The organism is Halostagnicola sp. A-GB9-2, assembly GCF_030068615.1.
In the GTDB taxonomy this organism is placed as follows: domain Archaea; phylum Halobacteriota; class Halobacteria; order Halobacteriales; family Natrialbaceae; genus Halostagnicola.
In genome coordinates this window covers 1-57,671 of the sequence record NZ_JASJOC010000011.1, presented here as the reverse complement: position 1 = coordinate 57,671, position 57,671 = coordinate 1, and the positions used below count along the sequence as shown (strand labels likewise).

Annotated in this window: 50 protein-coding genes; 27 read left to right on the top strand and 23 right to left on the bottom strand. The window is 57.4% G+C overall.

Annotation, left to right across the window (positions count from 1 at the left end):
* Positions 1 to 48 precede the first annotated feature (48 nt).
* Genes QNM96_RS19020 through QNM96_RS19010 form a run of 3 tightly spaced genes read left to right on the top strand, consistent with a single transcriptional unit; the run spans position 49 to position 3,809 of the window.
* On the top strand, positions 49 to 960 hold the full coding sequence (locus tag QNM96_RS19020) for a hypothetical protein (RefSeq protein WP_283838336.1): 912 nt from the start codon (positions 49 to 51) through the stop codon (positions 958 to 960).
* Positions 961 to 965: 5 nt separating this feature from the next.
* Entirely contained in the window at positions 966 to 2,669 is a 1,704-nt protein-coding gene (locus QNM96_RS19015) for a PQQ-binding-like beta-propeller repeat protein (RefSeq protein ID WP_283838335.1), read from the top strand.
* 33 nt (positions 2,670 to 2,702) lie between these two features.
* Entirely contained in the window at positions 2,703 to 3,809 is a 1,107-nt protein-coding gene (locus tag QNM96_RS19010) for a plastocyanin/azurin family copper-binding protein (RefSeq protein ID WP_283838334.1), read from the top strand.
* Positions 3,810 to 3,980: 171 nt separating this feature from the next.
* Here the strand turns inward: QNM96_RS19010 and QNM96_RS19005 are convergent, their stop codons facing one another.
* Positions 3,981 to 4,319 (bottom strand): cupin domain-containing protein, encoded by a 339-nt coding sequence (locus tag QNM96_RS19005; RefSeq protein ID WP_283838402.1) that lies wholly within the window; start codon positions 4,317 to 4,319, stop codon positions 3,981 to 3,983.
* An 85-nt stretch (positions 4,320 to 4,404) separates the two neighbouring features.
* Between QNM96_RS19005 and QNM96_RS19000 the strand changes: the two genes are divergently transcribed.
* The 5 genes from QNM96_RS19000 to QNM96_RS18980 all read left to right on the top strand — a co-directional run bounded on the left by QNM96_RS19000 (position 4,405) and on the right by QNM96_RS18980 (position 9,122).
* Positions 4,405 to 5,313, top strand: a complete 909-nt coding sequence (locus QNM96_RS19000) for an ABC transporter substrate-binding protein (RefSeq protein ID WP_283838333.1) — start codon at positions 4,405 to 4,407, stop codon at positions 5,311 to 5,313.
* A complete protein-coding gene (locus QNM96_RS18995; RefSeq protein WP_283838332.1) occupies positions 5,306 to 6,319 on the top strand; it encodes an ABC transporter substrate-binding protein in 1,014 nt (337 codons plus the stop codon). Before QNM96_RS19000 ends, QNM96_RS18995 begins: the two co-directional genes overlap by 8 nt.
* On the top strand, positions 6,316 to 7,287 hold the full coding sequence (locus tag QNM96_RS18990; protein ID WP_283838330.1) for an ABC transporter substrate-binding protein: 972 nt from the start codon (positions 6,316 to 6,318) through the stop codon (positions 7,285 to 7,287). The genes QNM96_RS18995 and QNM96_RS18990 overlap by 4 nt, the downstream gene beginning before the upstream one ends.
* 2 nt (positions 7,288 to 7,289) lie before the next feature.
* Positions 7,290 to 7,718 (top strand): VOC family protein, encoded by a 429-nt coding sequence (locus QNM96_RS18985; protein WP_283838328.1) that lies wholly within the window; start codon positions 7,290 to 7,292, stop codon positions 7,716 to 7,718.
* Between the two features lie 144 nt (positions 7,719 to 7,862).
* Entirely contained in the window at positions 7,863 to 9,122 is a 1,260-nt protein-coding gene (locus QNM96_RS18980; protein ID WP_283838327.1) for a GTP-binding protein, read from the top strand.
* Positions 9,123 to 9,140: 18 nt separating this feature from the next.
* Here QNM96_RS18980 and QNM96_RS18975 read toward each other — a convergent pair whose 3' ends face one another.
* Entirely contained in the window at positions 9,141 to 9,323 is a 183-nt protein-coding gene (locus QNM96_RS18975; RefSeq protein ID WP_283838409.1) for a hypothetical protein, read from the bottom strand.
* A gap of 108 nt (positions 9,324 to 9,431) precedes the next feature.
* Between QNM96_RS18975 and QNM96_RS18970 the strand changes: the two genes are divergently transcribed.
* Positions 9,432 to 9,635 (top strand): hypothetical protein, encoded by a 204-nt coding sequence (locus QNM96_RS18970; protein ID WP_283838408.1) that lies wholly within the window; start codon positions 9,432 to 9,434, stop codon positions 9,633 to 9,635.
* Positions 9,636 to 9,715: 80 nt separating this feature from the next.
* On the opposite strand, the gene QNM96_RS18965 is transcribed toward QNM96_RS18970, so the two are convergent.
* Entirely contained in the window at positions 9,716 to 10,876 is a 1,161-nt protein-coding gene (locus QNM96_RS18965; protein WP_283838400.1) for a glutathione-independent formaldehyde dehydrogenase, read from the bottom strand.
* A 529-nt stretch (positions 10,877 to 11,405) separates the two neighbouring features.
* Here QNM96_RS18965 and QNM96_RS18960 point away from each other — a divergent pair.
* Positions 11,406 to 12,215, top strand: coding sequence for a hypothetical protein (locus QNM96_RS18960; protein WP_283838326.1), 810 nt, complete (start codon positions 11,406 to 11,408; stop codon positions 12,213 to 12,215).
* A gap of 77 nt (positions 12,216 to 12,292) precedes the next feature.
* Here QNM96_RS18960 and QNM96_RS18955 read toward each other — a convergent pair whose 3' ends face one another.
* Positions 12,293 to 12,685 (bottom strand): hypothetical protein, encoded by a 393-nt coding sequence (locus QNM96_RS18955; protein ID WP_283838325.1) that lies wholly within the window; start codon positions 12,683 to 12,685, stop codon positions 12,293 to 12,295.
* Positions 12,678 to 13,505, bottom strand: coding sequence for a ParA family protein (locus tag QNM96_RS18950; protein ID WP_283838324.1), 828 nt, complete (start codon positions 13,503 to 13,505; stop codon positions 12,678 to 12,680). Before QNM96_RS18950 ends, QNM96_RS18955 begins: the two co-directional genes overlap by 8 nt.
* Positions 13,506 to 15,238: 1,733 nt before the next feature.
* Between QNM96_RS18950 and QNM96_RS18945 the strand changes: the two genes are divergently transcribed.
* Entirely contained in the window at positions 15,239 to 16,912 is a 1,674-nt protein-coding gene (locus QNM96_RS18945) for a DUF87 domain-containing protein (RefSeq protein ID WP_283838323.1), read from the top strand.
* Between the two features lie 75 nt (positions 16,913 to 16,987).
* On the opposite strand, the gene QNM96_RS18940 is transcribed toward QNM96_RS18945, so the two are convergent.
* A complete protein-coding gene (locus QNM96_RS18940; protein WP_283838322.1) occupies positions 16,988 to 18,103 on the bottom strand; it encodes a DegT/DnrJ/EryC1/StrS family aminotransferase in 1,116 nt (371 codons plus the stop codon).
* A gap of 222 nt (positions 18,104 to 18,325) precedes the next feature.
* Here QNM96_RS18940 and QNM96_RS18935 point away from each other — a divergent pair, with 222 nt between their 5' ends.
* Both QNM96_RS18935 and QNM96_RS18930 read left to right on the top strand, forming a co-directional pair.
* A complete protein-coding gene (locus QNM96_RS18935; RefSeq protein WP_283838321.1) occupies positions 18,326 to 19,945 on the top strand; it encodes an alkaline phosphatase family protein in 1,620 nt (539 codons plus the stop codon).
* A 1-nt stretch (position 19,946) separates the two neighbouring features.
* Entirely contained in the window at positions 19,947 to 20,957 is a 1,011-nt protein-coding gene (locus QNM96_RS18930; protein WP_283838320.1) for a GNAT family N-acetyltransferase, read from the top strand.
* An 80-nt stretch (positions 20,958 to 21,037) separates the two neighbouring features.
* Here QNM96_RS18930 and QNM96_RS18925 read toward each other — a convergent pair whose 3' ends face one another.
* Positions 21,038 to 21,319, bottom strand: coding sequence for a MarR family transcriptional regulator (locus tag QNM96_RS18925; protein ID WP_283838319.1), 282 nt, complete (start codon positions 21,317 to 21,319; stop codon positions 21,038 to 21,040).
* Positions 21,320 to 21,762: 443 nt separating this feature from the next.
* On the opposite strand from QNM96_RS18925, the gene glmM reads away from it, so the two are divergent.
* Entirely contained in the window at positions 21,763 to 23,079 is a 1,317-nt protein-coding gene (gene glmM / locus QNM96_RS18920) for a phosphoglucosamine mutase (RefSeq protein ID WP_283838318.1), read from the top strand.
* 115 nt (positions 23,080 to 23,194) lie between these two features.
* Here glmM and QNM96_RS18915 read toward each other — a convergent pair whose 3' ends face one another.
* The 3 genes from QNM96_RS18915 to QNM96_RS18905 form a co-directional block, all read right to left on the bottom strand.
* Positions 23,195 to 23,404 (bottom strand): hypothetical protein, encoded by a 210-nt coding sequence (locus tag QNM96_RS18915; RefSeq protein WP_283838317.1) that lies wholly within the window; start codon positions 23,402 to 23,404, stop codon positions 23,195 to 23,197.
* Between the two features lie 690 nt (positions 23,405 to 24,094).
* Positions 24,095 to 25,909, bottom strand: a complete 1,815-nt coding sequence (glmS, locus tag QNM96_RS18910) for a glutamine--fructose-6-phosphate transaminase (isomerizing) (protein WP_283838316.1) — start codon at positions 25,907 to 25,909, stop codon at positions 24,095 to 24,097.
* Positions 25,909 to 26,100 carry a hypothetical protein gene (locus tag QNM96_RS18905; RefSeq protein ID WP_283838315.1) on the bottom strand — a complete coding sequence of 64 codons (192 nt, stop codon included), beginning with the start codon at positions 26,098 to 26,100 and terminating at the stop codon, positions 25,909 to 25,911. Before QNM96_RS18905 ends, glmS begins: the two co-directional genes overlap by 1 nt.
* A 786-nt stretch (positions 26,101 to 26,886) precedes the next feature.
* Between QNM96_RS18905 and QNM96_RS18900 the strand changes: the two genes are divergently transcribed.
* Both QNM96_RS18900 and QNM96_RS18895 read left to right on the top strand, forming a co-directional pair.
* Positions 26,887 to 28,950 carry a cation:proton antiporter gene (locus QNM96_RS18900; RefSeq protein ID WP_283838314.1) on the top strand — a complete coding sequence of 688 codons (2,064 nt, stop codon included), beginning with the start codon at positions 26,887 to 26,889 and terminating at the stop codon, positions 28,948 to 28,950.
* A 343-nt stretch (positions 28,951 to 29,293) separates the two neighbouring features.
* On the top strand, positions 29,294 to 29,467 hold the full coding sequence (locus QNM96_RS18895) for a DUF5786 family protein (protein ID WP_283838313.1): 174 nt from the start codon (positions 29,294 to 29,296) through the stop codon (positions 29,465 to 29,467).
* A gap of 3 nt (positions 29,468 to 29,470) precedes the next feature.
* Here QNM96_RS18895 and QNM96_RS18890 read toward each other — a convergent pair whose 3' ends face one another.
* The 5 genes from QNM96_RS18890 to QNM96_RS18870 form a co-directional block, all read right to left on the bottom strand.
* Positions 29,471 to 30,172, bottom strand: a complete 702-nt coding sequence (locus QNM96_RS18890; RefSeq protein WP_283838311.1) for a helix-turn-helix domain-containing protein — start codon at positions 30,170 to 30,172, stop codon at positions 29,471 to 29,473.
* 283 nt (positions 30,173 to 30,455) lie between these two features.
* Positions 30,456 to 32,309, bottom strand: coding sequence for a bacterio-opsin activator domain-containing protein (locus QNM96_RS18885; RefSeq protein WP_283838310.1), 1,854 nt, complete (start codon positions 32,307 to 32,309; stop codon positions 30,456 to 30,458).
* A 380-nt stretch (positions 32,310 to 32,689) separates the two neighbouring features.
* The gene (locus QNM96_RS18880) at positions 32,690 to 33,361 is read right to left on the bottom strand and encodes a cytochrome c biogenesis protein CcdA (protein WP_283838309.1); all 672 of its coding nucleotides are present in this window, start codon (positions 33,359 to 33,361) and stop codon (positions 32,690 to 32,692) included.
* Positions 33,362 to 33,432: 71 nt separating this feature from the next.
* Complete coding sequence (locus QNM96_RS18875; RefSeq protein WP_283838308.1) at positions 33,433 to 33,987, bottom strand: TlpA disulfide reductase family protein; 555 nt, start codon at positions 33,985 to 33,987, stop codon at positions 33,433 to 33,435.
* 2 nt (positions 33,988 to 33,989) lie between these two features.
* A complete protein-coding gene (locus QNM96_RS18870; protein WP_283838306.1) occupies positions 33,990 to 34,820 on the bottom strand; it encodes an SCO family protein in 831 nt (276 codons plus the stop codon).
* 397 nt (positions 34,821 to 35,217) lie between these two features.
* On the opposite strand from QNM96_RS18870, the gene QNM96_RS18865 reads away from it, so the two are divergent.
* From QNM96_RS18865 to QNM96_RS18845, 5 genes are all read left to right on the top strand, one after another.
* On the top strand, positions 35,218 to 35,346 hold the full coding sequence (locus QNM96_RS18865; protein ID WP_283838406.1) for a hypothetical protein: 129 nt from the start codon (positions 35,218 to 35,220) through the stop codon (positions 35,344 to 35,346).
* Positions 35,347 to 36,632: 1,286 nt separating this feature from the next.
* The gene (locus QNM96_RS18860; protein ID WP_283838305.1) at positions 36,633 to 37,841 is read left to right on the top strand and encodes an orc1/cdc6 family replication initiation protein; all 1,209 of its coding nucleotides are present in this window, start codon (positions 36,633 to 36,635) and stop codon (positions 37,839 to 37,841) included.
* 358 nt (positions 37,842 to 38,199) lie between these two features.
* Positions 38,200 to 39,903 carry a trehalose-6-phosphate synthase gene (locus tag QNM96_RS18855; protein ID WP_283838304.1) on the top strand — a complete coding sequence of 568 codons (1,704 nt, stop codon included), beginning with the start codon at positions 38,200 to 38,202 and terminating at the stop codon, positions 39,901 to 39,903.
* 3 nt (positions 39,904 to 39,906) lie between these two features.
* Entirely contained in the window at positions 39,907 to 40,755 is an 849-nt protein-coding gene (gene otsB / locus QNM96_RS18850; protein WP_283838303.1) for a trehalose-phosphatase, read from the top strand.
* 244 nt (positions 40,756 to 40,999) lie between these two features.
* Positions 41,000 to 41,350 (top strand): winged helix-turn-helix domain-containing protein, encoded by a 351-nt coding sequence (locus QNM96_RS18845; protein ID WP_283838302.1) that lies wholly within the window; start codon positions 41,000 to 41,002, stop codon positions 41,348 to 41,350.
* A 111-nt stretch (positions 41,351 to 41,461) separates the two neighbouring features.
* Here QNM96_RS18845 and QNM96_RS18840 read toward each other — a convergent pair whose 3' ends face one another.
* Both QNM96_RS18840 and QNM96_RS18835 read right to left on the bottom strand, forming a co-directional pair.
* Complete coding sequence (locus QNM96_RS18840; RefSeq protein ID WP_283838301.1) at positions 41,462 to 43,492, bottom strand: bacterio-opsin activator domain-containing protein; 2,031 nt, start codon at positions 43,490 to 43,492, stop codon at positions 41,462 to 41,464.
* A 292-nt stretch (positions 43,493 to 43,784) separates the two neighbouring features.
* Positions 43,785 to 44,036 (bottom strand): MTH865 family protein, encoded by a 252-nt coding sequence (locus QNM96_RS18835; RefSeq protein ID WP_283838300.1) that lies wholly within the window; start codon positions 44,034 to 44,036, stop codon positions 43,785 to 43,787.
* A 234-nt stretch (positions 44,037 to 44,270) separates the two neighbouring features.
* On the opposite strand from QNM96_RS18835, the gene QNM96_RS18830 reads away from it, so the two are divergent.
* Positions 44,271 to 44,666 (top strand): CopG family transcriptional regulator, encoded by a 396-nt coding sequence (locus tag QNM96_RS18830; protein ID WP_283838299.1) that lies wholly within the window; start codon positions 44,271 to 44,273, stop codon positions 44,664 to 44,666.
* 82 nt (positions 44,667 to 44,748) lie between these two features.
* Here the strand turns inward: QNM96_RS18830 and QNM96_RS18825 are convergent, their stop codons facing one another.
* The 3 genes from QNM96_RS18825 to QNM96_RS18815 form a co-directional block, all read right to left on the bottom strand.
* On the bottom strand, positions 44,749 to 46,350 hold the full coding sequence (locus tag QNM96_RS18825; RefSeq protein WP_283838298.1) for a cobyric acid synthase: 1,602 nt from the start codon (positions 46,348 to 46,350) through the stop codon (positions 44,749 to 44,751).
* Between the two features lie 233 nt (positions 46,351 to 46,583).
* Positions 46,584 to 46,802, bottom strand: coding sequence for a hypothetical protein (locus QNM96_RS18820; protein WP_283838297.1), 219 nt, complete (start codon positions 46,800 to 46,802; stop codon positions 46,584 to 46,586).
* 79 nt (positions 46,803 to 46,881) lie between these two features.
* Entirely contained in the window at positions 46,882 to 47,571 is a 690-nt protein-coding gene (locus QNM96_RS18815; protein ID WP_283838296.1) for a cob(I)yrinic acid a,c-diamide adenosyltransferase, read from the bottom strand.
* 148 nt (positions 47,572 to 47,719) lie between these two features.
* On the opposite strand from QNM96_RS18815, the gene QNM96_RS18810 reads away from it, so the two are divergent.
* Positions 47,720 to 48,100, top strand: a complete 381-nt coding sequence (locus QNM96_RS18810; protein ID WP_283838295.1) for a helix-turn-helix domain-containing protein — start codon at positions 47,720 to 47,722, stop codon at positions 48,098 to 48,100.
* Positions 48,101 to 48,838: 738 nt separating this feature from the next.
* Here QNM96_RS18810 and QNM96_RS18805 read toward each other — a convergent pair.
* Positions 48,839 to 49,117, bottom strand: coding sequence for an MTH865 family protein (locus QNM96_RS18805; RefSeq protein ID WP_283838294.1), 279 nt, complete (start codon positions 49,115 to 49,117; stop codon positions 48,839 to 48,841).
* Positions 49,118 to 49,265: 148 nt separating this feature from the next.
* Entirely contained in the window at positions 49,266 to 50,327 is a 1,062-nt protein-coding gene (locus QNM96_RS18800) for a MaoC family dehydratase N-terminal domain-containing protein (RefSeq protein ID WP_283838293.1), read from the bottom strand.
* A 283-nt stretch (positions 50,328 to 50,610) separates the two neighbouring features.
* On the opposite strand from QNM96_RS18800, the gene QNM96_RS18795 reads away from it, so the two are divergent.
* Positions 50,611 to 51,804, top strand: coding sequence for a thiolase family protein (locus QNM96_RS18795; RefSeq protein WP_283838291.1), 1,194 nt, complete (start codon positions 50,611 to 50,613; stop codon positions 51,802 to 51,804).
* 63 nt (positions 51,805 to 51,867) lie between these two features.
* On the opposite strand, the gene QNM96_RS18790 is transcribed toward QNM96_RS18795, so the two are convergent.
* Positions 51,868 to 53,118 (bottom strand): acyl-CoA dehydrogenase family protein, encoded by a 1,251-nt coding sequence (locus tag QNM96_RS18790; protein WP_283838289.1) that lies wholly within the window; start codon positions 53,116 to 53,118, stop codon positions 51,868 to 51,870.
* Between the two features lie 812 nt (positions 53,119 to 53,930).
* On the opposite strand from QNM96_RS18790, the gene QNM96_RS18785 reads away from it, so the two are divergent.
* From QNM96_RS18785 to QNM96_RS18775, 3 genes are all read left to right on the top strand, one after another.
* Positions 53,931 to 55,391: a nucleoside recognition domain-containing protein gene (locus QNM96_RS18785; protein ID WP_283838288.1), complete on the top strand. Its 1,461-nt coding sequence runs from the start codon at positions 53,931 to 53,933 to the stop codon at positions 55,389 to 55,391.
* Between the two features lie 118 nt (positions 55,392 to 55,509).
* Positions 55,510 to 56,268 carry an IclR family transcriptional regulator gene (locus tag QNM96_RS18780; RefSeq protein ID WP_283838286.1) on the top strand — a complete coding sequence of 253 codons (759 nt, stop codon included), beginning with the start codon at positions 55,510 to 55,512 and terminating at the stop codon, positions 56,266 to 56,268.
* Positions 56,269 to 56,684: 416 nt separating this feature from the next.
* On the top strand, positions 56,685 to 57,671 hold a 987-nt coding region (locus QNM96_RS18775; protein WP_283838284.1), incomplete at its 3' end, for a biotin/lipoyl-containing protein.

Sequence of the window (57,671 nt, the reverse complement as noted above, 5' to 3'; positions counted from 1 at the left end):
AAAATGTTTATCGGTTGATTGCTGGAAGGCTGACCTTGGAGTGATAACATGTCACAGACAAGCATGAGACCGGAAATGTCGACAGCGGACCGACGTGATCTGGCGCGCAACCTTGGCGTCGAAGAGACGGCCGAGACGCCGGTGACGTGGGACGGTCTCGCGACGACACTCGACGCAAAGACCGATCCGGAGTTCGTCTCGAGAGGTCGGGAAATCAGAGACACGTTTTCGGACAGCCTCGACGGCGAGTTGCTCCGGCGGGAGCGAAACGCCCTCGATGACGAAATCGCTCGTCTCCCCGAAGTGCGTGCGGCGGGCATTCCAGACGAACCCGAGGGCCTGTACGAGGCGGTCGCACAACCCGGGTGGCGACTCTACGATCACCTCGTCGAAACCGGGTTTTTCGAGGGCATCGAAGAATTCCTGCCGAAGTTCACGCCCGAGCACGTGGAGTATACGGCTCGAGAGTTACTCCTCTCGACGTCGCTTTCGACGGGGCTCGACGAACTCGGGTTCGACGAAGAGGAAAAAACCGTTCTCCTTGCTTCGATCGTGAACACCAACGAGCGACTCGCTCGATGGGTGCCGTCGAACCAGATCCCGAAGGACGTCGAGTTCGACACGGAGAACGTCCCGCCGTTGCACCAACGGGCTTCGGGCGGAGCGCTCCTGTGGATCCGCGGATTGGATCGTCACCTGTGGCAGAACAGGGTGATAGTCACCGACAGCATCCTCGACGACGCAAACTGGCATACTGCTGCGATGCTCGGCGGACTGTACGTCACGGCGACCGCCGCGTGTGACATCGCCGCGCCCGACGACGAGAGGGAACTTTCCGACGGACAGTTACCCGCGGCACTCACTGCGGGAGCCGCGATCCAAATCGTCAGCCAGGAAGAGCTGATGAGAGACGTCTTCTACATCACGGACGACGTCCGCGCCGCAAGCAAACTTCGGTGATACCAATGGCACTACGCAACGACAGGGCCGTTCAGGCCGCACGAGATATCGAATTGAAAGAGATCGACGACGGGTATACACTGGTCGGCGGACCGGACGAATCGGTCACCGAGGACCACGACGCCGACCGCATCCCCGAGGAGGACATAACCCAGGAAATGCTCAGCGAGTCCGCTGAGAACCCCGAAGCGTGGTTGATGTACGGCGGCGGGTACAAACAACAGCGAAACACGACCGCCGACGTCATCACGCCGGACAACGTCGACGACCTCGAGCTCGAGTACGAGATGCAGGTCGGGACGGGCTCGAGCATGGAGGGAACGCCGATCGTGATTCCCGGCGATCCGCCGGTGATGTACCAGACGAACGGGCCGAACCACATCAAGGCAATCGACGCCAGGGAGGGCGAGGTCCTCTGGAGTTACACCTACGCGCCGCCGATCGACGTCCTGCTGTGTTGTGACGACAACAATCGAGGAGCCGCGGTTTACGGCGACAAGGTGTACATGACGACGCTCGACTCGGGCGTCGTCGCGCTGGACCGGTACACCGGCGAGGAGGAGTGGTACACCCAGACGGCCGATCACGAAGTCGGCTACTCCGCGACGTGGGCACCGGTCGTATACGACGAGACGGTCTATACCGGCAGCGCCGGCGGCGAATACGGCGTTCTCGGCTTCCTCGCCGCACTGGATACCGAGAACGGAGACTCCGTCTGGCAGGCAGATACGCTTCCCGACGACGAGTGGATCGGAGCCAGTCGAGACCACGGCTGTGGAACGAGTTGGATGACACCGACGATCGACGAGGAGCGAGGCATGTTGTACTCGCCGATCGGTAACCCCGGACCCGACTTCGATGGAACGGTCCGACCGGGCCCGAACTTCCCCACCTGCGGAACGCTGTCGATGGACCTCGAGTCCGGCGAAATACAGTGGGGGTACCAAGAGAGTCCACACGACGTCTGGGACTATGACTCGGCGGCCCCCCGCGTGCTGGTAAACGATCTCGAAGTCGACGGAGAGGAAACGGACGTCGTGCTCGGCTCCGGAAAGACCGGCTGGGTCTACATCTTAGACGCCGACGACGGACATCTCTACGAACGCAGCGAGGAGTGTAGCCAACACATCAATATGTGGGAGATGATCCCACACATCAGCGAAGACGAGCGGGTTCCGTTCGTTCCGGGGGCACCCGGCGGGAACGACTGGCAGCCGCCGTCCTACAGCCCGGAGACCGAACTCGCGTACTTCGTCCACCAGAACTTCCCGCAGGATCTGTACTGGCGGTTCGAGGAGTACACGGAGGGCGACCCCTACTGGGGCGGCGGCCTCGACGATCCGGCCGATGAGAACCCCGACGAGTGGAACGGATCTATCACCGCCTTCGTCGCGATCGACCCGACGACCGGAGAAGTCGTCTGGCGCGATTGGATCGAGAGCGAACAGTACATGTGGGGCGGTTCGATGGCGACATCGACCGGACTCGTCTTCAACGGCACCCAGAACGGAACGTTCGTCGCCTACGACGGCGAATCTGGCGACCGGCTCTGGGAGTACGAGTTCGACGTTCCGATCAGCGCCTCGCCGATGAGCTGGTACGATCCCGACGAGGGGGCACAGTACGTCGCCGTTCAGGTCGGGGGTAGCGGCTGGCTCCGTCAGGGAGAACGCGGCGATACGCTCGCCGTGTTCTCGATGGATGAGTGAGAACAACCGAATTGACGAGAAATTACACAACCAATGACGAACGATAACTCACACGACCAACTGACGCGGCGAGGAGTACTGAAAGGAACGGCAGCGGCCGCAGGAACGGCGGCAATCACGGGAACCGCCGGGGCGTATCGAGAGCATCTAAACGAGCCACTCCCGGCCGTACAAAACGATGTCGACGGGAGAACGTTCACGTTACTCGGAATTGTCAGCGGCTGGATCGGCGTCGCTCCCGCGGAGATCGACGGCCAGTCGGGCCCGACGCTCCGGTTACTGGAGGGCGAAGAACACGAAGTCATCTGGGTAAACGGCGACGGCTCCCACCACAACTTCGTCCTCGCCGACGACGAGGGCGACGCACTGGAAGCGACGCCGATGCTCGATGAACAGGGCGAATTCGAGGAACTCACGTTCACCGCAGAATCGGAGATGGCGGAATACTACTGCGAACCACACCCCGTCCAGATGCGCGGCCCGATCGAAGTGGTCGATCCCGACGAGGTCCACGAACTGCACGTCCACGTCGAAGACAGCGACGGCGACCCGATCGAGGCAGAGGTCTTCCTCGAGGACATGCACTCGTTCTCCGACATCGCGGCGCGGCCGGATCCGGACGAGGACTTCGAGCCGGCCAGAGCCCGCTTCGACATGCTCGAGGACGGCGACTACGAACTCGAGGTGTGGACGTACGGTCACGAACGGGTCACAGAGGAGGTGACGATCGACGGCGGTGACGAGGACGTTTCGATCGAATTGCCCGCGATCGAGACCGGCGACCCGGTCGAAACCTACTCGCTCACGCTTCAGGAAGGCGAATGGGTCGGCGAGGCACCCGACGAAATCGCAGACGAAGCTAATCCCACGCTCGAGTTCGAGGCGGGCGAAACGTACGCCGTCGAGTGGGAGAACGGAATCGGTCAGCTCGAGGACGAAGAGTGGGGAGAACCCCTTCCCGGCCACAACTTCGTCGTCGCCTCCGGCGGAGACACGAACGAATGGAACACCTACGTTCGCTCGGAATTTATCGACGAAGCGGGAGAAAATCAGACCGTCGAGTTCGTCGCCGAAGAGGAGATGGAGGTCTACCTCGACCAGTCACAACACGACGCGGTCGGCGACGTCGTCGTCGAGTAGTCGACAACTACAGACATCTCAGATTTTTCGTAGCTGGCGGCGAACGCGCACCGTGTCCGGCAGTAGACCGACGAATTCGACCCACCTCGAGCGCCGTGAGCGATCGCGGGTCCCTCGCGGAGTGACTCGACAGGTTGCCGTTCGAGCGTGGAAAGCCGTCGATCGTCCGCATCAACGCCTCCAATCAGGACGCTCTCGAGGCGGTGCGAGGACGCCGATACCGACGGCCGGCTCCTCCTCCCTGTTCTCGGTACCGTGGGGTTCCCCGCTTCGGAATCGATAACAATCACCTGTCGAGAGCGGAACCTCCTCCCCGTCGATCAGAGCGATCAGCGAGCCGCTGAGGACGTACCCGATCTGCTCGTTGTCGTGACGGTGGACCGGCAGCGTCGCCCCGGGCTCGATCCGCCAGTATTTCATGCACGCCCGTTTGCCGGTGGCGAGGTCGGCGAGGTAGACTCCGTCGGCATGCTCCTCGAACTCGACCTGCGCACTGTTGACGTTCTCCATAGTCACTCGCGATACACTGCCCACGAAGCCACGCATAAACATTCCGGTGATACGTTTATACCATGCTTCGTGGAAGGCAGTTCCCATGGCTCGTGGTGACACACTACGACTGTTCCACCTCCCGTTCTCGTTCGCGTTGCCACAGAAGGTGGCGAGCGAGCGGGGGTACTACGAAGCGGAAGGGCTGACAGTCGAGCTAGTCGAACGCGATCGGCGCACCGTCGACGTCAAGTACATCCCCGCGGACGAAACGCTGACCGGCGACCACGATGTCGACATCTATCCGGTGTGCAAGTGGGAGAGCCTCCGACGGACGTGGCGCATGGACGACGGCCGCGTCGTTGCGAAGGGGACGTTCGCCGACCAGCCGTACACGGTGTTCGTGCGACCGGACGCGGGAATCGAGTCGCCCGCGGATCTCGCGAACGCCGAGGTGGCCGTCAACCGCCGGACCGGCCAGGAGTACACTGCGATGAGGGCGCTCGAGGAGCACGTCGATCCCGACGAAATTACGCTCGTCCACCGCGGAATGCCCACCGATCGACTCCGCGCACTGCGCGAGGGAGACGTCGACGCCGTGACGCTCATCGAACCCCAGAGTACCCTCGCCACACACCTCGGTTTCGAGCGACTCCTCGAGTTCGAGAACCACGTGGGAATCGTCGCTTCCGACGCCGTCGGCCGCGAGGCGCTCGAATCCTTCGTCGCCGCCTACGGCCGCGCCGCGCGGGCGATCAACGCCGAACCAGAGGCCTTCCGCGAGGAGTACCTCGAAATGCTCGAAAAAGACCGCCGCGTCGCGCCCGATCTGTTCGAGGACGTCGACGTGAAAGAACTCGAGCGAAGCGTGTCGGTCCCTCGGTACGACCCGCCGGAGCTCGCCGATCGCGACGAACTCACGGCCCACCTCGAGTGGATGAAAGACCGAGACCTGATCGACGAAGCGGCGGAGATCGACGCCATCGTCGGCCCAGTGGGGGAAACCGATGCCTGACGGAACGATAGATGTCGAGGGCCAACAGGCCGAGTTCGACGACCACCACGACGACCCGGGCGATCGACCGATCCTGCGAGCACGATTCGAACACAACGGGAGCCCTCGGTACCTGCTCTACGCGATCAAACGCCTCGAGCTCGATCACGATCACGGGTTCCACCTCGACGTCAGGCTCGTCTCCGACGAACTCGAGGGCGGCGTCGAAACCGTCGAGGCGAAACTGCAGGAGGGCGAGGCGGACCTCATCGACATCGATTACATTTCGACCGCCCGCGAGCGCGCCGAGGGCGCGTCCATCGTCGCCTTCCATCCCTACGGCCGAACCGTCGGCGGGCTCGTCGCACCGACGGATTCCCCGATCGAGGGGCTCGAGGACCTCCGTGATCGGCGAATCGGCGTGGTCCGTCGGCTCGACAAAAACTGGATCCTCGTCCGCGCCGCGTGCCGGGAGTACCACGGCTTCGATCCCGACGAGGAGGCGACGCCCGTAGAGTCGGGCTCGAAGGTCGAACTCACTCGGATGCTCGCCGACGGCGAGGTCGACGCGATTTGCCAGTTCTGGCAGATCGTCCCCGAGATCACCCGGAGCGAGGACTACCGCGAGGTCCTCCCGATGTCTCGGCTCGTCCAGGAGCTGTCGGGGACGGAAAACAAACTCCCGATCTCGACGTTCCTGACGAGCGAGGAGTTCTTCTCGGATGATCGGGAGACGATTCGCGCGTTTACGGGTGCCTATCGCGAGGCCGTCGAGCGGTTGGGAACCGACGACGACCTCTGGGTCGAGATCCGCGAACGGCTGATGTACGAGGACGATCCCGCCGTCGGACGCGCGATTCGCGACGGCTGGCGGGACATGGTCGTCGCCGACTGGAACGAGGAGACGGTCGACGGAATGGAACGGCTGTTCGACCACCTCCTCGAGGTTGCAGGGGCGGACGCACTCGGCGTCGATCACATCCCCGAGGGGACGTTCCGGGTGGATCTTCAGGAGGACCTCATATGACGTCGATCACGTTTCAGCTCAACTGGGAACCCAACGGGTTTCAGGCCCCGTACTTCCTCGCGCGAGAGCGAGGGTTCTACGAGGCAGAAGGGCTCGAGGTAGCGTTCGTCGAGGGCCACGGCTCCCCCTACGCGGCCGAGCAGGCCGCCCGCAACGAGACCACTGTCGGACTCGCCGGGGCCAGCGCCGTGCTCTCGGTGCGGAGCCAGGGGTTCGAGCCGCTGGCCGTCGCGGCGGTCACAGGAAAGACCCCGGCGGCGGTTTACACCCTCCGGGACGTTTTCGGCGAACCCCTCGAGCGCCCCGAGCAACTCGCCGGGCGCACCGTTGCGCCGTCGGCGACGAAGACGCGCATCCTCGCGGCCCAACTGCTCGAGGACGCGGGGATCCGCGACGAGGTCGATCTCCCCAACGTCGATCCGCGGACCCACCACCGCGTGGAACACCGGCTGCTCGAGGGGGAGATCGATGCCGCCGTCGGCGTCGTCACCAACGGCCTCGAACTCGAGCGCGAGCACGACCGCACCGCCGACGAACTCCTCATCGGAGACTGGCTGCCGGTCTACGGCATGACGCTCGTCACGAGTCCGGCGTTCGCGGCGGACGAGCCCGAAACGATACGCGCGTTCCTGCGCGCTACTGCACGCGGATGGGCCGCGGCGACGACCGATCCGGCGGCGGCGATCGACGCGCTGGTGTCGCGAAACGCTACCCTCGAGCGGCGTCGGGAGATCGAACGCGAGAAGTTCGAGACTGCGTCGCGATCGCTCCAGTTGACCGATCAGCTTCGAGCGGCCGGCTGGGGAACCCACGATCCCGAGCGATGGCATCGACTCGAAGCCGCCCTAGCTGAGACCGACCTGCTCGAGGGGCCGGTGGAGCCGGACGACGCGTGGACGAACGACTACCTTGACTCGGACGCGACGGTGCTTACCGAGTACGCCGACCGAATCTCGGGTGATGCCTAATCGTGCGCGCGGTCGATCACATCAACGTCGACGTCGACGACCTCGAGTCCTGTTATGCCTTCTACCGCGACGAACTCGGACTCGCGGTAAAGCGCCCGCCGTCCGATTTTCAGGGCGAGCACGCGATGTTCGAGGCGGGCGAGACGGTGGTGACGCTCGCGGAGACGGGACGGGCCGACGGCTGGGAGCCGAACGAACTCGAGCACCCGCTGGACAAGGCCCACCTCGCGTTCGAGACCTCGCGGGCGGACTACGACGACCTCGTCGGCGTCCTCGACGACCAGTTTCCCAACCAGGGGCCGTACGACTGGGACGAGTTCGAGGGGTTCTACTTCCTCGATCCGGACGGCAACCTCCTCGAAGTGATCACGTACGACCCGCCCGCCGGCGAGCGCAAGCGGACCCTGCTGACGCACGACGACGTCGAGTGACTGTTCGGGAGCGCTTCCCGGATGACGACGGGAACGGCTGACGACAGGACCGAGAATCGGCGTTGGAACCTGTCTTCGTTCGAGACTGTCGACGAAAGGCGGCCGGTCATTTAGTACTGCACGGCTCGTGGTATGAAGTACCACATGAACCGTACCGAGACAATTCCCGTAACGGTCGTCAGTGGCTACCTCGGTGCCGGAAAAACGACGCTGGTCAATCGCGTGTTGTCGAATCCGGAGGGGCGGCAAATTGCGGTGATCGTCAACGACGTGGGGGAAGTGAACGTCGACGCGGAGCTGATCGCTCGAGCCAACGAGGACGACGGGATTATCGAACTCACGAACGGCTGTATCTGCTGTCGGTTGCAAGGCGACCTCCGCGACGAAGCGACGCGTCTGGCCGAGAATCGTGAGATCGACGCCTTGGTGGTCGAGTCCTCGGGGATCAGCGAGCCGATTCCGGTCGCTCGAGTGTTCACCGGGGGCGGCAAGACCGATTCGAGAGATCCATCCGACTCGAGCGACCCGCCCGACCCGTTCAGGCTCGATACGATGGTGACGGTGCTCGACACCTACGGTTTCTGGAAGGAGTTCGACGCCGAGGATCGGCTCTCGGAGGATGCCACGTCGACGCCGGAACGTCCGCTGAGCGAGGTGTTCGTCGAGGGGATCGAGTTCTGCGACGTCCTGTTGCTCAACAAGGCCGATATGTTGCCCGACGACACGCTCGAGGAACTCGAGGCGGTCGTCGAGGAACTACAGCCGCGAGCCGAGCGGGTGCGGACGACCTACTGCGATATCGACCCGGAGCTTGTGCTCGAGACTGATCGGTTCGACTTCGAGGAGGCAAAGCGATCGCAGGGGTGGAAGCGCCACCTTCGCAAAGCGGGCCGCGACCCCGATCACGACAGCCAATCCGATCACGAGCGTTCACACAGCCACGACCATGAGGAGCACGGACACCAGCAGGACGACGACCACCAACACGACCACGTGACCCCGAGCGCCGCCGAAAGACACGGGATCTCGACGTTCGTCTTCCGATCCGATCGCCCGTTTCACCCGGAACGGCTGGCAGCGTGGCTCGAGGAATGGGACGGCGCAATCGTTCGCGCCAAGGGCGTCTGTTTCGTCGCCGGGTACGAGGAGGTCATCGGCGTGAGTCAGGCGGGTCCGTCCGTCCAGGCGGGTCCGCTCGGCAACTGGCGACCCGACGACGAACGCCGAACGCAACTGGTGTTCATCGGTCGGGAGATGAACGAGGCACGGATCCGCGAGGAACTCGAGGACTGCTTGCTCGAGGACGCGGCGAAATTCGATGCGGCGGACGGGGCGGAGTCGGATGCGCCAGACACGGCGGAATCGAACGCGGATATCGTTCCTGATCCGTTCCCGCTCGAGTGAGAAAGTGTGTTCGGACAGCTACTCGAGTTCCTCGCTGAGTTCCGCCCAAGATTCGTGAAAGCCGTGAGTCGACTCGGATTCGACCTGACCGTAGCGTCCGTCTTGGTACACGTCGTCGTACTCGAGTAGCTGCGTCCAGCCATCGTGGTAGGAGTAGCTACAGTACTTGCACATACGTTCGGATACGGTTGTCATCGACATACGGTTTTCTCCGCCGGCGCGGACGGCCCGTCGAACAGGGCACAAGCACTACGGAGACGGTACGATGGAACGAACGTCAGTGATCGTTGGCCGAACAAAGGTCGTCGGATGGACGAAAGAGTCATGCCGTACGAGCGCTCGACGACGAGCATGGATCGAACGGGCGGGTACGTCCACAGCGGAGACGACACGGTCGAACGGGAGTGCGACCACTGTGAGTGGGACGCGGTCGCGGAATCGTACCCGACACTGATCAAGCGGTACCAGAACCACCTTCGTGAGAACCATCCGATGGTGTGGATGCGTAGCTAAGGATGGAGGCGTTAGTCAGCCGCGTTTCGCCTCGAGCCGGTTGGTTCGGGAACGACGTTTAGAGACCGTCAACGAGCCGGTTACGGCTCGAGCAGAACCTTGATGACGCCCTCCTCTCGGTCGTCGAATCGTTCGTACATCTCCGGTGCGCGATCCAGGTCGACTCGGTGGGAGACGACCCAGCTGGGATCGGCGCGACCCTCGATGATCATGTCCCGGAGCTGGCGGTTGTACTCCTTGACGTTACACTGGCCGGTACCGAACTTGTGGCCCTTCTCGAAGAGCTTCCCGAAGTCGATGCCGAGTCGGCCCTGAGCAGCCATTTCGTCGGGTGCGCCGGGGTCCGACGGGACGTACAGCCCGGGAACGCCGATTTCGCCGGTTGGGCGCACGGTCTGGATGAGCTGGTTGAGCACGATCGCGGGGTTCTCTCGAGCCGGATCGTAGGCGTCGTCGCCTGGATCCGTCTCGGGATCGATCGCCTGGTAGCCGACTGCGTCGACACCCTTGTCGACCTCGTCGCCGTGTGCGTCGACGATCTGGTCGACGGGATCGTCTTCCTCGAAGTTGATCCCCTGAGCGTCGCAGTGGTCTTCGGCCATCTCGAGGCGACTCTCCACGCGGTCGACGACGTAGATCTCGGCAGCGCCCTTGATCTTGGCACTGTAGGCGGCCATCAGCCCCACTGGGCCGGCCCCGAAGATGGCGATCGATTCGCCGGGCTGGAGGTTCGCGAGTTCGGTACCGTGCCACCCCGTCGGGAAGATGTCAGCGAGGAGCGCGAACGCGTCCTCGTGTTCGTCGCCCTCCGGTAATTTTAACGCGTTAAAGTCGGCGAACGGTACTCGAAGCTTTTCGGCTTGCCCGCCCTTGTACGGCCCCATCGCGACGTATCCGTACGCACCCCCCGCGAAGCCGGGGTTGACGTTCGTACAGAAGCCGGTATAGCCGTTCTCACAGTTCCGACAGAACCCGCAGGCGACGTTGAACGGCATCACGACCCGATCGCCCACCTCGAGAGTCGTGACGGCGTCGCCGACTTCGGTTACGAGCCCCATGTTCTCGTGGCCGAAGACGATCCCCGGTTCGGCACCGGTTCGACCCTCGTACATGTGGAGGTCCGACCCGCAGATACACGTCGTCGTGATGTCGACGATGACATCGTTTCCGTGTTCGATTTCGGGCTCGTCGACTTCTTCGACGGCGACTTCGTGCGGTTCCTGATAGACGACAGCGTCCATTGACATTTGGTATCAATCCTCAGGGAATTGACCACCCTCGTGTTTGTAAACGTTGTTGTGATTACAGGTGAGAGAGTTGTGAAAAATCAACCAGTGATTATTACTGACGATAGGAGAGTCGTCTCGAGGACGGTACTGAGAGAGTGCACAATCAACTCGGGTCCCTTCGAACGGCAACGGTAGGTGGCCGACCGTCCTGTAGTCGATCCGACGAGAGCCGCCACAACGCCCGGTAGATCGTCCCAAATCGACCTCGTGCCGGGCGGCTACCCGCCGACAGGCCGCGATGGACGCGATGTACACCTCGGCGGTGACCGAACCTGGATACGGCCCTTCGAGCCCGCTACTGGGCCCGTTCGGCGTGATCCTCTACCGACTCGTGAACCGCTTTCTTACTCCCGTCGAACGCCGCTGGTCGCGTACCGCCCGACGGTTACGATCCCGTCGGAATCGCCACCGAGACCGGCCGGCCGGAACCAGCGGGTTTCGGGTTTATACTCCACACCGTGATAGAGAACACCGGTTACGTATGCGTCTCCCTCTCGAGTCGATCTCGAGCGTTCGAAACCCCCGACACACGGGCGAGAATCGATGTCTCCCGTGTACGGTCGTAAACCTCCTGATCGCGGCCCTCCTCGCAACCGCGATCGGATCCATTGCCACGATAGCGGCCGGTGTCGTCGCGTTCACGGCGTTCGTTACCGTAATCGTGCTCCGCGGCTATCTCGTCCCCGGAACGCCGACGCTCACCAGGGAATACCTTCCAGCCCCAGTTCTCTCCTTGTTCGGGAAGCGTTCAACCGATCGATCGATCGGGACTGCTGAAATCGACTGGGACACGCTGGCTGCCGCCGGGCTCCTCGAAAATCAAGGCGCAGAACGTCTTCGCCTCCGTGCCGACGTCCGGGAACAGCTGTATTTGGAGGCCAGACGCTACCGGCGCTCGCCGCCGTCCGATGAGGAAATCGCCGCGATGGTCGACGGAGACGTTCGGAGACTGGACGACCTCGCCGTCACGGTCGACGGCTCACGCCGCCTCCGGTGGCCCTCCGTGCCTGCACTCGCGGCTGACGTCGCCGCTGCCGACTGTATTAGCGAACTGGTAACCGACTGGAAGACGCTCGAGGCCGGGGACCGGCGTGACCTGCTCGAACGCGTTCGGCTGCTCCTCGAGCGCTGTCCGACGTGTGACGGAGCCATCGAGCGAACCGTCGAGCGCGACGAGCACTGTTGCCAACGGCCTACAACCGTCGTGACAGCCGTCTGTAACGAGTGTAGAGCACCCATCGCGGAACGCGTCGTTTCCGATTCGAAGTCGGAACTAACCGAGAACCTATAGCGGGATACTATTTATAGACTGAGCGGGCGCAAAATAGAGGAGCCAGACAGGAAGCGCATGATGGTATGGCCGAATAATCAGTTCCCGTCTCGTTCGCGCTCCGAGAGGATTTCGTCGATGAGTCCGTCCGTATCGGCGGCCGCGAGTCGGAACGCCGCGTCGTAGAACTCCCGCCCCGTCAAGTTACGCACGTCGTGTTCGGTTCGCAACTGTGCGTCGACCAGCGCTTGTGCGTCCTCGAGATCATCTACCGTCTCCGGTCTGACGTAGACGGTCTTTTTCGTCGTATCGTCGAACGGAAATGCGGTCGGATCCGGTTCCTCGTCCATTTCGTCTTCCTCGTGCTCGAGTTCGACCCCGCCGTCGTCGGCACCCGAATCGGTCGACTCCCGGTCGCCCGCCGATTCGGTCTCCGGCGTTTCATCCTCGACGGCGTCACCCAATCCGGCGAAGCGATTATCCTCAGGCATCGACAACACCTCCCCGTTCGACGACGCCGGCGAGCGCATCCAATCGCTCGAGCATGTCACTCTCCGGGTCGTACTCCGCGAGTGGCTCACCCTCACGCCACGCGCGACGGAACGCGATTCGTTCGCGAAGGCCGGGCCCTGGTGAATCCGGATCGTCGAAGTGATCGGTTCGGGCGAATTCCGGCAGGTACTCGCCGAATTCGGACTCCTCCAAGTTGCCGATGATACGCTTTTCTTCGTTGTCTCCCGAGAGCGCGTTCGGAACGATCGCCATGATATCGAGATCGATCTCCTTTCTGATCGGGGTGATCTGTTGGGTGTACATCCGCTCGAACCCGCTGACGCTCGGTTCGCTCATCCGAAGCGGAACGATGACGTTCTGCGTAGAGATGAGCGACGCATCTGCGAGGGGACCGAGATTCGGCGGCGAGTCGACGACGACGTAATCGTACGTGTCCTCGAGAACCGGATCGATGATCTCGTTTCTGATCCAAAGTTCCCCGAACGTGGCGCTTCGAATGCTGTTTTCGACGCTATCTAAGTCCTCGTTTGCGGGAAGTACGTCAAACGAATTCGCCTTCCGAATGACGTCCCCGAGCGTCGTGTCGGAGCTATCCTCGAGCACGTGTCCGATGTGGACATCGTTTTGATAGGCATCGGCGAGTCCAACGCCTTCCGTCGCGTTCCCTTGCTGATCGAGGTCGACCAATAGGACATCGTTCGATCGGTTAGCGAGTCGTTCTGCGAGATTAATCGCGACCGTCGTCTTGCCGACGCCGCCTTTCTGAAGCGCGACGCTTACGGCACGTGAATTACTCATGTCGTTGAACACCTCGTTCGCCGCCTCCACCGTCGGAACCGTTCGAACAGCTCGCACTGTGTAGACAGTTTAAATCGCGCACACATCTCGAGGAGTCTACAATGTTCACACTGTGTAGAATGTGAGGGCAGTTTAGAAGGGGAGAGAAGTGATCCGTTCTCGAATCGCGAAAAACTCCGAGGTTACTCGAGGGATTCCGACGGAGTACGAATCGTCTGTCCCCGGCTGTAGTCGACGGCAGTATGCACCGCTCGAGCGGTTCGAACAGCTCAAAGCGTATACACCGTGTGAACATTGTAGACAGTCCATTTATTCGAGACGAGAAACTGAACGCGAGTACAACCCAGAGAATAGCCTGAACGGCAGGCGTACGTGCCTTCGACCGTCGGCGATGTTTACACAGTGTGAACATTGTGGAAGGTTTCTCGAACGTCAGCGCGAACGAATCCGGTGGAGACGTCGAATGACAGCGAAATCGTCACAGTGAGATGACTTAACACTACCGAAAACAGTCTAAACAGTATGCAGTGTTTTAGATGTTTACACATTCTACACTGTTCAAACAGTTCCCATTCGCCTTATAGGAGAGACACGAGCCACAATTCGAGTACAACGGAACGAACAGGAGAAATCGAGGTCGACGAACGCTAACTCTGTTCGAAACGCAAAACCGTTCCGAGCATCAAAGACATTCTAAACAGTGTGAACAGTCTACAATGTGCAAACAAAGTATACCGTCTATGCGTTCCACACAGCGTCCGCGGTTCAAACTCGCAAATCCCACCACAGCCGATGAGCTACCAACAGAATAGACGGTAACAGGGACATCGGAGAACGTTCAGAAGTTGTAGACTTCGCATACATCGTAGTCATCCCATGCCGTTTGAATGTCGCATGCAGTGTAGACGGCACACAACGTGTAGGTGGTACACACAGTATAAGTGGTGTACAGAGTGTAGGCAGTACACAGAGTGTAGGCAGTACACAGAGTGTAGGCAGTACACACAGTGAAGATTGTGTACACGTCCTACACCGTCTGAGAAGTCTTGGAAGTGCTTCGCGAATCTCAGCGATTCGGAGCGGATATCCTCGTGAGGACCGATAATTATTGTCCGAACTCAGCAGAGTATTCTCCTGAACGTTCACACAGTTCACACTGTGTAAACATTTCAACAACGACAGTCCAACGAGATCTCCATCAAACGTGACGGGTGAAATGAACCTCCGCAGAGCGACGCTCACCCGCTAAACTACGGTGATGTCGGCAACGTATTCACTCTCGAGTTTTCTCATTAACCCGATCCATGGTCGCTCATCAACCCGATCCATGGTCGCTCATCAACCCGAACCATGGTCGGATAATGCTATCGTAGGCCGTAACGTTGCACTGTATTTACCGTCTAGACATTCTACACATTGTAACCAATTACACAGAACGGGCAACCTCCAAGCACCACACATTGTACACGGTCCTGAAATTTTACACAGTGTAAACATTTCACACATAACACAAATTCCACACACAATAGACAGCCACACATAATAGACATTCTACACTTCATATACCGTGTACACGGAATGTCCATTTCCTATCAAATCTCAGGGACGAGCGCCATTACCGGTCGAACACCTTAGTAAACCAAAACGACTGGGGCTCGAGGCGAATATTCAAGGTTCCGTGACAGAAGTATTCACATAATGAACGAGGCGCGCGCGAATGGGGGTGTGCTACAGTGAGTGAACAAACGACTCGAGAGGTCGTCGTCGGCGAGGCGTCGGACGGTACGGACGTCACGATTCCCGTCGTCGAACTGCTGACCGGGCGAGGGTTCGTGACCGGAAAGTCCGGGAGCGGGAAATCGAACACCGCCTCAGTGATCGCCGAGGAACTGCTCGAGGCCGGGTATCCGTTGTTGATCGTCGACACGGACGGGGAGTACTACGGTCTCAAAGAGGAGTATGAAATGCTCCACGCCGGTGCGGACGAAGAGTGTGACATCCAGATCGGCCCGGAACACGCAGAGCAAATGGCTTCGCTCGCACTCGAGGAGAACGTCCCCGTTATTCTGGACGTCTCCGGTTACCTCGACGAAGACGTCGCGAGCGAACTGCTCCGGGAGACGGCTCGCCAGCTGTTCGTCAAGGAAAAGAAACTGAAGAAACCGTTCTTGCTCGTCGTCGAGGAGGTCCACGAGTACATCCCCGAGGGGGGTGGGATGGGAGAAACTGGAAAACTCCTGATCAAGATCGGTAAGCGCGGGCGAAAACACGGGCTTGGAATCCTGGGGATCAGCCAGCGACCCGCCGACGTCAAGAAAGACTTCATCACGCAGGCGAACTGGCTCGTCTGGCACCGGCTAACCTGGGAGAACGACACCAAAGTCGTCGGTCGAATTATCGACAGCGAGTACTCCGAACTCGTCTCGGAACTGGGTGACGGCCAGGCGTACGTCCAGACCGATTGGAACGATGTCGACGTTCGGAAGATCCAGTTTCGACGCAAGCGCACGTTCGACGCCGGCGCGACACCCGGCCTCGACGATTTCGAACGACCGGAACTCAAATCAGTTTCCGACGCCCTCGTCGGCGACCTTCAGGAAATCTCCGAGCGCAAGCAACGAGAGGAAAACCGCATCGAGGAACTCGAGCGAAAACTCGACAAGCGCGACGACCGAATCGAGGAACTCGAGGAGGAACTCGCGAACGCACGTGACATCTCAAGCGTCGCCCAACAGATGGCCGAGGCCTTGCAAAATCCGGACACCGTCCAGACGGAACTCCCCCAGTCGAACGACGAAATTCGCCGATTGCACGACGAACTGGTCGAACTCGAAACGAAACACGAGGAACTCGAGGACCAGATTCAGGAGAAAAATCACGTTATCGATATCCTCGAGGATAAGCTTCAGGCCCAACGCGGTCGAACGGAAAACCTCGCCAAGCGAAATAGCGCACTGAAAGATCGGATCGGCGAACTCGAGGAGGAGTTCGATGGGAGCCCACGGGAGGAATCGATCGTTCAGGCCGATGCGGACGACTTCGAATTCGGCTACGCGGACGTCGAAGACGGGTTGACGGTCGCAGACTCACAGATTATCGTCGCAAACGAAAAGCATGACGTCGACGAACTGCTCGAGACGACGGCTATCGATGACCGCCTCACCGTCGCTTGCGATCAGTCTCGGTGTTCACTCGAGACGAGTCGCACAGTGATCAAGGCGTTGGCCGAATCCGGCCCGCTAACGACTATCGAAGTGGGAAACCGCGTGGATCGGTCGCCCGTCGCAGTACAGAGTCTGCTCTCTGAGCTCAGAACTCAGGGTGTGCTCGCTCGGCCGTCCGAACGAGCGTATCAACTGGAGGATGAAATCCTCGCTGCGCTGACGGCGACGGCGGAAGAGGAATAAGAACTACCGGGCGGGGCCTGGAATACGTGCTTTTTAGGAAAAGATCGATAACGAGGATCGATAACGGAGTGGGTATCAACGAAGAGCGTCACCAACGGCCTCGATAGCGGACGACTCGATGTGTTGGTGGACCGGAAGGACGACCGTCGACCGCGAGAGCAGGTTCGAGGTTTCGTACGCAGGATTGTCCCGAACCGATTCCGACAGGCGCGGCCACGTGTTGGCCCCGTCAACACCCAGTTGCTCGAGTTGCCGGATGAACTCGGATGAGTCTGCTGTGCGGACGGGAAAGACCTGCGGGCAAACTCCCTCCGGCATCGAATCGAAAATCGGGACGACGTCGGATCGGGAATCGAGAACCTCGTTCCACGTGCGAAAATTCTCGCGTCGGTTGGATCGGATCGATTCGGGGTCTGCATCCGCAAATATCCGATGAGTCAGTTTGGACATCTGTGATTTCTCGTTCTCGTATCGGTTTCGAGGGGATGCCGTCACCCGTCCCAACCCGCTTCCGGAGACGAGTGTGTCTATCGATTCACGAACGCGAGTGTTTCGATCGAACAATTCGAACGCGATCGATTTGAGCAGAAACTGACAGTCGCTGACGTCGAGATGTTCCCGAACGCCTTCGTACGCTGATGGAGCGTAGTCATCGACGATAGCAGTATCGTTGAGATACAGTACGGCACCGTTCGGAACCGGGAACTGCTTCCAGAGGCTCGTTATCCCGATATCACCGTCGGTTCCGAGCAACGTCCCGTCGTGCATACTCAGCGGTGAGTGAGCGTTATCGTCGACGTGATAACAATCGTACTCGTCAGTGAGCTCTGCGATCGTCTCGAGACCGGGTTGTGGAAAGCCGAAATAGTTAACCGAGACGATCGCGGCAGTATCCGAGTCGATCCGGTTTCGTATATCGGAGACGTTCGGATGGAGGGACTCCGTAACGGCGTAGAATCGCGGCTCGAGGCCGATTTCGACGATCGGTTCCGCGACTGCATCGGGGAGGTACGCGGGAATAAGGACGTTTTGATTGGCTACCGAGATCGTCTCGAGGCCGTCACGAAGCGCAACCTTTCCTGCACCATAAAAGGCATACTCCGTAGCGAACTGTTCGATAAGTGACTCAAAATCCGCAGGATGATGGCTCGATAGCGACCAAACGGAGAGCGACGGTGTTGCACTGATCATAGATCGAGCACCATGTCGACGATCATACGAGGTCCCACCACGTACGGAGTACTGAACGGTCACCGTCTTAGTGATTGTGTGGGTACCGATTTCTCAGCGGACACAGGCACTCCCTACTGTCGTATACCCCAACTCGGGAGTGAAGCAAAGCTGGTGAGAAGCGTGTCCCTACGGCTTCCCAGCCATCGCATAACAAAGCCGAAAACGGTTAACTGCGAGGGTATGGAAGGTACGGACGACGATTGTGAACTCCTCGTCATCGGCATTGACGCCGGCTGTCTCCCGGTATTGCAGCCGTTATTCGATTCCGGAACTGCACCGACGTTACAACGACTCGTCGAAGGAGGATCGAGCGGTCCCCTCGAGTCGCAGATTCCGCCCTGGACGGCCAGCGCGTGGCCGTCGATCTACACCGGAAAGAACCCGGGCAAACACGGTGTCTTCGATTTTCTATCGTTCGACGGCTACGATTGGGACGTCGTCAATTCCTCACACGTTCGAGAGCGAGCGGTGTGGGAACTCCTCAGTGAAAGCGGCATCTCGAGTGTGGTCGTGAACGTCCCCGTTACGCATCCGCCGCGAGATTTCGACGGCGCACTCGTTCCGGGAATGACGGCTCCGGAAGATCCGGACTGTCACCCGAACGGAATCCTCGAGGACATCAAAGAAGAATGTGGCGGCTACCAGGTGTATCCACAGGGCGGGAACTATTCCGACGGAGAAATCGCCGGCTACGAGGAAACGATCGAACGGCGCGGCGAGGCGTTTCGATACCTCTGTCGACGCTTCGAACCCGGGTTCGGGTTCGTCCAATTCCAGCAAACCGACTCCGTCTTCCACGAACGTCCTGGCGATGCGGAGGCGATCGAGGCGGTGTACGGTGCCGTCGATCGAGAGATCGAAAAGACGCTGGAGGCGGTCGACCCCGAGAACGTATTGCTCGTCAGTGACCACGGAATGGGAACGGTCGAGGGCCACGAATTCCGCGTCAACGAGTACCTTCGAAACCGCGGAGACGTAGTTGGTCAAAGCGGCGGCGAAGGAATGCCGGACTGGTCACAGGCATGGCGAAACGACCTCCTGGACGGAGATGAGGCCGGCGATCACACGCCGGGTGCGATCGAACGCTCGATGAACCTCGCTGCCAAGTTCGGAATTACCACGCAGCGGGCCGCGAACACCCTCGAGATGGTCGGCTTGAAAGAACCGATCGGGAAGCGAGTTCCGAACGATATGATTCGTGCGGCCAGCGAGCAAGTGGACTTCCCGAACTCGACCGTCTACGTCCGCTCGAAAAGCGAGCTCGGTCTCAGGATCAACCTCGAGGGACGCGAACCGAACGGGCAGGTGCCGTCCGAGGAGTACGAGTCGTTCCGGTCCGAGCTGATCGACGAATTGCGAGCCCTGCGAACGCCCGACGGTGAACCGATGTTCGAGGCGGTAGAACCGCGGGAAACGTACTTCCACGGCCCGGAACTCGAGAACGCGCCGGACATCCTGACCGTTCCGGCCGGTTTCGACAACGCCATCGTCGCCGACCTCGAAAAAACGGAGTTCGGCGAGCCGATGGAGCCCTGGAACCACAAGCGGACCGGTATCGTCGCCGCTGCGGGTTCGGCGTTCGACGAGGGCGTCACGCTCGAGGATGCGACGATTTTCGACATCGCCCCGACGATATGTACGTTGTTCGAGGTCTCCATCGACACGGCGATGGACGGCGAGGTTCTCCCCATCGTCGACCCGGGTGATGAGACGGAGTATCCGGCGTACGAACCGGAACCGATCACGGCGACCGAAGACGGAGCTGTCGAAGATCGACTCTCCGATCTCGGATATCTCTAAGATGAGCATCGAAATCAGCGTCCTCGACCCGGAGGCAGACGCGTCCGAGTGGAACCGTTACGTCGAGCGGTCCCCTGGAACGAACCCGTTCTTTCGAGCCGAGGCCCTCGAGTTGCAGGCGGCGGATTCGGGGACGACGCCACACCTCCTAGCCGGATTCAAAGGACAGGAGGCAGTCGGGCTCTTCCCAATATTCGAGTACAACAAGGGGCCGATCACGGGGGTGTTCTCGCCCGCCCCGTTTTCCTGGTCGTGTTATCTCGGCCCCGCCCTGTTGAACGTCGACAAACTCAAACAGCGCAAAGCTGACCGACGAACGAAACGATTTCTCGACGGCTGTCTCGAGTGGATCGAAACCGAACTATCGCCCGTCTACAGCAAATTCGTCGCCGCCGAATTTCCCGACGTTCGCCCGTTCACCTGGAACGAGTACGATGTCGCACCCGGCTACACGTACGTCCTCGACCTCGAGCGGTCGACAGACGACCTGTTGGATCAGTTCAGCAGCGACGCGCGGTCCAACATCCGAAACGCCCCAGAGGACCAGTACGTCGTCGAAGAGGGGACGATCGACGATATCGACCGCATCGTCGATCAGGTCCGGTCGCGCTACGAGAGTCAGGGACGGTCCTACCAGATGAACAACGACTTCGCACGTGCGTTGTACGAACTGCTTCCGGACGGGGCGATACGGCCCTACGTCTGCCGCGTCGAGGGAGAGTTCGTCGGGGGCATTCTCGTCGTCGAGTCCCAGACGACGCGGTACAGATGGCAAGGCGGTGTGAAACCAGATATGGACGTAGACGTCTCGATCAACGACGTCCTCGATTGGCACGTGATTCGAGACGGTGCGGAGAACGGCCTCGAAGCGTACGACCTCGTCGGTGCGGGCGTGCCGAGTATCAACCGGTACAAAGCGAAATTCAACCCCGAACTCCAGTCCCAGTATACCATTACGGACGGCTCCTACGGGATGGACATCCTGATCGATCAGTATCGAAAATTCAGATAGCGTTCGATCTCGCAGTTTCTCGAGCCTCTTCTCCGGCGACATTCAGGACAACTCGAGCAATCCCGTGCTCGGACAGACGGTTAGCACTCGCCGATTTGGTACACTGACTGTCGTGCGTCGTCGAGGCTGACTCGGCTATCGACGATCGCCTCGTTCTCGAGCTTTCGTAACCCGTATCGGACCGTCCGCGAACAGAGACGCGACTCGGCGACGATCTCCTCTTGGGTCATCGGGCCCTCGTACTCGAGTACCTTATAAACCAATTTCGCACTCGGTGAAAGCGCTGTGAGGGCCGATTCGCCGCTCGGAGTGTCGGCGCTGGAGACTCCCTCTCGAACGTCCGTGGTGTTGGATGAGGTCATTGGTGGTGTTGATCGACGGGCGAGCTAGCTGCTACCGAGAGCGTTCTCGTCCGATCCCGTCCGCTCGAGAGAAACACCAACGCGAGAGAATAATACCGCTTTGGTCGTTCCAATCCGTAGGTGGCAACTACAAATTTGGAGCGTGCACAAGTCGGAATTCGATGCCAGTTCGGAACACGCACTCGGTCGCTCTCAAGGCGTACACACGTCGAGGTTTCTTTGAACTTCAGGGCACCGAACCTCGCGGACGACGAGATATCGAGTCGATCGACCGAAACCAGACCGTAAACGAATCTGTGAGATGAAACTGACCAACAGCCGCCGTTCACCCTATCGGTTAGCGCCGTCTGTCGACCAGCGACGAGCCGAACGTGAAAACGAAGAGACACGCGACCGCCGAGTAGTCAGAACATAGTAACGGCTGTACGAACACAGTTCAGTGTATGTTCGGAACCAGTGGCATTCGCGGTCGCGTCGGCGACGACGTGACAGCCGGGCTCGCCCTCGAAATCGGCCGCGCGCTCGGCTCGAATGGATACGATCGAATCGTCATCGGCCGTGACAGTAGAGCGAGCGGTACGATGTTGCTCGACGCGCTCGCCGCCGGAATCTGTGAATGTGGTTCCGACGCACTCGAGATCGAGGGCGAGATCGCGTCCACGCCGACGGTCGCTCGAGCGGTCGGCTGGGCCGGTGCCGACGCCGGAGTCGTCGTCACAGCGTCTCACAATCCGCCGGAGGACAACGGAATCAAACTCTGGACGCCGTCGGGGAAGGCATTCGGCACCGACCGACGGGCGGCTATCGTCGAACGGATCGAATCGGAAGCGTACGAGTTTGCTGCGTGGGACGAGACGGGGAGTCGAACGACACTTTCGGGAGCGATCGAATCACACGCGTCGGCGGTCCGCTCGAGCGTCGACGTGTCGGAACCCGTCTCCGTCGTCGTCGATGTCGGAAACGGAGCGGGACAAATCACGGCCGGCGTGCTCGACGATCTCGGGTGCTCAGTCCAGACGCTAAACGCCCAACCTGACGGCGCGTTCCCCGGACGGCCAAGCGAGCCGACGGCCGAGACGCTCGGGGCGCTCGAGACGTTGGTCGGAAAAAGCGACGCGGATCTCGGGGTCGCCCACGACGGAGATGCCGATCGGATGATGGCCGTCGACGAGACCGGAACGTTCGTCCCGAAGGATTCGTTGCTCGCGCTGTTCGCTCGAGAGGAAGCGAGCGATGGCGACCGCGTCGCGGCACCCGTCGACACGAGCCTGGCTGTAGAGGATGCACTCGCCGATCGGGGTGCCTCTCTGGTTCGAACGAAGGTTGGAGACGTGTTCGTCGCCCAACGGGCAACCGACGATGACGTCGTTTTCGGAGGAGAACCGAGCGGGGCGTGGATCTGGCCCGAGGAGACGCTCTGTCCGGACGGACCACTGGCCGCGTGCAAACTCGTCGAGCTGGTCGCGACCCGAGGCTCGCTTTCGGAACTCGAGGCCGAGATAGACACGTATCCGATTCGACGCGGCACCATCGAATCCGACGAAAAAGCATCCCTCATGAAGCGTGTCGAAAGACGTGTTATCGACGACTACAACGACGTCGATACCCGCGATGGCGTCCGTGTGGAAACCCCGAACGGGTGGTTTCTGCTTCGTGCGAGTGGAACACAACCCATCGTTCGAGTCACGGCACAGGCCCGCAGATTCGAGCGGGCCGCGGAACTATTCGACGAGGCAACCGAAGTGGTTCGGACGGCGTAACGACACAATACAGCGCCACCCCTTGCACGAGATTCATCCCGCCGTGTTGGCTCACCGAGTTGTTGATTCGACAGGAGTTACAACCTCGTACGGACTACCGAGTACGAACGGGTCGCTATCGAACTTCTTCTGGAATGTAATCAGACGTCTTCATCTCTCGATACGTAGAGCAGTCGGGGCAGGCGTGGACGACATCTCGGTTGTCCCCGAACACACGGGCGAACTGACGTGTAACCTGATTACCACAGGTGACACAACGCGGTGCTGTCGTCTGTTGGCCGGCGGTCATCGGCGTCCACTTGGTTTCGGTTGATTCCGTCGACATCATCCCTCCATTTCTACAGGATACTATTTACTATAGGCTGCATAACGGGGACTGCTTTCGAGAGATTTTATTTCTGTCCTCGTTAATAACACCAAAACAGTGTTCGGAATTCTAGGTCGTTACCGTCCCTATCTGCAGAAATTCAATATTTCCGAACCGTAATCCGTTATTTCACCCCGCTTTGAGCCAACAGTTCCGACCGATTCGATGTGATCAATTCCGTCTCCGTTCGAACCGGGACAGTCAAGTCTGGGAGCCAAACGGGTCGACGCCACTTCCGTCCGCTTCCGTGGAAACGCCGATGCGCTCGTTTGCGACAACGGTCATGTTTATCAGGTGTTGAGTTTATACCGTACTGGTTGCCTTCTAGATATGGAGGGCAGTCCCAAGCCTATCAACGGGAAATCCCTCCGGTACCGATTCCGACGTCGACCGAGGACGCGAACCCCGCACACACACCACAGTACGGAACGGGACTATGGGGGTAGTCTCGAGTCGTGCTATGGTCACCAGCGTCCTCGATTCGACCCAACGGGAACCATGCTCTCCGGGATGAAAAGACGACGAAGGGAAACGCAACTCAACCCTGGTAAGCGATGGCAATGATAGATTATGCGTTAGAAAAGAAGGTTCTATGCGGAATGAAGAATTGTATCCCGTATCACGGAGTGTAATACGAGTTCGCCCGGTTTACTCGACGGTGACGCTCTTGGCGAGATTTCGGGGTTTGTCGATCGGGCGACCCAACTGATCTGCCGCATAGTAAGAGACGAGTTGGAGTTGGACGTTCGCGAGAAGCCCGGCCAGTGCAGGATCCGTTTCGGGAATTTCCAGATGCTCGTCGGCCATTTCGGTCGCTTCGTGATCCGGCGGACAGAGCGCGATCACCGGCGAGCCGCGGGTCTGGGCTTCCGCTGCATTTTTCATCGTTTTCTCGTCCTCAGTTCCCGTGAAGACGGCAAACAATGGCGTATCCGGTGTGACAAGCGCGAGCGGGCCGTGTTTCAGTTCACCGGAGGCAAATCCCTCGGCGTGCTCGTACGTGATCTCTTTGAACTTCAGGGCACCCTCGAGTGCGACGGAGTATCCGAGCCCTCTTCCGATAAAAAAGTACGATTGGGAGTTACCGTACCGCCGGGCGACCGACTCGGCCTGAGATCGCTCGAGGAGCGTTTCGATCCGCGCCGGCATCGAGTTCAGTGCTTCGAGGAGCGATCGAAGATCCGTTCGGGGCTCACCCGTAATATCCGCCGTGATGCGGTTGGCTAACAACACGAGCATCACAGCCTGGGAAGAGAACGTCTTCGTGGCTGCCACACCGATTTCCGGGCCTGCTCTGATGAGAAGCGTCTCGTCGGCGACGCGGGAGGCCGTCGAGCCGATTACGTTGGTGACGGTCAGCGTCTTGGCTCCAGCGGCATCCGCACTACGAAGCGCGTTTAACGTGTCTGCAGTCTCACCGCTCTGTGTAACCGCTACCACCAGCGTGTTGTCGTCGATCGGTGGTGCAGAAACCGAGTATTCGTTAGCGAGTAACGCCGTCGAGGATATCCCCGCCTGGTTGAGCGCCGTCGATCCGTATAGCGCCGCATGATACGAAGTCCCGCAGGCGACGAACTGAACGGCATCGACGTTCTCGAAGGTCCCGGGCTCGAACCCCTCGAGGTCGATCGACCCCCGGCCGGGATCGATCCGCCCTTCGATCGCCTGAGCGATCGACGTCGGCTGTTCGTGGATTTCTTTGAGCATGAAGTGCTCGTACTCGCCTTTCCCGGCCTGTTCGGGGTCCCATTCGACAGTTTCACGCTCGCGGTCGATTTGGTTGCCTGCCAGATCCGTGTACTCGATGCCGTTGCCGTCGACGATGACGACGTCTCCGTCTTCGAGATAGACGACGGTGTCCGTGTACTCGAGAAACGCGGGCACATCGCTCGCGAGGAAGAAGCCGTCGTCCTCGATACCCACGACCAGCGGCGATCCCTGGCGGGCGGCGTAGAGAACGTGCTCGCCCGACCGCATCGCCGCAACCGCGTAACTTCCCTCGAGTTCATCTATCGCGCGTCTGAATGCGGGTTCAGTGTCCATGCCATCATCGATGAACGACTGGATGAGGTGTGGAATAACCTCGGTGTCGGTCTCGCTCGTGAATTCGTGACCCGTCTCGGCGAGTTCGGCTTTGAGCGTCGCGTGGTTTTCGATGATGCCGTTATGAACGACGGCGATATCACCGACGTGATCGGTGTGAGGATGGGCGTTTTCGTCGGTCGGCGGACCGTGCGTACTCCAACGGGTGTGGCCGATTCCGACAGCTCCTTCGAGCGGGACATCGTCGATCGATCGTTTGAGATCCGCAACCTTTCCGGATCGTTTCTGGACGTCGATACCACTGCCGTTCTGGACTGCAACTCCCGCCGAATCGTAGCCGCGATACTCGAGGTTCTCGAGACCCGTGAGCAACGGATCTATCGCACTTCCATCGCCCACGCGGGCGATTATTCCGCACATTAGTCGCTCACCTCGGAGACGGCCTGTCGATCAAACTCGGGAGGGAAATACAGTCGCGAAGACGGACACCAGTTTGCGAGGGTCTTTCCGGGATCAAGCGGTTGTGCTCGATCGCCAGCAACGGTCGTTCGTTTCATAATCGGATAGCTGTCCGCGGCAACTATTCGGGACGGGACGCGTGACGCGGACATGACTATAGCACAGTCCAGCCCAGCCCATTACTATAGATCCTCTAACTCCGAGCGTAGCACACCTGTAACGCGCGCCTATCGATCGTTCAATTCGAACGGAATCGTTTCCATCACTCTCGACACATCAACGGAATCCGGTATCTCCCAGTCGGAACTCGACCTGTTTGACCGATAGGGAAACGGTTGTCCACTTCGCCTTAGCGGCTGACTCGGGGCTCAGTAGGAGATATTTACACTCCGTACGAAATCCGAGTATGTCGTGACAAAACACAATGGGAAACGAATAGATGTGGAGTTTGGCCGGCCTACTCTCCTGTTGGGAGTGATTTCGGCGCACGCAATTTTACTCGCCTCACCGACCTGCACGAAGGACGCACGCGATGAGAGGTCCTCGAGCGTAGAAAGGGTACGCAGTCGATAGTAACACGAAGTGTCATCTGACTCGAGTTAATGGGGTCGATAACACGATTATAGGAATCCTCGTCACGAGACTGCTCGATCGTCGACTTCTCGCCGGAAAGTTCACCCGAAAAGTTGCCAGTCATAGGAAATCCCTCACAGAAATCCTACGACTTATTACCCACCCGTTCATTTTCTCCAATGATTGGGTCGATCGAAGCGAGAAGTGCGTAAACCGCTGAAAATTGCCGGTAAATGCCGAAACAGATGTACACACCATTCGCCATCAAGAGAGATACCGATCGAGTTGGCGCTATCGAGCCCAGAGGCAATCGACAGTCCCCTTCGATGGCCGACTACCGCTTCCCCACAAAAGTGATCTAACGAATGTCTCTTTCACCGCTCGTTCTGACCGATGCCGCGCTCTCACTCGAGGATCCGGTCCTCGTTTTTACTATCGCGATGGCCGTCTTCCTGGTTGGGCCGCTGCTCATCAAGCGCCTCGGACAGCCCGGAATCGTCGGAATCGTCGTTTTCGGGGCGCTCATCGGGCCGGGCATCTTCGATATCGTCGAACACTCCGACGCGATTGTTCTCCTCGGTGAGGTCGGTCTCATCTACCTCCTTTTTACCGTCGGACTCGAACTCGATTTGCAGGGGTTCAAAGAGGCGCCTGAAAACGCGGCGCTTTTCGGTCTCACGAGTTTCTTCCTCCCGTTCGTAGTGGGGACGATTACACTCACGACGATCCTTGACTTCGACCCGCTGGCCGCGCTCTTGCTTTCGTCGGTCTTCGCTTCGCACACGTTGCTCGCCTATCCCGTCGCCAACCGGCTCAACGTGACGAAAAACCGAGCCGTAACCGCGGTCTTCGGCGGAATTCTCTTTACGGACACGCTCGCGCTGATCGTGCTCGCCGTCGTGACCGGTGCTATCGCGGACGGACTCTCGGTGTGGTTGTTCGCCACGATCTTCGTCTCGCTCGCAATTCTCTTCGGTGCCGTCTGGTTCATCGTCCCGCCGATTTCCAGACGGTTCTTCCAGAACTTCAGTCAAGAAAGTTACTTCGAGTTCCTGTTCGTGATGGTCGCAATTTTTGCGTCCGCAAGTCTCGCGGAAGTACTCGAGATCTCCGGAATTCTGGGTGCGTTCGTCGCCGGACTCGCACTCAACCGGCAGATCCCACAGGGTGGAACACTCATGAACCGGATCGAGTTCGTCGGAAACGCCTTTTTCATCCCGTTTTTCCTCCTTCACGTCGGCATGCAAGTCGACGTCGGGATTATCTTCGACGGCTTCCAAACATTGGAGATTGCAGCGGTCATCATCGTCGTGATGGTCGCCTGTAAGGGGGCTGCAGCCTGGCTCGTTTCGACCGTTCAAGGGTACACGAACAACGAACGGAACGTCATCTTCGGCCTTTCGGTCGGACAGGCCGCGGCCGCGCTCGCGATTACGCTCATCGGCGTCGACGCCGGACTGTTCGGCGACGAAGTCCTCAACGCAGTCGTCCTGATGCTCGTGGTGACCGCATTGGTCAGTCCGTGGCTCACCGAACGGGCTGCGACCCAACTCGCACTCGAGCGCGACGTCGGGGCGGGCGACGACAGCCCCAAGGACCCCAACATCTTGCTCCCGCTTTCACACAACGCCGAATTACAACGGCGGTTGATGGAACTCGCCTTCGTAATCAAAGGAGAACGCGGAACTGAACCGATACACGTCATGACCGTGATCCAGCCGGACACCGAACGGCCGACCGAAGAACAAGTCGCCTCGGTCCAGGCCGAACTCAACGAAGTTGCTGACTTCGGCGGGGCCGCGGAGGTTCCCGTCCAGACGGAAGCTCGAGTCAACCACAACGTCGCATCGGGCATCGTCCAGGGAGCGATCGAGGTGCAGGCGAATCAGATCATCATGGGATGGGACGCCAACGAGACGTTCAGCCACCGGATATTCGGTAGCATTATCGATCAGGTGCTCGAGCGGACGCCGCTCCCCGTCCTCATCTCGCGGCTCGGTCACCCGATCAACACGACGAATCAAATCTTCGTCGTGGTCCCAATGGGAGCGGATCATCACGAGGGCTTCAACGAGGCCGTCCACATGACCAAACGCCTCGCCGCAAGTCTCGGCGTCCAGATAACGGTCCTCGTCGTCGAAGGGAGATCACACCAGTTCGAGCGGCTGTTCGATCTCGTCGAGGTCGAAGCCACGACGGAGTTCGAATCCGTCGACGAGTGGGGAGACCTCCTGCCGACGCTCGAGGAAGAAACGGACGAAAACGACCTCATCATCGGTATTTCCCCGCGACGCGGCGACGTCGGCTGGCAATCGGAACTCGAGGACCTGCCTGCGCGACTGGCAAACCTCCCGCCGGAATCGTTTATCATCATCCATCCGCGACAGGGAGAACCCGAATACGATCGTCGGTATCTCCGAATCGAGTAAGTGCTGAGGGAGTACACACCGGAGTTCCGGTGAAATTCGGCTCGAATGAGGGAGTTGCCGAATCTACCGAGACAGTCGTGTTACGAAGATTTTATTCGAGGTTCAAGATAGTTCGAAAGAGAACACCGCCGTATCAGGTCGAACTCGACGTGACGAAATCGACCTTCCCGGGACGACGTTGAACCCCTGAGACGAAATCAAACTTTCCCCGGACAGTTCGACATCGTCCCCCCTCAAGAAGCGACTTTATTCGGAACTAAACGCGATATATCGTGTGACGTGAGGGCGTCTCACGACGGGTGCAAATCGGCACACCTTTTTAGGGCCGGTGAAAGTCAAATACATGGGTTTTGGAAGCTACGACGAATCCGAGCAACAGCAAGAGTCAGCAGAGGAAGACGATGGTGAAGCGGTCACCGTCCACGAACATGACCACGACGGGAAGATGACCGTCGAATCCAGCGCATCCACCGACGAACTCATCTCACAGCTCGGCGAGATGAAAGACGACGAATAGGGTTCACTCCACAGTCGGTATCGACGATCGGCAGAGTTCAGCCAGACCCCGACGAAGCCGTTGCGATACTGCAGATTTCGAAACACCGATTTTCGTCGCCAACTCCTCCTGTGAAATAGCTCTGGGAACGTCAAAATATCCCTCTTCGTACGCCACCACGAGCAAATCCGCTTGTTTCCGTGTTAACGGAAGTAAACACCTATCGTTGCCATCCGAACCCCGAATGTTGTTGACTGACACCTGAATGTCCTGCTCGCGACACCGCTGGTTAAACCCGATAAGCGCATCTCGAGACGGAAATCGGACGGTAGCGGTCCACCCATCACGCGAACTCCGGACATCGAGAACGCGGCCTTCGACGGCCGCTGCGGTCGGGGTAAACCGGATAACCGATTCCGCAAGTGTTACTCGGTAGACCCGGTGATCGGAACAGCGCTCGTAGAGGACGGGGTTGTTCACCGTGTCATCGATCTCGAGGGCCGATTCAAACGCGTCGAAGTTGTCACCGAACACCGTGAGATACGTGCTCGTTCGTCCGGTCGGAGAGTCCGTCGTGTAGTCCGGTTCGATCGAAAGCTTCGGAACGCGCTTAATCGTCGGAACGCACAGTAACTTCCGGTGTGTGAGATGAATTTCCGCGGTGATACCCCCTTCCGCTCGAGGGATAACTGCTGTTCGTTCGGTCTCTGCGACGTGAGCGTTCATCTGATCACCCTCGTTCGAGTCAGCTTCGGGACAGAAAACGGCAATATGTCGCTGTAAGAATCGGTTACTGAGCGTGTACTCATCTACCAAACGATTCGAGTCCTCAAAAAAAGATCCGACTGCTATACAGCGAAATATAGCATTATCTATACGCTATACCTATTCATGCTCGCTATTTCGTGTATATTTCACCCCGAAGGAAACACGCTATTACGCGATTTGTACACATCGGGTGAGCGCTCGGGACAGAGTAAGTATTGAATACTGATACGATCAATCCTCACTACTGATCGAATAACAATTCGAACAATTTTCGCTGGGCTGTTCTGAAATGGCGCGTAAACGTCGGTTGAGAAACGCCTAACGCGTCGGCGATTTCCTCGCCGGTTCGCTCGCGGGGCCAATCGAAATACCCATTATAATAGGCAGTCTCCAACGTCTGGCGCTGGCGTTCTGTAAGACCCTTCTCCAGTCTGTCCTCGAACCGTCCAGACTGATCTCGAGGTGAACGTTCGGATCGACGGGTAATCAGTTCCGTGTTCGATACCTCGTCCTCGAGGAATTGTACCACTCGCCGCACCGATCGGTCCGCAGGGAGTTCGACCGTGATTCTGACACGGTTGCCAACAGGTTCCAGCGATCGGACTACTGCACCGTGATCAGCGAGCGAATCAGCGATCGTTCGTTCGGCGAACTGAACTTGCATCCTCATAGAATCGTGACCCCCAGTCATCGTCTGTACCGACCGAATGCCCTCAATTGCGGAAGACAGGGCCGTCTCATTCTCCTCCGGTATCGATGAAACCGATATCGTTCCCACGGATCCAAAGGTCGACCGCGCCACGACAGTCTCGATATCGACGCGCTGATCGAGATACTCGGCGAGAACCGTCAACGGATCGTCGCCAGTCTCGACGAGGACCTCCAGTTCGACCATCTGGTCTGCATAGACCGCCGACCGCAACTCGAGACGATTGATCAGAACGCCACCCACCTCGGCGAGCGCCGAGACGCCATCGACCGTCCACTGGTCGAACGCCGCCGGTTCGGTCGAACAGACCGTCAAACAGCCGTAGGTGATGCCCTGAAAATCGATCGGGGCGCTACAAATAGAGCGAATTCCGTGTTCGAGTGCCGTCCGGGCCCATCGCAACCCAGATGGTTGCGTCGTCGTTTCCTCGATCAGCGTTCGAGACCCGGACGTGACTGTCGCCGCTGCTGGAGACAGGTCCGTCCCCTCGAGAGAATATAACTGTTCTTTGAGATATTCGTCGCGTCCGCCAACCCAGGTTTCCGGAGTGACCTCCAACACTTCGGGAGTGAGACGACCGACCCACACCAGATCGGCGTTTTCTACGGCTGAGAGCGCCTCACAGAGACGTCTCTCGACCTGAGATCTCGATTCTGCACGCCCCAAGCGCCACCACGCGGCGTACAGACAATGTAACAGGGATTCGAGGCGATTACGCTCCGTCCGAAGGTCGTCGTGAGCGAGCGACGCCTCACGAATGACGCTCTCGAAAGATGGCCAAAATTGAGGATCCGATGGGATCGACCCGAGAGTCGTAAGCGATTCGGATGGCGGAGTCGGACCAGCGACCGTAATCGACTCGAGTCGATATCGTTCGGCCGCGTTTAGAATCCGAGCGACAGCCGCCTCAAGCGGCGTATGCGGACCGATAACATCGTGAGCGCCAGCCTCGAGAACCTGTTCGGCGTTTGCCTCCGCAACCGCGATTACCGGTCGATCACCAGCGGCGTCGACGAGCCTCTCAATAGACCCGATCGACGGTGCGAGGCCGTCGCGCTCTGGAGATTCTGACTCTTCTCCCGGTCGATCGGGTACACCGGCTCTCGAGCGTGATCCAGCGTCACTCCCGCTTTGGTTCGTGTCGTCGCGTTCGACGGGGTTCTCTACTCGTTCTGATCCCTGTCCGGGTCGAGTGAGGCCAGACACCAGACACTGTACCGAGACGCTCTCGAGGATATCGAGTGCGGTATCGACTGATTCGACACTGATAACCGAGCCGATATCGGTACACGTGTGCAAACCATCCTCGATGTCGACGGTTGATGACAGGTCGCCGATTAGTACGATCGTACTACCTTCTGTCGGCAACCTCTGACCGCTAGTCACCGTCCGACGCCTCCAATTCTGAAAGCTAATCGCCGAACTCTCTCGTCACACCCAACGGGCACGTCTCCCCTATTTCCCCGCTGAGAGATTAATTATCAACATCGTAATCGAAGGTAGGAAGCGATTACCGTACGGCGATATCTGACCTCCCCGACAGTGAAATAGCTACTGCCGTGTAAGCCAGTCACATCCGCTAAACAGCGATTATTCATCGGAACCGAGGTGTGTTCCGAGCGGGGCGAGTTCGATAGGTGAGAAATACCGTGATCGATTCGAGTGAAATCCGCGTCGGCCGGTGTGCGAGTCGAGTCCACTAGACGTGCCGGGGTCAGTATACCGTCGGGGGGTCAGTATACGCGTTGGGGCCAGTATAGCGGAGTTCAATATGTATTGACAAAAAATGCCAGATATACCTGACCCAGCCCCGCGATTATCATGACGGCACCGGCGAGGCGTTCTATCGTCTTCGTGTGCCTTACAATCCACCCAGCGTTCGCGACGAGTCCGACGCCGGTCGCGACGGTCAACGCGATCATCAACACGACGACGATTCCGACGTAGGAACCGACAACGAGCGCCGCCGGGACCAGATCCATGGACATCGCCTGAGTAACGACGCCGAGAAATACCGGTGCAACACAGCCAGCCGCTGCCAGCGCATAGCCAGCGCCAAAGATCCCGAAGCCGGTGAGTCCGGAGGGACGCTTGGGGAGCGCTACGGATACCGACGGTGCGAGATCCAATAAAACGAGGAATCCAAAGACGACGAGAACCCCACCGACCAGAGGCTCGAGCACCGTCATACTGTTAAGAATGTTTTGCCCAACCCAGTATGCCCCACCGAAGAGGGCCGCAAACGTTGCCAGAACGCCGGTCCCAGCGACGGACCCCCGAAGAACCGAGCCGCTCAGCGACGAGCGGTTGCCGTCCGATTGGCTCACATAAAATCCGACGTATCCCGGGAGAAGCGGATACGCACACGGCGAAAAGAACGTTGCGATACCCGCTGTAAACGCAAACCCGATTGCGGACGCGAGGGTAGGGTCGATCATCGAAGGTGACTATCCATTGAACGTGAGAGGTGATTGGCTATCCATTGAACGTGAGTAGCAGTCATACGTGATTATTCGTCGCCCTCGAGGATTGCCTCGAGTTCGGTGACGACCTGGTCCGTCGTCTTCTGGCCTGACTCTTCCCACCGGAGGTATCCAGCAGAATCAAACGCGAGGCCGATAGGCGTCCCTGCACCGTAGTGAACGATCAAATCGGACGTACTATCTCGTCCAACGGTCCAATTTGCGTCGTACTCGTCCCACCACTCGGCGATATCGTCGTCATCGACAACCTCTTTGCTCTGGTTGGTGACCGAGATGAACTGGACTCGATCGCCGAGCCGGTCGTGCGCCTCACGGAGGTCAGGCATCTGAGCCTGACAGGGGCTACAGTCCGTCGCAAACAGGTCGACGAAGATGACCTGATTCTCGTCCGGAACGGTGATCTCGCCGGCTTCACTCCCGGTTGCCTCGATGGTCTGTATCGACACCGGGTCGTGACGCATTTCACCCTCATCGTCCTCGAGTAGTTCCGAGACAGACGGGACGCCGTACACTGCCGCAGCGCCAGCGCTGGCGAGTACCCCCACGCTTCCCAGTCCCGCGAGGAGATCCCGTCGACGCATCGTTACTCGACCACCGCTCTGACATCATCGATGAGCTCTGTGGGCGTTTCCAGGTGAGCATACGGATACGACCGTTCGACGATACCGTCCTGATTGACGAGAAAGATCATATAATAGTGCGTGGAGGTTTCCTCGTCGTCATCGTCGTGTTCGTGGTCGTCACCATGGCTATCGTCGTGTGCGTCCTCACTTTGATCAGATTCATCGTGCTCGCCGGTCGAATCTGTTTCGGCGTCGCCGGTGCTCTCGTTACCATCATCGCCCTCATCGCCGTCGCCGTGATTGTGTTCGCCCTCTTCTGGCGGCTGAACCTCGACCGGTGCTCCGAACGTGTCGTTTACCAACTCGAGAGCCTCATCTTGCGTCTCGGGTCGAAGGAAACGCCAATTCTCTGCCTCGATATCGGCGTCGTATCGTTGCCCGTACTCGCGAAGCGCGTCGACGTCATCGGTTTCGGGATCGAACGTCATCGAAAGAAATGCGACGTTATCTTCGTATCCTTCCTCGAAAGCATCCTCCTGAACGAGTCGAAGAAGGTTCACGAGCGTGCCACACTCATTAGTACACGAAGTAAAGATGAAAGTCATCAGAAATGCTCGATCCCCAACGAAATCGTCCCGCGAAACCGCTTCGTCCGCAATCGGGTCTGGAATAGAAAACGACGGAAACTCGTCGCCGTGTATAGGATGGACTGCATCCGATAAATCCTGCTCTCGGTCGGGAGGACTCAGAGCCGTTTCGCTATCGTCAAAAAAATTGACGCTATCGAGACAACCAGCGAGACCGACAGATCCAACTCCCGCCAGCGAGCCCAGATACGAACGTCTGTCCATACGTAGACTGTAGGAGTGCACTATGAAATGCTCGTTGGTTCGTTACTGAAAACTGGGAACGGGACGGTGTGTCAGGTCGAGAATGGATACGACAATCGGCAAGTCGTCGAGATACCTCCCCGGGATTCCCGAGAAAAGTCCGAATTCGAAGATCGATACGTGACAAACTGCTCTCGACTATCATACCGTCCGCTACGAACGACGAACAGGGTAATCTCGACGAACGACTCGAGTCCAGAAACTCGGGGAAACAGTGAGCGAGAAACGGTCACGTTGTCAAATACAACTGATGGGTTGGATTACGGTTGGGATAACTAACCTCGAGTGTGATTTACGGAGGGGCATGTCGAGTTCGAATCAGACGAATATGCAGATTGGCTGTCCGGAATGTCAAACGATGGTCAACGCAAATATCCCACCAGGAACGGGTATTCAACCCGTCGAATCCGGCGGCAAAAATCATCTCCGTGGGACGGAAACCGATTGCAGTAACTGCGGTCACGAACTCGAGTTTTACTTTTACTAGCCGGATCCGTCGCTACCGACGCGAATTGTGAACAGTTCGAATCGGGGATAGACACACCGGGTTTCCGGTGAAGAGTGCAAAAGAGGAGACGATGATTCGGAATCAACACACTGGGAGGGTCAACACACTGGGAGGGTCAACACACTGGGAAAGTCAACACATTGTGCCGGAGAACCACGACGGGGAACGAAAGAACACACCTGATTTCCGGTGAATATTGAAAAGGAGCCGGATTGAGGGAACAGGGACACCATGTTTCCAGTGAAACTGAATGGGATAATCAGGCGCTACGAGAGTTGAGAGCGCTTGAAGAAAGCGAGTTCGGGATAGGATATTAATAGAATTTTTTCGAGCGCGCACACACCACGTTTCCGGTGAAACGGGGTGTGAAGGGGTGGGGGTCAGTTGCAGGTGGTGTGATTTCACCGGAAAGATGGTGTGTGGAAGGGGATGGACAGACAACAGTATTTAACGAGAAGGCGAGTAAAGTAGAACGATTTTCGTATTATTTACTGAATTATTGCATAGGACCCAATATAAGCAAGTATTAGAAGGTGATCGTCAAGAAGAATTGATTCTGCTGAAGGACTCGCTCAGAAGATAATACGGATAATACCCGTACCATCATTCTCGAAAATCTGCTCTCGAGCGGTTTCCGGTGAAATCGAACTAAACCGACATTTGTCTTCTGACTAAACCGCTTCAGTTAATGGACTTTTCACTTCCCTCCTATTAATAACCTTCTATATGGTCTAATCCAATGTCCTGGTTTACTAGTGGAGGAAAAAAGAACTCTAAGTTAACCCTATAACGCCAATGTATCAAATCCTTATTTTCTCTATACCAACCCATTACCAACCTGAATAAGTGAAATACGAAGTATCGTCACATCTCGAACTCCCTTCATAGACTCCGAGCACATACTATACTCGACTCGAGAGCGTCGTGCCGTCGATCGGGTACGAAACACAAGCGTTCTCGATATCCAGTCGTTCCCAGGTTACCAAAATTGAAATTGGAACGACTCGTTTTGACGTTTCACCGGAAACCCGGTGTGCCTGTCTTCTCAACAACCACACCCTACTGACGTACCATTTGTACCGATTCACCGGAAACGTGGTGTGCGCGCGCTCGCTCACTCCCACAATTGTTCCGGCCCCCAACTGCCCCGAACCCCACGACCGCCCCGAACCCCACGACCGCCCCGACTATTATCCGCCGCTGTTTTGACCAGTACCGATCCAAACAGTAAAGATAATTCACCGGAAACGTGGTGTCAATAACCTATGTCGAGTTCCGGTGACGATCTCTTCACTCGAGACGATCACATATTCGAGAACAAAGAGCTCCTCGAGATCAATCACTTACCAGAGGAGGGTCGAATTGTTGGCCGTGACGACGAGATTGCGGATCTCGCAAACGCAGTGAACCCCGCAATTTTCGGCCAGAGCCCAAGTAACCTCCTCATATACGGAAAGACGGGAACGGGGAAATCACTCTGTGCAAAGCACATCTCGGAACGACTCGTCCGGGTCGCGAAAGAAGAGGGTGTCACCGCTGAGTTCGCGTACGTCGATTGCGCACAGGATAACACGGAAACCCAGGCCGTCCAGACGATCGCTCATTCGATGAACAATTCGGAGGCTACCGACATCAAAATACCTGATAAGGGTCTCAGCACGTCGACCTACTACAAACGCCTCTGGCAGGTTCTCGATAAGCAGTACGGAGTCGTCCTCATTATCCTCGACGAGGTAGATAAACTCGACGACGACGATATTCTTATGCAACTTTCGCGCGCGGGCGAGGCCGGGAAACTCACCGATTGCAAAATTGGCGTCATCGGTATCAGTAACAAGATCAAGTATAAAGACCGGATGGACGAGCGAGTCAAGTCCTCACTGTGTGAACGGGAGTTCGTCTTCCCACCGTACGACGCCAATCAACTCCGTGATATCATGCAAGCGCGGAGTGATGCCTTCAAAGACGGTGTGCTCGAGCCGTCCGTGATTCCTCGCGCGGCGGCCCTCGCTGCGCGGGAACACGGGGACGCGCGAAAGGCGATCGACATTCTTCGGTACGCCGGCGAAATCGCACAATCGAACTCGAGTGAAACTGTTCGCGAGGAGTTCGTCGTACAGGCGCGTGAACGGGCCGAAACTGATCGATTCCGCGAACTGATTCGCGGTTCGACGCCACACTCACGATACGTGCTTCAAGCGCTCGCCGTTCTCTCGCTCAACGAATCCGACGAAGATGGCTTTCGAACGACGAGAATTTTCGATGTCTACGAAGAAATCTGTCGCCAGGAGGGATCGGACACCCTTTCACTTCGACGCGTTCGAGATCTCCTGAAAGAACACGCGTTCCTCGACATCATCGAACAGTCGCGACAGAGTGGCGGGAGCGCCGAAGGGAGTTATACCGAACACCAACTCCTCGAAGATCCGGATGTGGTGCAAAAAGTCCTCGTCGAGACGGTCGAGTCTGAGTAGTGACGGCCCAGTCTGCGTAGTGACGGCCCAGCAGATGGATCGTCTTTCCTGTCTCCATTTATCCTGTATTCGATCGTTCGGTTTTCTCGATAACGACCGCTGAAACGGAACTCTTCACCGGAAACCCGGTGTCCGACTGAATACTATTTCAGTTTCCACTTTTAACTCACCGATGCTCGGACGCGACTAACTCACCGATGCTCACGCGTTCATCGTGTGTTCGAGAACCCTCTCACAAACCGAGACTCTACCTATAAGTTGACCAGTCTTCTGCGATGACTACTATCGGGCTGTATTAGACTACCATGAGGTTGCAGGCGACGACCCAACCCGTAGGGAAACTGTCTCTCACCACCGAATGCGAAATTTCGAGGATCGAGGGCCGCCGATTGATCGACGAGACGTCTCTACTACCAACCGCACAGACACCACATCTCGGTCTCCGAAAGAAACTAACTCCGGCACCACTACCACCGGTGATTCTACCACTCCCAATGGCAGCAACTCCGACACCAACAGCAGTAACTCCGACACCAACAGCAGTACCAAACCACCCGATGTATCGGACGTTTGCCCCGAATCGCTGATCGTCGTTTCGAATCGCCAGCCGTATCGTCACGAATACGACGAGTCGGAGGAGGGATCGATCACAGTTGACGAACCAACTGGCGGGCTTACTGCGGGTCTTGATCCCGTTCTCTGTCGGTCCAACGGTACCTGGATCGCGTGGGGTGACGGGGATGCAGACGAACAGGTAACCGATCAGAACGATTGTGTACGCGTTCCGCCTGATGAGGAATCGTACACGCTTCGTCGTCTCTGGCTCTCTGATGAGGCGGTAAACTCCTACTATTATGGCTGGAGTAACCGTGTCCTCTGGCCGCTCTGTCACGGCTTTTCCCATCTGATCGACGACCGCCCCGGTGACCTCGAGTGGTATCGAACCATCAACCATCGGTTTGCGAGTGCCGTCTCCGAACACGTCTCGGAGAATACTGTGGTCTGGTTACAGGACTATCACCTCGGCTTCGCACCGAAACTGATTCGAGAACGGGTTTCTGATTCCGTGACGATCGCTCACTTCTGGCATATCCCGTGGCCGTCTCCGGAGACGTTCGTCAATTGCCCGGAAGGGAAGGAGCTATTAGAAGGATTGCTGGGCAACGACCTGCTTGGGTTTCACGTCGATCGATATGCGGATCTCTTTCTCGAGTGCGTCGATAGGTTCGTCGAAAACGCAACGGTCCATCGAAGCACTCGAACGGTTAGCTACGACGGGAACACGACTCGTGTCGTTGCAACACCGATGGGAATCGATGCATCGTCCTACGCCGAGGAATCCGAAGCCACCGACGAGAGTCACTGGAAGTCGATTTGCTCGAGATACGACATTCCGCGGACAAACACGATCGGACTCGGTGTCGACCGACTCGATTACACGAAAGGGATCCCACAACGACTTACGGCAATCGAGACCTTCTTCGATCGGAACCCGGAATGGCGAGGTCAGTTCACGTTCGTACAGAAGGCGACTCCATCACGCACGGATATCCCGGCGTACGAACAACTCGGCGAGGCAGTCCGACAGCAGGTCGATCGGATCAACGCACGGTTCGGCGCTGCTGATTGGCGGCCGATCGTCTACACAGAAGATATCCTTCCACAGGACGAACTGTGTGCGTTGTACCGTCGAGCCGATGTAATGGTTGTCAGCCCAGTCAACGACGGGATGAATCTCGTTGCGCAGGAATACCTCGCCTCGAGCATCGAAGAGGAGGGAGCGTTGTTGTTGAGCAATCGAGCCGGGGCTCACGAAACGCTCGGCTCCCACACGTATACGATCGCACCGGACCAACCGAATCACTTCGCGAATACGATCGAGCGCGCATTAACGACGGCTCCCGGCGAAAAACAGCGCCGAATGTCGGTCCTCCGAGACCGCGTTTTCGAGGGGAATCTCGAATCGTGGATGCGGGACCAGTTCGTCGAAATCCAACGGATCCATTCGAGTACTGATTCGATGGACGAGCGTCCGAACGAACAGCAGTCACCGGTATCATAGATCATGTCGGTCGATACTCCGACCCCAGTCCACGAGCGGTTGCCACAAATCCGAACAGCATTGGGTGTCGCAGATTCCGTGTTGCTGTGTCTCGATTTCGACGGTACACTCGCCCCGATTGTAGATGATCCAGCAGCGGCATCGCCGAAGGATTCTGCCGTGGATGCGCTTGATCGAATTACGTCCAATCCTGCAATCACGACGGCGGTAATCAGCGGTCGAAGCCTTGCTGACGTTCGTACTCGCATCGATGGACCGACCTTCTTCGCTGGTAATCACGGGCTCGAAATTCAACGCAGCGGGATTGTTTCGGTGCACCCGATCGCCAAGAAACGAGCGACGCTCGTCGAAGACGTTTGTTCGAGGCTCGAGTCGAAGCTCGATCCGATACCTCATTGTTGGGTCGAAAACAAACGATTAACAGGGACGGTTCATCTGCGATCGGTTCCCGAACGCTACTTCGATACAGTGGATTCCATAGTGGAGTCGGTAACGGATCGGCTGGGAAACGGCATACTGGAGCGTTCGAACGGAAAGCGAGTGATAGAAATCTCGCCCCAGATACCCTGGGGGAAAGGAAATGCTGTAGAGCTGCTTCGCTCGTCACTGCCGACGTCCCCGCTCGTTCTCTATATCGGTGACGACACGACAGATGAATCGGCCTTCGAAACGGTTGAACCGAATGGCATCGGTATTCGCGTCGGCGATGAAACCGAGTCCTGGGCCTCGTGTCGAGTTCGATCCCCTGATGAGGTCGCTTCCTTCTTACACTGGATCGGAACGACAAGGTTGTCGACCTCCGATCAGGAGCGAGAACGGCCTGTAGCCCACTCAGCGGGGAGTTTTGCATAGCCTATCGGTGGAACCATCACAGATAGACCAAAATCGAAATAAGTACACATAGGCGCAGAGCCGTTCGACACACTAGCAATTGTTTACTACCTCCCGAAATATAATAGATGAGATGACTTACAAATTCTATAGACGGATAATTGTTATTCTCCTTCCGGAACTAATTTCCATTACAAATGGTTGGATCGAAGCCGAAAGTATTAGTTACCACTGGAAATAGAGTAGAGTACAAGAGCAATCAGAGATGAAACTCAGACAACCTACCGACTTCCTGATTCTCGAGGCTCTCGAGGACAAAGGACGTAACGTCGCAACGAACCTTTCAGCACACACGGACAAAAGCCGAAAGAACATCAACACACGATTGCCAGTTCTAGAAGATTATGGCCTCGTGGAAAAGATCGGGCCTGCCAAACGCTCGGGACTCTACGAAATCACGTCGCTCGGAAAAGCGGCACTCGTCTACCAGGACCAGTACGATGAAGTAGACGATTTCGAGGAACTCATCGAAGGACCGTCTGCAGGTACTGCAGATTCGGCGGGAGACTCGACAGCCAGTTTCGCTCGTGGCGAAGAAGACGCCGACGACGAATAAGGGTTCACTGCTTGTCCACTACTAGTAAGTACAGTTGCGATAGTACTGCCTGAACGGAATACAGCGCGAGTTCCCCGTCCACCGTATGCAGAGTACTTTACACGACGGGTATCACGTTTGGTCTCCGTCGAAGACTGTTTGTGTTCCCTCTTCTAAGAACTCACAAAGCAGTTCCTGTAACGCCTTTCGGAGATGCTGATGCATCGTTGGTGGTGCGACATCCATCGCTTCCGCTATTTCTTCACCCGTACTTCCCCGCGGCCAGTCGAAATAGCCGCCGTAGTACGCCAACCGGAGCGTAGTCAGTTGTTTTTCGGTCAGTTGGTCGAGTATTCGGTCTCTCTGCTCCGAGACAGTCCGGACAGATCGGTCTACTTCTCGCCTCGCGACGAGTTCGGTATTCTGGTATATCTGTCCGAGGTTATTCAGAATCTCTCTTACATCTGCGTCTCGAGGGACATCGAGGAGACACGTTGTAACGCTATCTTCGACCGAAATATCACGGATAGTTACACCGAGGTTTGAAAGCGCTCTGACGCCCGATTTAACGAGTCGAAGTTCGGCGATGCAGTGCTCGTCGCCGTCGTGAACGATGCGATATTCCTGAACAGAGTTGTGCTGTTCAGCTTCTTTCCGAACGGTATCACCGCCGATGCCGTCGATAAGCACGTACTGATAAGTGTTACCCCTCGCAGTTGTTCCTGCCCACTTCAGCGAACACGTACAGTCGTATTTCTCCGAAAGGTGGAACGAGATGGAGTCTCCGCCGTCGATCCGAATCTCGAGTTCGACGACGGCGTCGGAAAAGAGCAGGCGACGGTTTTTCACCGCATTAATTGAAAATCCGATCGATTCGCCGAGTAATCGAAAGCTATCGCGCTCCCTTGATCCAAATGCAGTTGACCGGGTCGCAAAGACGGTGAGAACACCATAGACGAGGTCATCGTGGGCGATTGGAACAACCATCGCGGAATTGATATTCGAGTCAATCTTCACCCCCTCGAGTGGAACGGGTGGCTGGTCGACGCGATCATCGTCGCTGAACGATTGGATCTCTCCCGTTTCGATCGCTTGCTGGTATCTCAGGTCCTGCTCAATTACCTTCGTCAACTCTGCATCGGGGCCACCACTCCCGACTCGATAGAACACGTTGGAGTCCCCGCCAACTTCTCCCACGAGTGCACAACTGTAGAGTTCCGATTCGACGAGTCGATCGCACACGTTTTCCTCGATCGCCGGACGGGTGGGGGATTCGACGACCGTTTTGATTACTTCTTTGACGACCGCATTGATCTCGTTGGTACGTTCGAGTCGTTTGTGTCGCGATCGGAGCCGTTGTTCTTTCTCCCTCCAGTCCGTAATATCCCTGGCAAGCCAAACGACGGCGCGTTTTCCATGTATCTGTTCGTCTAAGAGAATAACACGGGCTTCGAACGTTCGAAGCCCCTTTGCCGTCTGGGTCTGGTATTCGATCGATTGGACGGATCCGCTTTCAATAGTTCGAGTAATACAATCCTGCAGGCTGGTCGCTACCGGTGCAGAAAAGACATCATCAAGCTTGAGTCCGAGTAGATCCTCCGCAGGGAAGTCGTATAATTTCGAGGAGTTGACGCTGATCTGTGCATCGAGATACGTCCCGTTTTCGTCAATAACGAAGGCCTCTTCCGGTAACGCACGCCCGAACAATTCCTCGTAGCTTTCGTCTGTTTGATCCAGAGAGACTTTAGACTGAGAGTGATCCGGAGAGGCTTCAGATTGAGAAGCTGAGTCGACGGTATGCTCGAGCTCAGTGACGACCCGATCGACGACGCCTGATGTGGATTCACTGGAGAGATAATCGGACGCTCCCGACCGAAAGGATACAGTTGCGAGGCGTTCGCTTCCGTTTTCTGGGGCGACGAGTACCTTCGATGACGTACTTAACGTCCGGATTTGATCGAGGACGGATTCAACGGTCGTTGGGTCCTCGAGTCCGAGAACGATTCCAGTTACACCGTTGCTCTCGAGCGTTGGTAGGGTCTCCTCTGGGGCGATAACTTGCCGCAAATTCACGCGGTCGTCTTCGTGAAGGGCTGTTTGCAGGCGATGGCGTTCCGATGCGGAAATCAGGATGACATCGTTGTTGGGGGTATTGTCACTCATGGAAATGTGGTGTTCTTCGAGAGGAGATGAGTGAAGAGTACTGTCTGACCAGCCATTCTATCAATCAATTATATTTATAAAACAAAAAGGTAGTGATATAATTCTCACATCTGCTGCGGGCGGTAGTTACAATTACGTGCTCTTGACGAGCATACTATCGTTGGACGAGTGAATACGCGCGTATCTCACAGAGTCGACTGCGATTCGGGATCCGGGGACGTGACTTCGATTGACTCGGAAAATATGATATTGTTGGGGCACCCCGATCCCCAACTGAGACGTCACGGCGTGTCTAAATCTCTCCTTGATCCTTCAAATCCTCGATGACGTCGTCGACGAACGCGTCGACGGTCTCATAGGGAAAGTCTCCGCCGGAAAGTTTCGTGTTCAGTTCCATTGCGGTCATCGAGAAGTCGCCCGACTCGAATTTCGTTCCAGGGCCGTTTGGAAGTGCTGGGACGAGGTCCATTGGACTCGAAATCGGGTAATCTGCGCCTTCGAACGCCTCGGTCATCTGGTCTCGGAGTTCAGCTTCATCTGCCATTGCAGTCGCTAGTTACGTTTGATAAATAATAAACCTGTTTATGCATATTATAGATGTATAGACAATACTAGGGCTTCCGTGAGGTCCACCTATTTTCATTCCAACCGGTGTCAGATAATACCCTCCTCATACGAGAGATATCCATTGGCTTGTCAACTGCAGTCTCTCACGGGTCTCGTCCTGCGGTCAGTAGCCCCCAAAACTATAATGACCTCTCACTACAACGTGTTGGTCATGGCGAAAGATACCGTCAGATATCCGGACGACGTCGTCGACGAGATAGATGCACTCGTCGCAGACGGTATGTTCGAGAGCAAATCCGAATTCTATCGGTTCTCTGCGGAGTATGTGCTGACGCTCATCGACCCTGACCACGAGGTTGAAACCTTCAACTTCGACGAAATCAAATCCGAACTGGAGATAACGGACACCGGTCACACCGCTATTGCGAATCCGGACGGCGGAACGTTCTTTCTCGAGTCGGTGATCACGGTTCGAAAACAGGGTCTCAGGGGTAATTTCGAGGCAGCGGAGCAATTCATCGATACCCACTACGACCAAACTGATCAGGAATGTATCATTCTCGAGGAACTGTTAGGTACCTACCGACTGCAGTCGGACTCGAGCTAATCGGAGATTCCACGGGTATCGAGACGGGCGCAGACAGGAAGTCGTTCCTCGAATAGCGCGCCATTCAGTGAACCGCAGCTATTCATTCGAACGGCGGTCCAAGAACCGACAGATCGACGTTGTCTTCGACGAGCGTTGCGGCCCGGTCGTACGGCGTTTCGGGCGTCGATCGTTGGTCGGCTGCATTCTGGGACGCCTGAATGGCGTTCTCGAACTCCGAACAACCCGCTTGGGCTGCGACAGATTCGAGAAAGCCCGCTCGAACGTTGGTGTTGTCGAAGAGACCGTGGAGATACGTTCCGAGAACGTTTTCGCGGGCAGCACTCGAGTCGCCCAACGGATGTCCGACGGGCTTGAGCATCGTCGTTTTACCGACGTGGATCTCGTAACCCGATGCAGTACCGGTAACTCCGGCGAGTAGCGGCGATTCGCTCCCACGAACCGAAACGTTGGTCTGCTCGAGCACCTTTTCGCCCTCGAAGGACGTCTCGACCGGGAGCAATCCGATCCCCTCGACGAAATCCGCATCTCCGGTTCCTTCGAGTGAAGCGTTCGTAATCCGCTCGCCAAGTAGTTGATACCCTCCACAGATGCCGACTATCGGACCGGAAAACGCGGCAATCTTCTCGTGAAAGTTGGCTCGACGAAGCGTGAGGAGATCATCGACAGTGTTCTTGGTCCCGGGCACGACGAGAGCGTCTGTAGATTCGGGGATTGTCGCTTCCCGTTCGACTGGGACGTATTCGACCGCTACGCCGGAATGGGCGGCGAGCGCCTCCAGATCCGTTGCATTTGAAATGTGTGGTAGGCGGGGAACGGCGATCGTCAGGTATTGTTCAGACGAGTGATCGTCGGCGACACCGATGGTTTCTCGTTCGTCCGTTGCCGGTAGTGCCACGCTGTCTTCTTCCGGAAGCCCCGGATCGTCGTACGGAATTACGCCGAGTATCGGAACGTTCGTCCGATCTTCGATTTCCCTGATTCCCGACTCGAGAAGCGAGCGATCGCCGCGGAATTTGGTGATGATCGCACCGACGACCCGTTCGCGAAGCGATTCGGGCAGTAACTCGAGCGTTCCGTAGAGACTAGCGAACGCGCCGCCGCGCTCGATATCGACGAGCAGTAGAATGTCCGCATCGGTAAAGCGTGCAGTTTCGACGTTAGCAAGATCACGATCGTGCAAATTGATTTCTGCGATGCTCCCCGCACCCTCGGCGATAATAACGTCGTATTCGGCCGCAAGTCGGCGGTAGGATTCTTCCGATGCCTCTCGTACGAACTCCCAGTGGTTCTCGTAGTAATCGCCTGCAGAGAGGTGTGTGAGTGCGTCTCCGTGAACCACGAGTTGACTTTCGCCGTTCCCGCGCGGTTTCAACAGTACCGGATTCATATCGGTCGTCGGCGTCCTCTCAGCGGCTTGTGCCTGGACATACTGGGAGACGCCGATTTCTCCCCAGTGAGTCGAATCACTCTCTCGAGTCGGTTCGGTGGCTGTTTGCCCGTCCGAATACGAACCGTCGGAACCCGACGGCCGAACAACGACACGAGCGTTGTTACTCATGTTTTGGCCTTTGAACGGCGCGACGGATACGCCGCGATTTGCGAGATTGCGGCACAATCCCGCTGCCACTGTCGATTTCCCGACGTGGCTAGCGGTCCCGGCGACGAGAATCGTTCGTGTCATCCGCGTACGCCGACTCCGTACTGTGGCGGTATCGTCCTATCGGTTTCTCGAGCCCGATCGACGGTGACCAGGCCTGTTCGTCAGCGGTCTCTGAGCCGATTCGTCAGTGTTCTCTAGAGCCGATTCGTCAGCGGTCTCTGGGATCGATTCGGTAACATCCCGTGACCTATTGCCAGTACCTTCCAATCCGCTCGCTCGAACTTCCCGATCGAAAACCGCTACTCAGGTAGACGCTATTTTGATTCTGTCACGTCATCGTCACCGTCTCCTTCATTGTCGTCGAAGGCGACACGCTCGCCGGGGTGTGGCTCGATGTGACTGAGTATCTCGTGTGGAATATATCCGATGTTGTACCCTTCTTCGTTGTGCAGTACGATCCCCTGTTCGTACTCCCGAAAGTCATAACAGTTGATTTCCTCGTACGTATTTCCCGGTTTGTAGATAACCCGCATACCAGATTATTGGAACTATATCTTATTCTGATCTATACCTGCAAATACAAGCACTACCCGTCTCGTTCTCGCAAAACGATCAAAACTCGGTTCCGCGTCTGGCACGCTGGTTTTCGTCGATCGGGTGTTTCTCTTTTCGAACGTTCGTGATGAGGTCGGCCTCGTCGACCAAATACTCGGGGTGTGTGTGACTTCCCGAAAGGACTAATTCGAGATCTTCGGGCTTGGCGTCGATCAGGTCGCGAACGTCTTTTTTCTCGATCAATTCGCGATCTGCGGCGTAAAGGATCTCGTCGAGAATAAGCATGTGAACGCCATCGCTGGGTTTCCCTGATAGCGAGAACGGTGTCGAGAGATCGGCCGTCTGGGCCGCCTCGAGGAGCTCCTTGGTTCGTTCGAGCCCTGCCTGTGCCTCTGCTTTGTGGTCCGTTTCGTCACTTCCGTCTTCCATCCCGTGCCAGCCGTAGTGGCCGAGATTTTCGTAGGAAATACCCGGTAGGGCCGCGATGGCGTTGTACTCGCCCCGTACGGCATCGACGCTCGAGGCACCACCTTTCATAAACTGAAGCACGTGGACGCGGTACCCGTGTCCTGCCGCACGCATTCCCATGCCGAGCGTTGCCGTCGTCTTGCCTTTGCCGTCACCCCACCAGACCTGCACGAGCCCGAACTCGTCCGGTGCGGCTGGTTCGATTTCGTCGGCTTCGGGGGAAAGCCCCTTACCGGGCGTGTTCTCGAGTGTCTCCTCGGGGGTTCGATCCGTGGTCATCGTTCGGCTGAGTTTGTAACTGAACGTAGTTATACTATCGCTTCGTGACCGATCGCGTTCAGTACGCTGTTTCGCTCGAGTAAGACGGTATACGAATCTCGGTCCGGCTACCAAATACGTCATTAGGCTCCGCTCCAAACGGAGAGTAATGCCAGTCGAGTTTCCGCCGGTCGAGGACGACGCCGATCTCGAGCGTGTCGTCACCGTTCTGGACGATGCCGCTTGCCGGAAGATAATCTCGACGCTCGACGAACCGATGACGGCCAGCGAAATTGCAACGAAAACGGAGTTACCGCTCTCGACGACGTACAAGAAACTGGACAGACTGGCGGAAGCGTCACTCGTTCGCGAAACGGTTGGTATCCACCAGGGCCGACATCGAAAATCCAGATATATCGCCGATTTCAGCGAAATCGCGATCGGTCTCGACGACGAACAGGATCTCCACCTTTCGATCGAACGATCGGACTCGCGACACACGGAAATCTGGTCCGAAATGTCCCCTAATTTTAGGAAGGAGAGCCGGTAGCTACCGGCTTTGTTTATCGTTCCAGCCGATGGGAGACAGTGTCAATTATCAGACGACAAATAGATAGTACACCGTAGTACCAATTATCTAGCTATATAATATATTTGCGCTAATGTATTTATAATGGTATATGTGCCAATTTGAGAAAAACTCCCCCTGAATAACTCACGGGTTCTTGTTCGTCGGTTGGTTAGTCTCGACATCTGGGTATTGATCCTCTACTAATATCACAATATTGCTATCCATCAGTTCAGTCACCTACTACGGATTACTGGAGTACTTACGACTCGGCTATATAATTGAACTTCTCTATCTAAATCTGCTAATATCTTCACAAGTTGTGGTTTATGCTCTCAAATATGTCCAATTGGCTCTCTAGAGTAGATGTTTGAAATATTGTGTTCACATAGCTGGTGGGATAATATAGCTAAACGACAGATCACGCTTTCATTCAACCGATCGAGTCAGCGGAACCGCTCATGTAATATTGCTCATATTGTACAATACAAATGGTGTACAAAAGATTCTATTTGGTGATTCTAATTCCTCATAACTACCCTCTTCGTCCCTCATGAAAATATAAGAAATAGTATGTTTCGTATTAAATGTATTATCTTATATGTTGCGGACGTCGACTAACCCAACGTCGTTGACGAGGACATCGATTTCACCAGTGTCGCCTCGAGTACGTCGACGATCCGCCTTCGAACGAACTGACGGGACAGCTACGATCGCCGATTATTTCGGAAGTTTATCCGCATCTTGCAACCCTTCCACGATATCGTCTGCGAGCGATTCGGGCGTTTCGTACGGGAATCGATCCTCCGTGTCGTCGGTGCCCTGGGCGGCGTTTCGAAGGTCCATCACCGACATCGAGAAATCGCCGGATTCGAACGTCGTTGCGGGTCCGTTCGGTAGCGCAGGTAAGAGTTCCATCGGGTTCGAGACGGGATAGTTGGCATCCTCGAACGCGTCAACCAACTGCTCTCGGATGTCTTCGGTGTCTGGTTTTGTCATCGTTCGTCTTCGCGTATCACCGCATCTCTTATAATAATTGTGTACTACGAGATGTTCTGACTCGTTTCATACGGATGTTGTAAGTCATTTCCGGAGCAACCGCGAGCTGTCCTACGGTTGCTCCGGTAAACCGTTACAGCAGACCGTATCAGTCGTCACCCGAAAGCGTCGCGGTTGCCGTCCCGGTGAGCAACGTTTTGCCGGTTTCGGTGGTGGCCTCGAGTACCGTCTCGACCACGTCCTTGTTTCGATCGATTTCGGTGACCGTTCCGCCTGCAGTGACGGTTTCACCCGGGAACAACTGCGACTGGAACCGGACGCCGAACGACTCGAGCGCACTGATCCCGAACCAGTCGGTGACGACTCGCGAGGAGATTCCGGCCGCGAACATTCCCTGTCCGAAGACCGTCTCGTTCCCGGCCGCTCGAGCGTACGGTTCGTCGTAGTGGATCGGATTGAAATCCCCGCTGGCACCGGCGTAGCGGACGAAATCCTGCCGTTCGATGTCCTCGACGGCGACCGTCGGGACATCCTCGCCCACCTCGAGTTCTGCTACCGATTCGATTTCCGGTCTCGTTACTGTGTCGTCTCCCTCGCGCGTCCGCACGCGTTCACCACTACTATTGGAGGTTGCGAGGGTCTCGCCGCGAGGATACTCGTTTGACGAGTCGGACGAGTCGTCGGTTTCCGCGCTTGTCTCTGCTGTCCTATCGGTCTCCGTATCCACTGCACCGTCGGATTCGATAACCGTCGCTCGTTCGGTGAGTACGAGCTCGCCGTGCTGATCCCGATACGCCGTTTCGAGAATTGCGAAGGTCATCGTTCCTGCCCGGTCACCGTCTCGCTCGTAGAGATTCGTCAGCGTCGTCGTTCCCGTGAGGATGTCGCCGACGAAAGCAGGCCGTTCGTACTCGTAGACGTGTTCGCCGTGAAGAATGTATTCGGGACGAAATCCGAGGTCAAATCCGTGACCCTCGACGCCATCGGGCGCGTACCGCGGGAAGTTCCCGACTCGAGTGTACGTCGGCGGCGCGGGAATCCTCTCGTGTCCGTTCTGCGTTGCGGCTTTCGTCGACCGGAAGACGGGGTTCGGATCCGTGACCGCTCGAGCGAACTCCGCGACTTTGCCGGCTTCTATCTGAAACCCTTCGACGGTGACCCGCGAGTCACCGACCAACTCCTCGAGTTCCGAAAGCGCTTTAGTTGGCATGTGTACACCCGAACTCTGTCGCTTGTGATGTCCGCCCGTCTCCCATCGTCGTCAAACCCGGTTCGTCGGCCGGTCGTGATCCCTTCATTTCTACCACTGTTTCGCGACGAGACAGATAATACTACGTGTGCTAATCTCGACTCGGTCCTCTCCTATCGATCTGCTCCGATATACTCCTGGCTCGAGCCCCACGGCGGAGTTTACGCATTTTTCACCCCGGTTTCCAGAAATAGAGTGATACACAACTACTATCACGCTCCCCAGAGTAGTGTCCTGTGAACCCATGAAATCCGCAGTTATCGTCGACGCCGTTCGAACCCCCTTCGGGAAACGGGACGGCTCGTTCAGTGAGATGCATCCGCAGGATTTGGCGGCGAAACCACTCGAGGCGCTCGAGGAACGCAACGATTTTTCGCCGGAAACCGTCGAGGACGTCATCTACGGTTGTGTCACGCCCGTCGACGAGCAGGGATTCAATATCGGTCGGGTCGCGCCGATGGTCGCCGGATGGGGCGATATCGTCCCCGGCGTCCAGCTCAACCGGATGTGTGGCTCCGGTCAGCAGGCGGCCAACTTCGCCGCGGCGAACGTCATGGCCGGCCAGCACGACGTGCTCGTCGCTGGCGGCGTCGAGCACATGACTCGCGTGCCGATGGGATCGGACGGGAGCGGCGTCTCCGAAACCTACTTCGAGTACTTCGACGAACTGACGACTCAGGGCGAGGGCGCAGAGCGCATCGCCGAGGAGTACGGCCTGACACGGCGCGAGGTCGACGAACTCGCGGTTGACTCCCAACAGCGATGGGCGAGCGCCTGGGAGAACGGGTACTACGACGACCAGATCGTTCCCGTCGAAGTCGAACTCGAGGGCGAGGTAAGCGGCTCGGACGCCCGTCGGAGCGAAGAGACGATTCCCAAGACTGCCGTCGTCGAGCAGGACGAACACCCGCGTCCGGACACCGACCTCGAGACCCTCTCGACCCTTCCGCTTTCCTTCCGCGAGGACGGAAACGGCGTCCACCATCCCGGAAACTCCTCCGGGATCGTCGACGGCTCCTCGGCGTTGCTGATCGCGAGCGAGGAGGCCGCGGCGGCACACGGCTGGGAGCCGATGGCTCGAATCGTCCAGACCGAAGTCGTCGGCGTCGATCCGGTGACGATGCTCACGGGTCCGATTCCCGCGACCGAGGAAGTCCTCGAGAGCGCCGACATGGATCTCGCTGATATCGACCTGTTCGAGGTCAACGAGGCGTTCGCATCCGTCGTCGCCGCCTGGCTCGAGGAGACCGGCGTTTCCTGGGAGGACGTCAACGTCAACGGCGGTGCGATCGCCCACGGACATCCGCTCGGTGCGACGGGTGCGATGTTGCTGACCAAACTGGTCCACGAACTCGAGCGCACGGGGAAAGACACCGCGCTGTCGACGATGTGTATCGGATTCGGACAGGGCGTCGCAACGATCATCGAGCGGGTGTAGCTCGGCGACGATCACCGACGATCTACCGCGGAGACGAAAAACGGCTTCTCCTGTTTCTTGAATTCAGTCCTCAAGCGCGTCGATACGACGGTCTTCGTCGAAACGCAGGACGTTCTCGAGTTCGTTCTCGTCGATGTCCTCGAACGCGTGACGGGCGATCGATCGGCGGTGGACCTCGTCGGCACCGTCGACGATCCGGAACGAGCGAACGTGTTCGTAGAAGTACGCCAGCGGCAGATCCTTGCCGATACCGTTTCCGCCACAACATTGGAGCGCGAGGTCGATACTGTCGTTCGTTACGTTCGCCGTGAACATCTTGGCCATCGAAACCTCGATGCGCGCGTCGCTCCGGTCGAGCTCCCGCGCGGCGTGTCGGACCATCGTTCGGGCCGCGTGCAGTCGCGTTTCCGCGTCGGCGATCCGATGCCGAAGCGCCTGTTTGTCCTCGAGAGCTGTTCCGAACGCTTCGCGCTCGCTGAGATAGGCTTTCGCGATCTCGAGGGATCGTTGTGCCATTCCGGAGTAGCGCATGCAGTGGGTGAGCCGTCCCCCGCCCAGTCGCATCTGTGCGATCTGGAACCCGTTGTTCTCCTTCCCAATCGTATTCTCGACGGGGACTCGGACGTTTTCGTATTTGATCTCGGCGTGGCCGCCCTCCCGTTCGGTGATGCCGTGGCCCCCGAGGTGGGGCACGTTACGGACGATGTTGACGCCGTCCGCGTCCGCGGGAACGAGGATGATGGACGTTCCTTCGTAGGGATGGGCGTCCAGATCGGTTCGTGCCATCACCAAGAAAAAGTCGGCCTCGAGGCCGTCGGAGGTCCACCACTTGTGCCCGTTGACGACCCACTCATCTCCGTCACGGATCGCGGTCGTCTGAAGCATCTTCGGATCCGATCCGCCACCTTGCATCGGCTCGGTCATCGAGAACGCCGAGGAAATGTCGCCCTCTACGAGCGGTCGGAGCCACTCCTCTTTTTGCTCTTCCGTACCGACCATCTCGAGCGTGTGCATGTTTCCCTCCTGGGGCGCGTTCGCCCTGATCGCGTGTGCGCCAATGAGCGAGCGCCCGACCTGTTCGAACGACGGAAGCATATCCTGAAAGTCCAGGCCCTGGCCGCCGTACTCTTCGGGAACCTGCGGCGCGAACAGGTCTCGGTCCTTCGCTTGCTCCCAGAGCTCCTCGAGTTCGTCCGTCGTAATCGTCTCACCGGTCGCGAGCGCTTCTCGTTCACGCGGAAGGACAACCTCCTCCATGAACGACTCTACTCGGCCCGCGACCGCTTTCGCCTTGTCGGAGTCGTGGTACTCCATGTGCCCGTATTGTTCTCAGCTATTGTAAATCTATATCATATCTAAATTGACCACTGGTTAGGCAATCTGGAACAATATTGGGTGTCGTAAAATCCAAACGCGTTACTTTAGACCCTTTGTTCTTCGATACATGAGAGTATAGCGACTATGATTGTCTTCTCTGTTGAAGGGATACGTTTTCTGATCACCAGCCCTGAACACCGACTCGAGACCGAGTGGGAACTCGCCGAATTTCACGGTCAACTGCGTGTGCGGTTGTGAATGCGATCGAAGTCGGCGGACAGTTTGCATCCGATCCGACTAACTGAACGAACGCTCGTAGTCGGACGGATTCGGTATCCTCACCAGTCTCTCTCGAAATTACAACCATATAGATGTAACGGCAATGGTCGGCGAACGAAACGTTGGATTCAATTGGCACATTTTACGCTCCTAAATGAATAACCGTGCAATTCGACCATATGTAATGGAATGAGGTTTATATCGGATGATCATATCAATATCGATGTGGTGGGTCCATATCTATCGATGATTCGGACTAAAGAGGCCGAACTAATTTATTTGGCTCGGAATATCGTTCTATGTAATAATTTAGTATTTAAATGTGGTCTACTGTCATGCTATTCTTCACATGGAGAATGGTACCTTCGAACACCATCTATCGGTGACATCCCTGGAGACGCTTTCGACCCTGCTGGTCCAGCGTTCGTATACAGATGCGGGCTATCTCGGCGGTCCGTTTTCGATACCGATATCGACCATCATCGTCTATAATCGATAATTTTATTATGTGTGTGTGATATTCTCGTTCTATGTTCGGTAGTAATGCTTGGGAAGATGACGATCACATCTCTGAGGAATCTGTCGATCCTGAGAGCAAGACGATCGAAGATATAGATCTTATCAAAAAACGGTTTCGACCGACGGCGAAGTTCATCGCCGCGTTTACGATCGGGGCGTTCTTTTTCCTCTTTCCGATGGAATGGGACGGTCAAACGACGATCCCACTCGATGTGGTCGTCACCATTATTCAGGACGCGGCGCTCTACCCCGTCGAGGTGTTTACCTTCCTGTTGATCGCGGCCGGTGGCCTCTTTACAACCATCTCGATGGCTCACTATCAGGGTATTATCTCCCTGGACCAGGCGACCGTCGATCGACTCGAGTTGGACTACTGGAAGACTTCTAACCTCTTCTGGGCGCTCCGAGTATTCGGTATCGTCGTTGCGATTCCGATTCTCTTCCGATTCGGTCCGGAGTGGCTTCTCAGCGATGCTACCTCGGGTGTCGTCTGGGGGGCATTGTTGCTGACGATCGCTCTCGTTATTCCGATCGGTGCAATTTTCGTCAACCTGCTCGCCGAACTCGGCGGTCTTCAGTTCGTCGGCACGCTCGCACAGCCGATCATGAAACCGGCGTTTAACCTCCCCGGGCGAGCGGCCTTAGACGGCTCAGCATCCTGGCTGGGTTCGTTCAGTATCGGGTACTACTTGACGCGAAACGTCTTCGACCGCGGGGGATACAACAAGCGAGAAGTGTTCGTCATCTGTAGTTGCTTTGCGACAGCAAACCTCGGTACCGTCGGTGCCATCGCCGCCGTGTTGGGGATTCTCCACGTGTTCCCCGTCGTCGTTGCGCTTTACTTGCTCAGCGTGCTGATCACCGCCGCAATTCTCGTGCGCGTTCCGCCGCTATCGACGATTCCGGACGAGTTCATCGCCGAACCGGATCCGGAACCGGTGTTCACGGGTAGCGTCCCGGATTACTTCCGCTTCGCGTTCAACGAAGCGGTCAAAACGGCCGAACAAGGATCATCTATCACGCGGGCCGCTGTCGTCGGGCTCATCGACGGAATGAAACTCACCGCGATGATGCTCGGAACGATTCTCTCCATCGGGATGGGTGTCGTTCTGCTCAACGAGTACACGGCTTTCTTCGAACTCATCGCGATCCCGCTAATCCCGGTGATGACCGCGTTTGGTATTCCTGACCCGCAACTGGCCGCTTCGGCGATCATTATCGGCGGCGCGGAGATGTTCATCGCGGCGACGCTCGTCGTCGGTGCCGAAACAATCACGCAGGTGTTCATCGTGATCGTCGTCAGCTCGCAGGCGATCTTCTTCGCCGCGTCGGCGCCGATGATGGTCGATATGTTCGACGACATTCCGATCCGGTTCCGCGATCTGTTCGTCCTGTTCGTCCAGCGAACGATCGTCCTCATTCCCGTCGCCGCCGCCCTGACTCACGGCGCGGCCGCACTCGGAATGCTCTGAGGACCGATTCGTCTTCACCCTGTTTTTTCGGTTTCGACGCTTCGATCGATCCCGCCGGAACGCCGTTTGGCCGAATCGGAGGGAAAGATGTTATACAGCGGAGAACGTTTGTCTGATAATGGCTAACGATACGAAGAAAATACACGCAGTTCAGCGAACGCTCGAGATCATCGAGACGATTAGCGATCTCGAGCCGGCCGGCGTGTCGGAAATTGCCCGTAACGTCTCGGTTTCGAAGAGCACGGTACATACGCATCTGGTGACGCTCGCCGAGGAGGGCTATCTCATTCGCGACGGGGACGAGTATCGGTTGAGCTGTAAGTTTTTGAGCATCGGTTCGTCCATTCAGGAACGATTCAGACTCTACCGTATGGCCAAACAGCACGTCGACGAACTCGCCCACGAAACGGGAGAGTCGTCGAACCTCGTTATCGAGGAGGACGGTATGGGAACGTGTCTGTACGCGACGAACCCCAAGGATTCGCCCGATGTTTACATGTCTGCCGGTGAGAAAAACTATATCCACGCAACCGCGACTGGCAAGGCAATCCTCGCCCATAGACCGAAATCGGAAGTCGAAACGATCATCGATCGTCACGGGCTCCCAAAGCTGACCGAACAGACGATAACGTCGCGCGAGGAGCTCTTTTCGGAACTCGAGGATATTCGCGACCGCGGCCTCTCTTTCGACCGCCAGGAGACGATCAACGGACTCTTCTGTATTTCAGCTCCGATCGTTGTCGACGAGCATGCGATCGGATCGATTAGCGTTTCTGGTCCCGTTAGCCGATTTGCGACCGATCCTCGGAAGGGGGAGTTGTGCGAAGCGGTCGAAGAAGTTGCGAACGTCATCGAACTTCAGTTCGTCTTTTCGTAAGGAACTCGAGTATCGGCCCAACCTCCCGTTTCCCAGAGCCGAACACCTTGGTCATACTATCGGACAGTCTCGCTCTCACGTGGTCGGCGGTGTCGACTCGTCGACGACGATCGAATTACCCTGGACTCACAACGCTACAACTGTAATGGCTAATACGGGCCTGAACCCCTTCTTTCAACCGAGTCGTTCAGTCTCGTCCCCGTTCTGCCGCTAATTTAGTAGTCTCTCCCTCTCTTCTTTTGTGTTCTATTATCGATACGCTGTCTTCCTCTGTCGAACACATCGGTATTGATCCACCGCTGACCCGGTTTACCAGCCCGTTCCCATCTCGATCGGTCGGGGAACGGTCCAGTAACCGAAGCGCGTGTGATTCACCGAAGAGCGTATAGTCCTCTACACGAGAGATGATATCACGCATGGTTAGAAAGGAGTTTGAACTCCCTGACGTCGGCGAAGGTGTCGCCGAGGGTGAACTCGTGACGTGGCTTGTCGAACCCGGCGATCAGGTCCGAGAGGATCAACCCATCGCCGAAGTGGAGACGGATAAGGCGCTGGTAGAAATCCCCTCCTCGTACGACGGTGTCATTGCGGAGCAACGGGCAGAGGAAGGCGAGATAATCGAGGTCGACGAAGTGTTCGTCGTGTTCGATGTCGATGATTCGTCCCTCGCCGACGACGCAGAAGGGTCGGCGGAGGCGGCCTCGTCCGCCGGCGACGGGACGTCGTCTGAACCGACCAACGAAGCCGGAGCGGCCGCGGTCACCGACGCTGGTGGCAATTCCGATTCGTCGGTTCCCGATGGACGCGTGTTCGCTCCGCCGAGCGTCCGGGCCCTCGCTCGAGAACTAGGGGTCGAACTGTCCGCGGTGCAGCGACAGGCGGGTGCAACGGACAGACGTCTCGCCGAATCTGACGTGTACGCCGTCGCGGATGGACACGCGGAGACGGAAGAGACGATTTCTCAGCCCGGTTCTGTGTCTCAACCTGGTTCGGATATGACAGAGGCCGAGCCGGTCAAGCAGGATGACCCAGCCGAGCAGGAATCGGACTCGTCTACCCCCCACCGCGTAACCGGTGAGTCCGCTTCGGTTCCAACCGAGCGAGTCGAGGCCGCCGGTCGAGATCGAACGCTGGCGATGCCGGCGACCCGTCAACTCGCCCGCGAGGAGGGCGTTTCTCTCGACGACGTACCGGCGAGCGAACGGCGCGACGGTGAGCCGTTCGTTACCCCCGACGATGTACAGCAATACGTACAGCGAGAGACGTCGCCATCGACCGAGACGAGCCGGACCGAGCCAACACCCGACGAACCCGATCGGGATCGCCCCGGCGATCGGATCCCCTACAGCGGGGTAAGAAAAACCATCGGCGAGCAGATGGCGACCTCGAAGTACACCGCGCCA

Coding starts and splice junctions, on each gene's coding strand:
- QNM96_RS19020 (WP_283838336.1), top strand. CDS start 49: ATGTCACAGACAAGCATGAGACCGGAAATGTCGACAGCGGACCGACGT.
- QNM96_RS19015 (WP_283838335.1), top strand. CDS start 966: ATGGCACTACGCAACGACAGGGCCGTTCAGGCCGCACGAGATATCGAA.
- QNM96_RS19010 (WP_283838334.1), top strand. CDS start 2,703: ATGACGAACGATAACTCACACGACCAACTGACGCGGCGAGGAGTACTG.
- QNM96_RS19005 (WP_283838402.1), bottom strand. CDS start 4,319: ATGGAGAACGTCAACAGTGCGCAGGTCGAGTTCGAGGAGCATGCCGAC.
- QNM96_RS19000 (WP_283838333.1), top strand. CDS start 4,405: ATGGCTCGTGGTGACACACTACGACTGTTCCACCTCCCGTTCTCGTTC.
- QNM96_RS18995 (WP_283838332.1), top strand. CDS start 5,306: ATGCCTGACGGAACGATAGATGTCGAGGGCCAACAGGCCGAGTTCGAC.
- QNM96_RS18990 (WP_283838330.1), top strand. CDS start 6,316: ATGACGTCGATCACGTTTCAGCTCAACTGGGAACCCAACGGGTTTCAG.
- QNM96_RS18980 (WP_283838327.1), top strand. CDS start 7,863: ATGAACCGTACCGAGACAATTCCCGTAACGGTCGTCAGTGGCTACCTC.
- QNM96_RS18975 (WP_283838409.1), bottom strand. CDS start 9,323: ATGTCGATGACAACCGTATCCGAACGTATGTGCAAGTACTGTAGCTAC.
- QNM96_RS18970 (WP_283838408.1), top strand. CDS start 9,432: ATGGACGAAAGAGTCATGCCGTACGAGCGCTCGACGACGAGCATGGAT.
- QNM96_RS18965 (WP_283838400.1), bottom strand. CDS start 10,876: ATGGACGCTGTCGTCTATCAGGAACCGCACGAAGTCGCCGTCGAAGAA.
- QNM96_RS18960 (WP_283838326.1), top strand. CDS start 11,406: ATGCGTCTCCCTCTCGAGTCGATCTCGAGCGTTCGAAACCCCCGACAC.
- QNM96_RS18955 (WP_283838325.1), bottom strand. CDS start 12,685: ATGCCTGAGGATAATCGCTTCGCCGGATTGGGTGACGCCGTCGAGGAT.
- QNM96_RS18950 (WP_283838324.1), bottom strand. CDS start 13,505: ATGAGTAATTCACGTGCCGTAAGCGTCGCGCTTCAGAAAGGCGGCGTC.
- QNM96_RS18940 (WP_283838322.1), bottom strand. CDS start 18,103: ATGATCAGTGCAACACCGTCGCTCTCCGTTTGGTCGCTATCGAGCCAT.
- QNM96_RS18935 (WP_283838321.1), top strand. CDS start 18,326: ATGGAAGGTACGGACGACGATTGTGAACTCCTCGTCATCGGCATTGAC.
- QNM96_RS18930 (WP_283838320.1), top strand. CDS start 19,947: ATGAGCATCGAAATCAGCGTCCTCGACCCGGAGGCAGACGCGTCCGAG.
- QNM96_RS18925 (WP_283838319.1), bottom strand. CDS start 21,319: ATGACCTCATCCAACACCACGGACGTTCGAGAGGGAGTCTCCAGCGCC.
- glmM (WP_283838318.1), top strand. CDS start 21,763: ATGTTCGGAACCAGTGGCATTCGCGGTCGCGTCGGCGACGACGTGACA.
- QNM96_RS18915 (WP_283838317.1), bottom strand. CDS start 23,404: ATGTCGACGGAATCAACCGAAACCAAGTGGACGCCGATGACCGCCGGC.
- glmS (WP_283838316.1), bottom strand. CDS start 25,909: ATGTGCGGAATAATCGCCCGCGTGGGCGATGGAAGTGCGATAGATCCG.
- QNM96_RS18905 (WP_283838315.1), bottom strand. CDS start 26,100: ATGTCCGCGTCACGCGTCCCGTCCCGAATAGTTGCCGCGGACAGCTAT.
- QNM96_RS18900 (WP_283838314.1), top strand. CDS start 26,887: ATGTCTCTTTCACCGCTCGTTCTGACCGATGCCGCGCTCTCACTCGAG.
- QNM96_RS18895 (WP_283838313.1), top strand. CDS start 29,294: ATGGGTTTTGGAAGCTACGACGAATCCGAGCAACAGCAAGAGTCAGCA.
- QNM96_RS18890 (WP_283838311.1), bottom strand. CDS start 30,172: ATGAACGCTCACGTCGCAGAGACCGAACGAACAGCAGTTATCCCTCGA.
- QNM96_RS18880 (WP_283838309.1), bottom strand. CDS start 33,361: ATGATCGACCCTACCCTCGCGTCCGCAATCGGGTTTGCGTTTACAGCG.
- QNM96_RS18875 (WP_283838308.1), bottom strand. CDS start 33,987: ATGCGTCGACGGGATCTCCTCGCGGGACTGGGAAGCGTGGGGGTACTC.
- QNM96_RS18870 (WP_283838306.1), bottom strand. CDS start 34,820: ATGGACAGACGTTCGTATCTGGGCTCGCTGGCGGGAGTTGGATCTGTC.
- QNM96_RS18865 (WP_283838406.1), top strand. CDS start 35,218: ATGGTCAACGCAAATATCCCACCAGGAACGGGTATTCAACCCGTCGAA.
- QNM96_RS18860 (WP_283838305.1), top strand. CDS start 36,633: ATGTCGAGTTCCGGTGACGATCTCTTCACTCGAGACGATCACATATTC.
- QNM96_RS18855 (WP_283838304.1), top strand. CDS start 38,200: ATGCGAAATTTCGAGGATCGAGGGCCGCCGATTGATCGACGAGACGTC.
- otsB (WP_283838303.1), top strand. CDS start 39,907: ATGTCGGTCGATACTCCGACCCCAGTCCACGAGCGGTTGCCACAAATC.
- QNM96_RS18845 (WP_283838302.1), top strand. CDS start 41,000: ATGAAACTCAGACAACCTACCGACTTCCTGATTCTCGAGGCTCTCGAG.
- QNM96_RS18840 (WP_283838301.1), bottom strand. CDS start 43,492: ATGAGTGACAATACCCCCAACAACGATGTCATCCTGATTTCCGCATCG.
- QNM96_RS18835 (WP_283838300.1), bottom strand. CDS start 44,036: ATGGCAGATGAAGCTGAACTCCGAGACCAGATGACCGAGGCGTTCGAA.
- QNM96_RS18830 (WP_283838299.1), top strand. CDS start 44,271: ATGGCGAAAGATACCGTCAGATATCCGGACGACGTCGTCGACGAGATA.
- QNM96_RS18825 (WP_283838298.1), bottom strand. CDS start 46,350: ATGACACGAACGATTCTCGTCGCCGGGACCGCTAGCCACGTCGGGAAA.
- QNM96_RS18820 (WP_283838297.1), bottom strand. CDS start 46,802: ATGCGGGTTATCTACAAACCGGGAAATACGTACGAGGAAATCAACTGT.
- QNM96_RS18815 (WP_283838296.1), bottom strand. CDS start 47,571: ATGACCACGGATCGAACCCCCGAGGAGACACTCGAGAACACGCCCGGT.
- QNM96_RS18810 (WP_283838295.1), top strand. CDS start 47,720: ATGCCAGTCGAGTTTCCGCCGGTCGAGGACGACGCCGATCTCGAGCGT.
- QNM96_RS18805 (WP_283838294.1), bottom strand. CDS start 49,117: ATGACAAAACCAGACACCGAAGACATCCGAGAGCAGTTGGTTGACGCG.
- QNM96_RS18800 (WP_283838293.1), bottom strand. CDS start 50,327: ATGCCAACTAAAGCGCTTTCGGAACTCGAGGAGTTGGTCGGTGACTCG.
- QNM96_RS18795 (WP_283838291.1), top strand. CDS start 50,611: ATGAAATCCGCAGTTATCGTCGACGCCGTTCGAACCCCCTTCGGGAAA.
- QNM96_RS18790 (WP_283838289.1), bottom strand. CDS start 53,118: ATGGAGTACCACGACTCCGACAAGGCGAAAGCGGTCGCGGGCCGAGTA.
- QNM96_RS18785 (WP_283838288.1), top strand. CDS start 53,931: ATGTTCGGTAGTAATGCTTGGGAAGATGACGATCACATCTCTGAGGAA.
- QNM96_RS18780 (WP_283838286.1), top strand. CDS start 55,510: ATGGCTAACGATACGAAGAAAATACACGCAGTTCAGCGAACGCTCGAG.